This is a genomic window from Aureimonas sp. SK2, from assembly GCF_029813115.1.
Lineage (GTDB): Bacteria > Pseudomonadota > Alphaproteobacteria > Rhizobiales > Rhizobiaceae > Aureimonas.
Map to the genome: position 1 here is coordinate 1 of NZ_JAPZDS010000004.1, position 54495 is coordinate 54495.

Sequence of the window (54495 nt, forward strand, 5' to 3'; positions counted from 1 at the left end):
AAGGAACGGCGGCACGAGACGCAACCACGCCATCAACCCGGCCGCGATCAGCGGTGCGGGCGCTTTGGCGCGTCCGATGGTCCGTTATTCCGGGTTCTGTCCGGGGACCAAGCCGGACGAGGGCGTCGAAGCCTCGACGGACGGCGTGCGACCGCCAACCAGCGGGATCGAGGACGCCTTGCCACGCGCGTCGCCGAGGCCGAAGAAGGCGGGGAAGCCGTAGTTCTCCGTCTGCAACACCACGCGACCGTCCGGCAGCACGACCTCGCGCACCACCTCCTGACGCTCGCGCGGCGACAGGATGGTGCCCGTCTCCCGGTCGTAGGCCAAGGCGGGGAAAGCAATCAGGATCAGCGCAAGACCGGCGCTGGCGTAGAGGCACTCTTTCATCGTCGTCCACCCTGGTCGGCGCCGGCTCGAAAGTCTTATGGCGCTCCTGTGTCGTTGGTTCGGCAACGATGTGGCAAAGCCGATGGTTCCAGCGCGTCACCCCACGAAAAAGGCCCGCCGGGGCGGGCCTTGGTCGAGACCATCGGGGCTGGTTCAGTTGCCTCTGACGGCCGGCCCGCCGAGCGGGATCCCCACGCCGCTGCGCCCGCCCTCCGGGATCGCGCCGGGAACGCGCGTCAGGGTGTTGCCAGCCGAGCCGGAGGCATCCGGCGTCATGTTGCCATAGGCGCCGACACCGTTCTGCAACCCGCCGGGGCCGCGTGAGCCACGGTCGCCGCCCGCCGTGCCGATGCCCATGCCGACGCCGGGCAGGCCGTTCGCCGGTTGCGAGACGCTCTGGCCCGCTCGAAACTCGTCCGGGGCCATGGTCTGCGCCGCGACGGGGGCGGCAAAACCGGCGGCAAGAAGAAGGGCGGGGGCGAGGAGCCGGTACATGGGGCGCGTCCTTGAAAAGGTGTCTCCCCTTCTAATGCCGGGGGGGGCCGCCTGTTCCGGCGGCGTGCCTACGAAAGACGCCGCCCCGCAGGGAGTGCGGGGCGGCGTCCGTTGGCTAGCGCTGGGCGCGTCGGATCACTCCGGCGTCTGCCCCGGGACGATGCCGCCCGACGGCGTGGTTCCGCTGGCCGCGGCGCCCGCTCCTGCATCCATGCCTTGCGTCGGCGTGCCCGCGCCCATCGGAGCGTCCGGCGTGGTGGAGCTGGTGGACGTGTCGTCCGTGCCCATGGTGCCGGTGCTCGGCTGAGCCGCCGTGTCGCCGGTGCGCGCCGCGTTGCCCATGGCGTCGGTTCCGCCCGTCGTCGTGGTGCCGGTGGCGCCGGTCGGCGGCAGGACGGTCGTGCCGCCATTGGTGGTGCCACCGTCGGTGGACTGGGCGAGCGCGGGAGCGGCGAGGAAGGCCAGGGCGGCCGTGGCGGTCAGAATCCGCTTCATGGTGGATCTCCGTATCGGTTGGTCCCCGTTCGGGGTTCGGGAGGGGAAGCCCTGCGCGACGGGGATGTTCCGGCGAAATTCGTGAACCGGCCAACGGCCTCGGGCATTTGGAAGCGGCCGCGAAAGGGGCTTCCCGGCGGCGCATGTGAGGCGAAATCCAGGCGCTTCGCACTTCGTCAGTCTAGCGATCTATCTGCACTTGAAGGCCGATAAAGCAGACCAAATGGACCTGTGACGTACCAAACAAGCCGCGCCGTGAAACTTTCGCTTGCAAAGTCAAGCGACTGCTTGCACACTTTTCTTGTTCGGGCAAATTCGCGAACTCGGGTAATGGACGAATTGCGTATCGGGGGCGCATCCCCCGAGTGGGCCGTGCAAGCGGGCCACGATGTATCGGTTCCTTTTCCTTCGCATGAAGACTTGCCTGCAGCCCCCGCAAGGGGACCATACATAGCCCAAGGAAAAGGGTACGAGACATGGCACAGACCGGTACGGTCAAGTTCTTCAACACCGAGAAGGGCTTTGGTTTCATCAAGCCCGACAACGGCGGCGCGGACATCTTCGTCCACATCTCCGCCGTGCAGGCCTCCGGCCTGCCGGGTCTGGTCGAGAACCAGAAGGTTTCCTACGAGACCGAGCCCGACAAGCGCGGCAAGGGTCCCAAGGCCGTGAACCTCGAAGCGGCCGACTGACCAGCCGCTTCTCCGGGTTCCCCGGCACCGGGGTCCCGCCCAAACCAAGTTTCAAACGGCCCGCCGATCGCTCGGCGGGCCGTTTTGCTTGTTAACCGCGATTTAACTCTCGGCCCCCGCCCGTTTGACTTGGAGCCTGCCGGCACACATTCCTTAATCAAGGATTAACCGGGCAGGACGGACATGAAGCGCATTTTCCCGATCATCGGCACGGCCCTTCTCGCTTGCGCAGCTTCCCGCGCCGCCGCCTTCGAGACCGAGGCGGTGCTCGACCAGTTCCCCACGAGCCGCACCCTGGATGTCCGCAGCGTCCAGGACGTACGCCGGGGCGCCCGCACCGAACAGGGCCGGGCCGTGCGCGACGGTCGAGACGGCGGGTACATGGCGCCGCGCTACCGATCCCACGGATCCATCATCGAGGTCAGCGCCCTCGGTGGCTCCGTCGAGCGGGGGGCCTTCTACGGCACGGCGGGGACGGCCCAGGCCGACGGCGGAATCATCGTGATCAACACCGGCGCCGATCTCGCCGCCCTGTCGGCCGCCATCCACAGCGCCATCGGCGGCGGCGCCAAGATCCTCGACATCGAGACCGACCGCCTGGACCGCCGCCCCTACGGCCCGGACGGGCTCGACGTGGTGCATGCCGGCAGCGCGAAGATCATCCGCATCAGCCCCGACTTCGGCCGCACGCAGACGCAGAACGAACCGGTCGCCGCGGTCGCGCTCGCCGAGCCCCCGCCGGCACCGGTCGCCTATGTGCCGCCGGCCGCGGTCTATCCCGACACCGACATGACGGACCGGCCCGTCGATCCGCCGGCCGCCGAGCGCCGGGCCAGCGTCCGGGAAGAGCCGGTCGCGGCACCGGAGCCGGACGTCGAGGCTCCCGCGGCCGAAGCGCGCCAGGCCGAGATGCAGGTTCCCGAGCCGGTTTCGCCCGCGCCGGCCGCGACACCGGAGCCTGCCCGCCCCCATCTCGAGCCCTGGACGCCCGAATGGCTGCGCGACTGCGTCGGGCGCCACTCGACCTTCGATGCCTCGCTCGGCACCTATGTCGGCGAAGACGGCCAGCGCCGCTTCTGCACCGGCGAGCCCTGATTCTTTTCAGCGAAGGAAGGGGTTGGTCCGGCGCTCGATCCCCAGGCGGCTTCCCGGGCCATGGCCGCAGATGAAGCCGACCTCGTCGCCGAGCGGCAGGATCTTGTCGCGGATCGTGGCGAGAAGCTGTGCGTGGTCGCCGCCCGGCAGGTCGGTGCGCCCGATCGAGCCGGAGAACAAAACGTCGCCGGCATGCAGGAATGCCGCGTCGCGGTTGTAGAAGACGACATGGCCCGGCGCATGACCGGGGGCATGGATCACCTCGAAGCGGTGGTCGCCCAGCGACAGGATCTCGCCCTCCTCCAGCCAGCGGTCGGGCACGCAGTTGCGGAACCGCCCCGGCAGGCCGAACATGCGGGCCTGGTCCTCCAGCCGCCCGAGCAGCATCTCGTCCGCCCGGTGCGGGCCGATGATGGGCACGCCGAGCGCGTCCTTGAGGTCCATCGCCCCGCCCGCATGGTCGATATGGCCATGCGTGATCCAGATGCCCTTGACGGTCAGGCCGAGGCGCTTCAGCGCGGTCTCGATGCGGTCGACGTCGCCGCCGGGGTCCACCACCACCGCCGACTTGTCCGCGTCGTCGTAGAAGATGCAACAATTCTGCTGGAACGGGGTGACGGGAACGATCTCGGCGGCAAGAGGCATGATGCGGGGCGATCCTGACTGACGATGCTGGACGGGATGTCGGGCGCGGGGCGCCAAAAGAAAAGGGCTCGCCTCGCGGCGAGCCCCGATCCGGCCGACAGAGGGGCCGCCTATTCGGCGGCGAGGCGCTTCGGCTGCACCTCGGCGGCATAGTCCTCGACGAGGCGCCGGGTCACGTCGCCCGGCGTGAAGCGGTAGGGGCCGATCTCCGCCACGGGCGTCACCTCCGCGGCGGTGCCGCACAGGAAGCATTCGGTGAAACCCTCCAGCTCCTCCGGCATGATGGCGCGGACCTGCACCTCGTAGCCGCGGCGCTTGGCGAGGTCGATCACGGTGCGGCGGGTGATGCCGTCGAGGAAGCAGTCGGGGTCGGGCGTATGGATCGCGCCGTCCTTGACGAAGAAGACGTTGGCGCCCGTCGCCTCGGCCACGCGCCCGCGCCAGTCGAGCATCAGCGCATCGGCGTATCCCTTGGCCTCGGCCGCGTGCTTGGACAGGGTGCAGATCATGTAAAGGCCGGCCGCCTTGGCGCGCGAGGGCGCGGTGCGCGGGTCGGGGCGGCGATATTCCGCAAGGTCGAGGCGGATGCCCTTCATGCGCTGCTCGGGATCGAAATAGCTCGGCCACTGCCAGATGGCGATCGCGAGATTGATCCGGTTCTTCTGCGCCGAGACGCCCATGGATTCCGAGCCGCGCCAGGCGATTGGGCGCACATATGCGTCGGTGAAGCCCTGGCGGCTCAGGAGCTCGTTGCAGGCGGCGTCGATCTCGTCGGCGCTGTAGGGGATTTCGAAGCCGAGGATGCGGCCCGATTCGATCAGGCGGTCCGTGTGCTCGCGCAGCTTGAAGATCGCGCCCCCATAGGCCCGCTCGCCCTCGAAAACGGCGCTGGCATAATGGAGGCCGTGGGTCAGCACATGGACCTGGGCATCCCTCCAGGGCACGAATTCGCCGTTGTACCAGATCTGGCCGTCGAGTTGGTCGAAGGGAACGCTGCTCATGGTGGGATCTCGCGCCGTCGGCGCCCTTTCCTGTCTTTGCGTGCGCATCGACCCGGCGATGCGCCGACCCTCCCGACCGCCCGGGCGCGGTGGCATGACCGTCGGTCCAGCGAGGATGCGGCGTTCATGGGCTGAAAATACGGCAAAGCTTCGTGAAATGCCCGGGGAAACCGGATGTCGGCGAAGCCAGCACGTCGACGGCCGCTGTTCCCGGCCGGCCGCTTGGGTGTAACAATGGTGGCCATATACGTCAACAGTGCTGACCTATCTCGATGGACCTGCCCTTGGCCGACGCCCCCGCCCCGGACGATGCCGACATCGTCGTCGAACCGTTGCCGACGCGCGGGGAACTGGACTTCCGGCTGATCGAGCTCTTCTTCTTCGCCTATCGCGAGTTCACGGGCGACGCCGACTCCATCCTGGAACGCTACGGGTTCGGCCGGGCGCACCATCGCATCCTGCATTTCGTCAACCGCGATCCGGGCATGACCATCGCGGAGATCCTGGATCTCCTGGAGATCACCAAGCAGTCCCTGTCGCGCGTCCTGCGGCAACTGATCGACGACGGTTTTATCGCCCAGGTCCAGGGCACGGACGACCGGCGGCAGCGCCGCCTCTATCCGACGCAGAAAGGCCGCGATCTCACGCTCGAACTCTCCCGCGCCCAGGGGAGGCGCATCGACGCCGCTTTTCGTGCCGCCGCCCTGGACGATCCCGGCCTCGTCAACGATTTCCTCCTGGAAATGGGCGCGGATCGCAAGGCGACGCGGGATTGGTTCGCGCGCAAGGGCATCGGAAGGGAGAACCGATAGGTGACGATGACCGACGATCAGCCGCTGGCCGACGAATCCATGGACGATGCGCCCCATCTTCTGGTGATCGACGACGACCGGCGGATTCGCAGCCTCCTTTCGCGCTTCCTGTCGGAGCGGCGCTTCCGCGTTTCGGTGGCCGCCGACGCGGCGGAGGCACGACGCATCCTGCAGGGGCTCGAGTTCGACCTCATGATCGTGGACGTGATGATGCCGGGCGAAAGCGGGCTCGACCTCGTGCGGGCCGTCTCGCCCCATCGCGAGATCCCGATCCTCATGCTGACCGCCCGTTCGGAGACCGACGACCGCATCCTCGGCCTGGAGGCGGGAGCCGACGACTACCTCGCCAAGCCCTTCGATCCGCGCGAGCTTCTCCTGCGCATCAACAACATCCTGAAGCGCGGCAGCCCGGCGCCGGTGCAGAAGGTCGAGCACGTCCGCTTCGGCCCCTTTTCCTTCTCCTTGTCGCGCAAGGAGCTGCGTCGCGGAGCCGAGATCATCCGCCTGACCGAGCGCGAGCAGGAGATCATGACCCAGTTCGCTCAGAAGGCCGGCGACACGATCCCGCGCCAGGATCTTCTCGCCAACGAGGCGGAGGTCGGCGAGCGCACGGTCGACGTTCAGATCAACCGGCTGCGCCGCAAGATCGAGAGCGACCCGGCCAACCCGCTCTGGCTGCAGACCGTGCGCGGCATCGGCTATCGCCTGAATGTCGATTGACCGGCTGATCGATTCGGCGGTCCTGGAGGGGAGCGCGCCGGAGACCGAGCCGAAGCGGCCGCCCCGGCGCGGGCTCTGGCCCTATCTGCGCGGCGTTTCGCGGCAGCTCCGCCGCTTCGTCTCGCGCCGCACGCCCAAGGGCCTCTACGCCCGCTCGCTGATCATCATCATCGCGCCGATGGTGCTGCTCCAGTCGGTGGTCGCCTTCGTCTTCATGGAGCGTCACTGGCAGACCGTGACGCAGCGCCTGTCGGCCGCCGTGGTGCAGGATATCGCGGCGGTGATCGACATGATCGAGACCTATCCCGATCCGAGCGGCCAGTATGCCGAGGTCAGCCGGATCGCCCGCGAGCGGCTGGCACTGAACGTCCTCGTCCTGCCGCCAGAGCCCCTGCCCGCCCCGGCGCCAAAGCCCTTCTTCAACATTCTCGATGGCATTCTGTCGGAGGAGATCACGCGGCAGATCAACCGGCCGTTCTGGATCGACACGCTCGGCGAATCGCGCATCGTCGAGATCCGCATCCAGCTCGCCGACCATATCCTGCGCATCTTCGCGCCGCGCAATTCCGCCTATGCCTCCAATAGCCACATCTTCCTGGTCTGGATGGTCGGCACGTCGCTGGTGCTGATCCTGATCGCCATCCTGTTCCTGCGCAACCAGATCCGCCCCATCCAGAAGCTCGCCCAGGCGGCCGAGGGTTTCGGGCGGGGACAGCCGATGCCGGCCGACTTCCGGGTGCGCGGCGCCTCGGAGGTACGCCGCGCCTCGCTCGCCTTCATCCAGATGCGCGACCGCATCGAGCGGCAGATCGAGCAGCGCACGCAGATGCTGAACGGCGTCAGCCACGATTTGCGCACCGTCCTCACCCGCTTCCGCCTCCAACTCGCTCTCCTCGACGACAACGAGGACCGACGCGAGCTGGAGCATGATGTCGACGAGATGGGCCGGATGCTGGAGGGCTATCTCGCCTTCGCCAAGGGCGAAGGCGGCGAGGAGGTTGGCGAGCTCGATCTCGAACGGGTCTTCGCGCGCTTCGAGAGCGAAGCGGCGCTAAAGAACCGGCTGATCGAGACCGACGTCGTGGGCGACCCGCGCGTATCCGTGCGGCCGGACGCCTTCGTGCGCTGCCTCGGCAACCTCGTCGCCAACGCGCTTCGCCATGGTAACGCGGTGCGGCTCACGGCTCGGCATGACGATCGCTGGCTGTCGGTCTCGGTGGAGGACGACGGGCCGGGCATCGAGGCGATCCAGCGCGAGGAGGTGTTCAAGCCCTTCGTGCGCCTCGACGAGGCCCGCAACATCGACGCGGGCGGCACGGGCCTCGGCCTTGCCATCGCGCGCGACGTTGCGCGAAGCCACGGCGGCGACATCCTCCTGTCGGACTCCCCGCTCGGCGGATTGAAGGCGCTGGTCCGGATTCCGGCCTAAAACAGCCGACCGCCGTTCGGGACGGGATGAGAAAGGGCGGCCAGTACGACGTTGCCGGCCTCGTCGGGGAAGCCGAGGGTCAGCACTTCCGAGCGCATCGGTCCGATCTGGCGCGGCGGGAAGTTGACCACCGCCATGACCTGCCGCCCGACGAGCTCCTCCAGGGAATGGCGCACGGTGATCTGGGCCGAGGACTTCTTCCGACCGATCTCCGGTCCGAAATCGATCACGAGGCGGAAGGCGGGCTTGCGCGCCTCCGGGAAGGGCTCGGCCGAGACGATCGTGCCGACGCGGATATCGACCTTCATGAAGTCGTCGAAGGTGATCTGCGTGGCGACGCCCGTCGTGTCACTGCTCATCGGCTCACCCTTTGGAAAGCTCGACCGCCCGGTCGCGCGCGGCGGCGACGGCCTTCGTCATCAGCGGCTGCAGGCCGTCTTCCGCCATCAGGACGCCGAGCGCCGCCTCGGTCGTGCCCTTGGGCGAGGTGACGTTGCGGCGAAGCTGCGCCGGCGGATCGTCGGAGCGGATCATCAGCTCGCCCGCGCCCGCCACCGTATGCCGCGCGAGGCGTATGGCGAGGTCGGGGTCGAGGCCGGCCTTCACGCCCGCTTGCGCCAGGGCTTCGGCGAGCAGGAACACATAGGCGGGGCCGCTGCCCGACACAGCCGTCACGCGGTCGATGTCGTCCTCCGACGACACCCATTCCACCGGTCCGCAGGCCGACAGGAGGTCGGTCGCGGTCGCCTTGAGGCCCGGCGTCACCCGTGCGTTGGCGAAGGCGCCGGTGATGCCGCGCCCGATCAGCGCCGGCGTGTTGGGCATGGCGCGCACGACCGGCCTCTGCCCGAGATGCTCTTCGATGAAGGCGACGGTGCGCCCGGCCGCGACCGAGATCAGCAGCGTCTCGTCCTTCAGCGCCGGGCGCAAGGGCGCTACCGCCTCGGCGAGCACCTGCGGCTTCACCGCGAGGATCACGACGTCCTGGCGCTCATCCGGCGCCGAGGTCGCATGGCGCACGCCGCGCTCGAACACGTCGCCGAGCGCCGGCGACGGGTTGGGGTCGAGGATGGTGACGGAGGCCGGATCGAGACCGCCCTCGATCCAGCCGCGCAGCATCGCGCCGCCCATGTTGCCGCCGCCGAGAAGCAGAAGCCGGCCGACCGGCGCGATGCCCGCCGTCATGCGTTGCCGACCGTATCGAACACGGCGCAGGCCAGCGCCTCCTCGGCCCCTTTGTCGGCCCAGACCACGAACTGGAAGGCCTGGTAGTAGCGCTCGCACGCCTCCAGCGCCGCCGACAGGAGCCGCTCGGCCTGCTGGCTCGTCGGCTGCACGCCGCCGGGCAGGAGCATGGCGTGGCGGAACATGACGGCGCCCTCGTCGGGCCAGAGGTCGAAATGGCCGACCAGAAGCTGCTCGTTGATGCGCGACAGGAGGCGCATCGTCTCGACCTGGCGCCGCGCGGGCACCTTCAACATGAAGGCGCAGCCGAGATGGAGCGCCTCGGACGGCTCCATCCAGGAGAAGGACACGGAATAGTCGGTCCAGGCGCCGCGCACCGAGACGGCGATCTCGTCGTCGCAGGGACGCTCGAACGACCAGTCGTGATGGGAGGCGACGGTCTCGATCACATCCACCGGGTGGCATGATCGGCCGACGTCGAATTCGTTGAGTTGCATGTCCTGAGTTCCCCGTGCCGCATCGGACGCGGGATCGCCGGGGCGCCGCACGCACCCCGTCGTCAAGGGTCGAATTCCTCGTAAGACCCTCGGCTCCGCGCCTCCCGGAAACCGCCGCCGTGGCGAATCACCGTTGAGAATCAGTGTATCGACGCCGACTCGTGAAACCAGAGGCGGAAACGGGATTTTAAGATTCGCCGGGAGCGGGCCTCGCCGCCTGCCGCCTGCGCCTTGCGTTAAGGGATTCACCCCTCACACTTTTCGCAATCCGGACCCGCGCGACGGGTCCGTGACGAACCTGTGCATGGCCTGTGGAAAAGCCTCAGACCGCCGGCGTGGGGTTGCCGGACAAGCGGGCCTCCAGCTCGGCCACCCGCTTCTTCAACGCTTCGTTCTCGACGCGGGCGCGGGTCGCCATTTCGCGCACGGCCTCGAACTCCTCCCGCTGGACGAGATCCATAGAGTTGATGAAGCGCTCGCCCTGGGAGCGGAACACGGTTTCCATTTCGCGGCGCACCCCCTGGGCCGCGCCGGCCGCGTCGGTCATCATGCGTGCGAACTCGTCCAGCATGCGGTTCGGGCCTCGGTCGGTCATGGCTGCGCTCCTTGTTCAAGCCCCTCGGAGGTAGGCCCTTGCCCGGCCCTTGGCAATGGAGCGGCTTGACCCTTCCGGCCGGGCGGCGCACATCCCGGCTCGTCGCGCCAAGCTCTCGGGGGACGCCCAGCCATGACAGCCTCTGCCCTTCTGGGCGTGCTCGCCTATCCGCAGATCGACCCGGTCTTCCTCCAGATCGGGCCGATCGCGCTGCGCTGGTACGGGCTGGCCTATGTCGCCGGCATCCTGTGCGGCTGGCTGTACGGGCGCCATCTGGTCGGCAACGCGCGGCTCTGGCCGAACGGCGTCTCGCCCATCACCAAGGCCGACATCGACGACTTCATCGTCTGGATCACGATCGGCATCGTGGCGGGCGGGCGGCTCGGCTCCATCCTGTTCTACGACTTCGAGCGCGTCCTCGCCGACCCGCTCTCGGCCTTTCGCGTCTGGGAAGGCGGCATGTCCTTCCACGGCGGCCTCATCGGCGTGACGATCGCGATGATCCTGTTCTGCCGCTCGCACAAGGTTCCGCTGTTCAGCCTGATCGACGTGGTGGCCGCCTCCGTGCCCTTCGGCCTGTTCTTCGGGCGCATCGCCAACTTCATCAACGGCGAGCTCTGGGGCGCGCCGTCCTCGGTGCCCTGGGCCATGGTCTTCCCCCATGCCGGCCCCGAGCCGCGCCATCCGAGCCAGCTCTACGAGGCGGCGCTGGAGGGCGTGGTCCTGTTCCTGATCCTGCGCGTCCTGACCCACCGTCTGGGCGCGCTGGGGCGCCCGCGCCTCGTCGGCGGCGCCTTCATCCTGCTTTACGGCTGCGCGCGCATCTTCGTGGAGTTCTTCCGCATGCCGGACGTCCAGCTCGGCTACCTTCTCGGCACCGGCTGGCTGACAATGGGCATGGTCCTGTCGCTGCCGATGCTTCTCGTCGGCCTCTGGGCGATCGCCACCGCCAAGCCGCGTGCCTACGAGCCGCGCCCGGCCGAGACGTCGGCCTCCGCGTGAGCGATCTGTCCGCGCGCATCCGCGCGCAGATCGAGGCCTCCGGCCCGATGCGGCTCGACCGGTTCTGGAACCTCTGCCTCTTCGATCCGACCGACGGCTACTACACAAGCCGCGATCCGATCGGCGCGGGCGGCGACTTCACCACCGCGCCCGAGATCAGCCAGATGTTCGGCGAGCTCCTGGCCGCCTGGGCTTTCGCGGCCTGGGACGGGCTCGGCCGGCCGGCGCCCTTCGTCTTCGCGGAAGCGGGTCCAGGGCGCGGCACGCTGATGGCCGACATGCTGCGCACGCTGCGCCAGCTCGATCCCGCCTTCCTGCAGGCGGCGCAGGTGCGGCTCGTCGAGGTGAGCGACCGGCTGGCGGGCGTCCAGATGGAACGGCTGGCCCGCTTCGACCTGCCGATCCGCCGCGTCGCGCGGATCGAGGACCTGGACGCTGGGCCGCTCGTCCTCGTCGCCAACGAACTCCTCGACGCCCTCGCCATCCGGCAGTTCGTGTTACGGGAGGGAACGTGGCGCGAGCGCTACGTGGCTGCGGCGCGGGACGCCTTCGCCGTCGCCGAAGGGCCGCCGACGACCCATGTCCCCGCCGCGCTCGCTCGCCTGCCCCAGCCGGAGGACGGCGCCGTGTTCGAGGCCTCGCCGGAACGAGACGCGCTGTGCGGCACCCTCGGCGCCCGATTGCAGACCTCGGGCGGCGCGGCGCTCCTGATCGACTACGGTCATGCCCGCTCGGCCTATGGCGACACGCTCCAGGCGCTGCGCCGCCACGGCGCCGCGCCGGTCCTCGACGCGCCGGGAGAGGTCGACATCACCAGCCACGTCGATTTCGAGCAGGTGGCGCGCGCCATGGCCGGGGCCGCATCCTCGCTCCGGTTCGGGCTCGCGAGCCAGGGCGACTTCCTCCTGTCGCTCGGCCTTCCCGAACGCGCGGGGCGGCTCGGCGCCCATTTGGACGCGGCCGGGCGCGCGGCGATCACCGCCGCCGTCCATCGCCTGGCGGGCAAGGGAAAGGGCGAGATGGGCGCGCTGTTCAAGGTCTTCGCCGCCGCGTCGCAGGCACTTGCCCTGCCACCCTTCGCACGCCCCTCCTCCGATTGACTTCGATTCCCCCCTCGCCCACGATCCCGGACCATGCTCGATCATCGCCTTTCCAACGCCTCGCATCTTCGCGCCCGCGACACTGTCCAGGACCCGCGGTTCGCGTCCGACGGCCGCCTGTCGCACGCGTTCTTCACGCGCGCCGGCGGCGTCTCCACCGGGCTCTATCGCGGCCTCAACGCCGGCATCGGCTCGCATGACGAGCCGGAGGCGGTGCACGAGAACCGGCGGCGGGCTATGCACTTCCTGGGGCTGGAGAGCTCGCGGCTCGCCACGCCCTGGCAGACCCATTCGCCCGACGCCTTGGTGGCGACTGAGCCCTTCGGCGCCGAGCGCCCGAAGGCGGATGCGGTGGTGACGGCGGTGCGCGGCCTCGCGGTCGGCGTGGTGACGGCGGACTGCGGCCCGATCCTCTTCGCCGACCCGCGCGGCGGCATCGTCGCGGCGGCCCATGCCGGCTGGCGCGGCGCCGTGGGCGGCGTGCTCGAGCGGACGGTCGAGACGATGGAGAGCCTCGGCGCCCGCCGCGGATCGATCGAGGCCGTGCTCGGCCCCTGCATCACGCAACCCAACTACGAGGTCGGCGCCGACATGGCCGAGACCTTCCTGCGCGAGTCCGCGGAGAACGAGCGCTTCTTCGCGCCGGGCGCCTCGCCGGACAAGCGGCAGTTCGACCTTCCGGCCTTCATCCTCGCGCGGCTGGAGCGCATCGGCGTCGCCGCCCGTTTCGTCGGCCGTTGCACCTATGCCGAGGAGGATGCGTTCTTCTCCTTCCGGCGCACCACCCATCGCGGCGAGACCGACTACGGGCGCCAGCTCTCGGCCATCGCCCTCGCCTGATCGAAAGGCCCTCATGCTACATTTCACGCCCGACGAATTCGAGCGCCGCCGCGCGCGCCTGTCCGCCGAGATGGCCGAGCGCAAGCTCGACGCGATGATGCTCTTCGCACAGGACTCGATGTTCTGGCTGACCGGCTACGACACGTTCGGCTTCTGCTTCTTCCAGTGCCTCGTGGTGAAGGCCGACGGCGAGATGCGGCTCCTCACCCGCTCTGCCGATCTGCGCCAGGCGCGTGCCACTTCCAACATCGAGACGATCGTCGTCTGGCGCGACCGAGGCGGCGCGAACCCGGCGATCGAGCTGCGCGACATCATGGACGACATGGGCCTGCTCGGCGCGCGCGTCGGCGTCGAGTGGTCGACCCACGGCCTGACCGCTTCGAACGGCAAGCTGGTGGAGGAGAAGCTCGGCTCCTTCGCGACGCTGATCGATGCCTCCGACCTCGTGCCCTCGCTTCGCGTCGTCAAGAGCGCCGCCGAGATCGCCTATACAAGAGAGGCCGCGCGGCTCGGCGACGAGGCCTTCGAGGCGATGTGGCCGCTGGTGCGCGAGGGCGCCGACGAGGGCGTGCTTCTCCACGCGTTGCAGGGCGACATCCTGCTCAAGGGTGGCGACTATCCCGCCAACCCGTTCATCCTCGGCTCGGGCGAGGACGCCCTTCTCTGCCGCTACAAGTCAGGGCGCCGGCAGCTCTCGGGCCAGGATCAGCTCACGATCGAATGGTCGGGCGTCAAGGCGCAGTACCACGCGCCGCTGATGCGCACGCTCATTGTCGGTCGGCCGCTGATGCGCCACGAGGAGCTGTTCGAAGCGGGAGCAGAGGCGCTGAAGGCGGTGGAGGCGGTCATGCGCCCCGGCCAGACCTTCGGCGACGTGTTCGACGCCCATGCCCGCGTGATGGAAGAGCACGATCTCGTGCGCCATCGCCTGGCCGCCTGCGGCTATTCGGTCGGGGCACGCTTCGCGCCGTCCTGGATGGACCCGCAGATGTTCGTCTCCGGCAATGCCGAGCCCATCCGGCCGGGCATGACGTTGTTCGCCCACATGATCATCATGGATTCCGACTCCGGCACGGCCATGTGCCTCGGCCAGACCTACCTGACGACCGACGGCGCGCCGGAATGCCTGTCGCGCCTTCCGATCGAACTCAAGTCGACGGGCTGAAAGGGAGCGTTCCTTAACCGCGCGGCGGTCTTTCCCGCAGCGCAACCTTGAATCTTTCCACCATCTTGTTAAGAGCCCGCCCAACAGACCGGCTCCTCCCGCGAGGTGCCGGCAGGCCTCGATACGGATGAAGCGGTCAGCGATGAAACTCTTTGTCGGCAACTCGAACCGCACCCTGGCCGAATCGATCGGGCGCTACCTGGAGCTGCCGCTCGGCGCGGCTTCGGTGCGCCGCTTCGCCGACCAGGAGATCTTCGTCGAGATCCAGGAGAACGTGCGCGGCGAGGACTGCTTCGTCATCCAGTCGACGTCCTACCCGGCGAACGACCATCTGATGGAGCTTCTCATCATCATGGACGCGCTGCGCCGAGCCTCGGCCCGCCGCATCACGGCCGTGCTGCCCTATTTCGGCTACGCCCGCCAGGACCGGAAGGCCGGCGGCCGCACGCCGATCTCGGCCAAGCTCGTCGCCAACCTCATCACCCGTGCCGGCGCCGATCGGGTGATGACGATGGATCTCCATGCCGGGCAGATCCAGGGCTTCTTCGATATTCCGACCGACAATCTCTTCGCGGTGCCGCTGCTCGCGCGCGACATCAAGGAGCACCTGGAGACCGACCGCGTGATGGTGGTCTCGCCGGACGTCGGCGGCGTGGTGCGCGCCCGGGCGCTCGCCAAGCGCCTCGACGCCCCGCTCGCCATCGTCGACAAGCGCCGCGAGAAGCCCGGCGAGTCCGAGGTGATGAACATCATCGGCGATGTCGAGGGGCGGCACTGCATCCTGATCGACGACATCATCGATTCCGGCGGCACGCTCTGCAACGCGGCCGACGCGCTGATGGCGGCGGGCGCCAAGGGCGTTCGCGCCTACATCACCCATGGCGTGCTCTCGGGCGGCGCGGTCGCCCGCATCGCCGCTTCCTCGATCGAGGAACTAGTCATTACTGACTCGATCGAGCCGACCAAGGCCATTCGCGAGGCGCGCAACATCCGCGTCATCAGCACCGCGACCCTGCTCGGCGAGGCCATCTCGCGCACCACGACCGAACAGTCGGTCTCCTCGCTCTTCGACTGATCGTCAGCCGATCTCGGCCAGAAGCGGCTCCAGATCCTCCAGCGAGGCGATCGCCCGGAACCGCGGGTGATCGGTCGGCGCCTCGGCCCTCTCGTATTCCCAGGTGAGATCGTGGGGCACGTGGACGCCCCAGGCGCCCACGGCCAGCGCCGGCAGAACGTCGGAGCGGAGCGAGTTTCCGACCATCATGGCCCTCTCCGGCCCGTCCGCATGGCGCGCGAAGACGCGGGCATAGGTGCCCTCCGTCTTGTCGGAGACGATCTCCACCGCGTCGAACAGATCGCCAAGTCCGGACGCCGCGAGCTTTCGCTCCTGGTCGAAGAGATCGCCCTTGGTGACGAGGATCAGGCGGTAACGACCGGACAGACGTTCCACCGCCTCCCGCGCGCCGGGCAGGAGTTCCACCGGATGCTCCAGCATGGCGCGGCCTTCGGCGAGGATCGCCCCGATCTCGGTCGACCCGACGCGTCCGTTCGTCACCTCGATCGCCGTCTCGATCAGCGACAGGGTGAAGCCCTTCACGCCGAAACCATAGGTCGCGAGATTACGTCGTTCCGTCTCCAGGAGGCGGCGGGACACCGTGTCCGCATCGGCATGGGGCGCCAGCATCGCGCGGAACCGTTCCTCCGTCAGCCGGAAGCGCGTCTCGTTCTCCCAGAGCGTATCGTCGGCATCGAAGCCGATCGCGGTCAGACGTGCCATGCGATTCCCCCTCGTCTTGCCCTTTGCGGGCTTGGACGCTATAGCCAACCCGCCCGCGCGGACACCCTTGGAGGCAGCGCGGGCGTGAAGCGGCCTTGGGGCCGCTTTTCGTCGTTCCGGCGCCTCGTGGTCCGGTCCGGCATCCTCTGAACGGAAACAAGGATTCAAGCCATGAGCGAGAGCTACACGGTCAAGGCCGAAGCGCGCGAGAAGGTCGGCAAGGGGGCCGCCAGACATCTCCGCCGCAACGGAATGGTGCCCGCCGTCATCTACGGCGACAAGCAGGAGCCCCTGCCGATCGCGGTCCCCTACAAGGAGACCTTCCTGAAGCTGCACGCCGGCGGCTTTCTGACGACGGTCATCACGATCGACGTCGGCGGCAAGAAGATCCAGGTCCTCCCGAAGGACTACCAGCTCGACGTCGTCAAGGACACGCTGACCCACGTCGACTACCTGCGCGTTTCCGAGCGCACGGAAGTCACGGTCCGGATCCCCGTTCACTTCGAGAACGAAGACGCCGCCCCGGGCATCAAGGCCAAGGACGGCACGCTCAACGTCGTGCACCACGACATCGAAGTGGTCTGCGCCGCGCAGTCGATCCCGGAGGGCTTCACGCTCGACCTGACCGGCCTCGACATCGGCGACGCCGTCAGCTCGACGGCGCTCAAGCTGCCGAAGGGCGTGCGCCTGACCACCGACGAGGAGTTCGTGATCGCCACGATCGTCCCGCCGATGGCCGAGGACACCGACGAGCTCGACGCCGAGACCCTGGAGACGGAAGTCATCGAGCAGTCGGACGCCAAGGCCGAGGACGAGCCGAAGTCCGGCAACTGATCGTGTCTGCGGCGGACGCCCTTTAGCTTCCGCCGCATCCCGATGGCGGGTCCGGCCTCGAGCCGGTCCCGGATCGCTGGAGAACGGGCGCATGCTTCTCATGGTGGGGCTCGGCAATCCCGGCGCGCAATATGCCGGGAACCGGCACAATATCGGCTTCATGGCCGTGGACGAGATCGCACGGCTTCCCGGCTTCTCTCCGTGGTCGAAGAAGTTTCAGGGCGAGATCGCCGAAGGCACGATCGCCGGCACCAAGGTGCTCCTGCTCAAGCCGCTGACCTTCATGAACGAGAGCGGGCGCTCCGTTCAGGCCGCGGCCGCCTTCTACAAGATTCCCCCGTCCGCGATCGTCGTCTTCCACGACGAGCTGGACCTGCCCCCGGCCAAGCTGCGCGTGAAGACCGGCGGCGGCCACGGCGGGCATAACGGGCTGCGCTCCATCGACGCGCATCTCGGCAAGGACTACCGCCGCGTGCGGCTCGGCATCGGGCATCCCGGCTCCAAGGAGCGGGTGAGTCCGCATGTGCTCGGCGACTTCGCCAAGGTGGACCGCGAGTGGCTGGAGCCGCTGCTGGAAGCCGTCGCGCGCAACGCCGATGCGCTGGTCGCCGGCGAGGACGCCGTCTTCATGAACAAGGTGACGCTCGCCGCCGGCGGCTCGGAAGAGCCGACGGGCGCCAAGGGGGGCGCCGGCAAGGCGAAGGGCCAGAGCCACGTGCGCCAGGCCCGCGGCGCCGAGCCGAGCCCGGCGCCTGTCGCCGGGCCGATGGCGGGCATGCTGCGCCGGCTGCTCGGCGGCGGCGACCCGACCTGAACCCTATTCCATTCGACACGGGCGCCCGGACGGGCCTGCCCCTTCCACGAGACTGAAGGCAAGACAATCATGGGCTTTCGCTGCGGCATCGTCGGACTTCCCAATGTCGGCAAGTCCACCCTCTTCAACGCGCTGACCAAGACGGCGGCGGCGCAGGCGGCGAACTACCCGTTCTGCACGATCGAGCCGAACACCGGCGACGTCGGCGTGCCCGACCCGCGCATGGCGCCCATCGCCAAGATCGGCAAGTCGGCGCAGATCATCCCGACCCGCATCACCTTCGTCGACATCGCCGGCCTCGTGCGCGGCGCCTCCAAGGGCGAAGGGCTCGGCAACCAGTTCCTCGCCAACATCCGCGAAGTGGACGCGATCGTCCACGTGCTGCGCTGCTTCGAGGACGACGACATCACCCATGTCGAGGGCCGCATCGACCCGGTTGCGGATGCCGAGACGGTCGAGACCGAGCTGATGCTCTCCGACCTCGAGAGCCTCGAGCGCCGGATCGTGGCCACGCGCAAGAAGGCGCAGGGCAAGGACAAGGAGTCGCTGGCCCAGCTTCCGGTCATGGAAGCGGCGCTCGGCAAGCTCCAGAACGGCGAGCCGGCCCGCACGCTCCTCGGCTCGCTCGACGCCGACGACCGGCAGCAGCTTCGCAACCTCAATCTCCTGACCTCGAAGCCCGTGCTCTACGTCTGCAACGTCGCGGAAAGCGATGCGGCGACCGGCAACGCGCATTCGGAAGCGGTCGCCGCCATGGCCAAGCGCCAGGGCGCACGCAGCGTCGTCATCTCGGCCGCCATCGAGGCGGAGATCGCCCAGCTCGGCGAGGACGAGGTCGGCGAGTACCTGGAGGCGATGGGCCTGACGGAGCCCGGCCTCGACCGGCTGATCCGCGAAGGCTACGCGCTTCTCGACCTCATCACCTACTTCACGGTGGGTCCGAAGGAGACGCGGGCCTGGACCGTGAAGCGGGGCGCCAAGGCGCCCCAGGCGGCCGGCGTGATCCATACCGACTTCGAGAAGGGCTTCATCCGCGCCCAGACGATCGGCTACGACGACTTCGTCTCGCTCGGCGGCGAAGTGGCAGCCAAAGAGGCCGGCAAGGCCCGCGACGAAGGCAAGGAATACGTCGTCCAGGACGGCGACATCATGCTGTTCAAGTTCAACGTCTGACCGCTCGGCTCAGGCCGTGGTCCGGGACGGGGCGGCACCGTGGTCGTCGTCCCCCGAACGATCCTCCAGCGCGGCGATGGTCGCGTTCGTCAGGCGCACGCGATTGCGGCCGGCCGACTTGGCGTCGTAGAGCGCCTTGTCGGCCAGGGTGAGGAGGGTCTGCCAGGAGGAGACGGGTCCCCGCTCGTGGGCGAGGCCGAAGCTGACCGTCACGCGGACCGGCCCGGCCGATGTCTCGACCGTCATGGCTTCGACCTCGGCCCGCAGGTCCTCCGCGAAGGCCAGAACGCTCTCGACGTCGTCGGAACGGACCAGGATGGCGAACTCCTCGCCGCCATAGCGCGCGGCGACCACATCGGCTCCGGCGCGCTTGCGCAGGAGCGCGGAGAAGGCAGCGAGAACCTCGTCGCCCGCCCCGTGGCCACAGGTGTCGTTCACCGCCTTGAAATGATCGATATCGCCGAGAATGGCGACATACTCCCGCGCCTGCGTCCCGAAGCAGTCCAGCCGAACGAACAACCCGCGTCGATTGGGAAGGGAGGTCAGTTCGTCCGTCTCGGACAAGGTGCGCAACTTCTCCGCCAGGGCCGCCCGCTCCTCCTCCAGGATCATGCGCTCGCGGTCTCGCGCGGCCAGCGTGTCCAGAGCCCTGTAAAGGCTCTGAACCGCGTCGACCGAGCCCTCGTAGGGGCGCCGCGCGATGGGGCGGCGCTCGCACAGGGCCAGGATCTGGTCGCGCAGCCCGAACAGGGGCCGCAGCATCTGCCGGTAGAGAACCCAGGCCGCCGTCGCCGTCATCACCAGGACCAGCGCCGACAGGGACAGCACCAGACGCATCTCTTGAAGGGTGGAGTTCTGGACGGCCTCCGCCTCCTGCATCATCGCCTCGACATAGAGATCGCGCATGTGCACGATGGGAAAGGTCGTGGGAGCGTAGACGGCGGAGATCCGGCTCCCCTGCTCCGCGGAGGCCACGGGTTTGCGGGAGTGAGTCTCGATGGCACGACTGAGGAACGGAAAGCCCTTGCCGAAGTAGACGGCCCGGATCGCGGCCATCGCCTGGCTCAGTTCGGGGGAATCGATACCGAATTCGAGCTGCGACACGCCGACATCCCAAAGCGCCAGGATTCGCTGCTGGACGCGCATGCTGCCCATCACGGCCTCGGGCGGAATCTTCTCGGAGCGTTTCAGGGCGGGGGTGACCTCGGACGCAAGTCGCGTAGCCGATTCGTAGAGCGCACCAAGGAGCCGCGCCACGTTCACCCGGCCGGTCAGGCTCTCGTCGGCTTCGATGACACGCTTCGCGGCCCTGTCCACGAACGGCACGAACGTTTCCGATATGGCCGACATGCCGCGCGCGATGCGCAGCTGGAGGCTCGTCTGCCGATCCTTGACGGGCAAAGTCAGGAGGGAGTCGGCCAGGCGACGTTCGTCGCGCAGAAGCGTCATGAGGAAGTTGAAGTTCAGGTCAGGCTCGGCAGCCGCTTCGCCAAGATGTTGGTGCAGGCGCGCGATCGCCATGTCGGTCGACAGGCGCGCGCCGCGCAGATCGGCGCGGGCGCCGAGAGACTGCTCCGGCTCGAGGCTGAGCGCCGTCTCCAGGGGAAGCCTCTCCTTGGTCATCGCGGAGGCAGCGGCGGTCGCCAGTTCGAAGAAGCGAAGCTGCCGGAGAGATTCCGTTGCGATTTCGCGCCTGTCCAGCACGCCACGCAACGCGATCGAGCCGATGATCATGCTCGCCGACAAAGCGATCACCGAGCTGATGCGTATGAGATCGAGTGACGGAAGGCGGAACATCGGGATTCCCCAGGTGCGACGACGAACCTAAGGGCCTATTGGTGAAAGTTCCCTCACCCGAAGGTGGATCGAAGGCGGTGAGAGCCCAAGAAAAAGGGGCCGTCAGGCCCCTCGTTCCATATTCCGTGCAACGGGCTTAATGCGGGGTATCCGCCCACACGCGGCGTTTGACGAGATACAACATGATCGCGAAACCGATCAGGAAGATCATCACCACGAAGCCGGTCGCCTTGCGCTCGACGAGGTGCGGCTCGGCCGCCCACATCAGGAAAGCGGAAACGTCGCGGGAATACTGCTCCACCGTGGTCGGCGCGCCGTCGTCGTAGGTCACCTGACCCTCGGCCAGCGGCGGTGCCATGGCCAGAGCTGGGCCCGAAATGAAGTGCGGGTTGTAGTACGTGCCCGGCTGGATCGTGACGTTCGCCGGCGCCTCCTCGTAACCCGTCAGCAGAGCGTGGATGTAGTCCGGCCCGCCTTCGGCGTACTGGCTCCAGGGGAAGATATCGAGGAGGAAGCGCGGGAAGCCGCGCTCCACGGAACGGGCCTTGGCGATCAGCGACAGATCCGGCGGATGCGCGCCGCCGAGAGCGGCGGCCGCCGCTTCCGGGTTCGGGTAAGGCGAGGGCAGATGGTCGGACGGGATGCCCGGCCGCTCGAACATCTCCCCTTGCGCGTTCGGCGCGGGATCGGTGATCTGGTACTCGGCCGCGAGCGCACGCACCTGGTCGTCGCTGTAGCCGAGCGCCTCGAAGTTGCGGAACGCCACGAGGTTCATCGAGTGGCAGTTCGAGCAGACCTCCTTGTAGACCTTCAGACCGCGCTGGAGCTGGCCGAGATCCCAATGGCCGAAGGGGCCGGCGAAGGTCCAGTTGAGCTCCGCCGGCTTCTTCAGCGGATAGTGCGGGGTATGCCCTTCGGCGTGCTCGCCGCCATGCCCTTCGGCGACGGCCTGCTCGGTGCCGCGCGCTGCGTCCGGCGCTTCGCCCGGTGCGTCACCGACGATCTGGCCGGCGGGCGCCGCCGTCTCCTGGGCGAACCCGAGCATCGGCGTCAGCACGACGCCGGCTGCCAGGAAGGCTGGAAGAAGCTTTCTCATTGCAAGGTCCATGGGTCGCTTCGTTCAGCCTTTGGTTTCGGGAGAGGCGGCGGCGCCGGCAGGCGCTCCGCGTGCGGCGCCGTGCTTGGCCAGCACCGCCTCCGTGATCGAGTTCGGCAGCTTCTTCGGCGTCTCGATGAGGCCCAGGACCGGCAGGACGATCAGGAAGTGCGCGAAGTAATAGATGGTGCCGATCAGCGACAGGGTCGGATAGATGCCCTCCGCCGGCCGCGAGCCGAGCCAGCCGAGCAGCACCGCGTTCACCGCGAAGACCCAGAAGAAGATCTTGTAGATCGGCCGATAGGCGGTGGAGCGCACGCGGCTGGTATCGAGCCAGGGCAGGAAGAACAGGATGATGATCGAGCCGAACATCACCAGAACGCCGCCGAGCTTGGAATCGATCGGGCCGATGTTGAAGGTGATGGCGCGCAGCATCGCGTAGAAGGGCAGGAAGTACCATTCCGGCACGATGTGGGCGGGCGTCTGCAGGGGGTTGGCCGGAATGTAGTTGTCCGGATGGCCGAGGTAGTTCGGCATGTAGAAGACGAAATAGGCGAAGAAGGCCAGGAACACGACCATCGCGAACCCGTCCTTGATGGTCGCGTGCGGCGTGAAGGGCACCGTGTCCTTGGACGACTTGATCTCGACGCCGGTCGGGTTGGTCTGGCCCACCACGTGCAGCGCCCAGATGTGCAGGATCACGACGCCCGCGATCATGAAGGGCAGGAGGTAGTGCAGGGCGAAGAAGCGGTTGAGCGTGGCGTTGTCGACCGCGAAGCCGCCGAGAAGCAGCGTCTGGATCGGGCCGCCGATGCCGGGGAAGGCGGTGAAGAAGCCGGTGATCACCGTGGCGCCCCAGAAGGACATCTGGCCCCAGGGCAGGACGTAGCCCATGAAGGCGGTGGCCATCATCAGGAGGAAGATGATGACGCCGAGGATCCACATGATCTCGCGCGGGGCCTTGTAGGAGCCGTAGTAGAGCCCGCGGAAGATGTGGATGTAGACGGCGATGAAGAAGAACGAGGCGCCGTTGGCGTGCATGTAGCGCAGCATCCAGCCCCAGTTCACGTCGCGCATGATGCTCTCGACGGACTGGAACGCGATGCCGGAATTGGCCGCATAGTGCATTGCCAGCACGACGCCGGTCAGGATCTGGATGCCGAGGAACAGCGCCAGGATGCCGCCGAACGTGTAGGCGTAGCTCAGATTGCGCGGAACCGGGAAGACGACGAAGGAATCGTAGAGGAGCCGGGGCAGCGGCAGGCGGGCGTCGAGCCAGCGCATGACGCCGTTGGTCGGCACGTAGGACGAAGGACCACTCATGTTCTTTGTGCCTCTTGCCTCAGCCGATGCGGATCGTGGTGGGATTGGGGAAGGAGTAGAGCGGCACGGCCATGTTCTCGGGCGCCGGTCCCTGGCGGATGCGGCCCGCCGTGTCGTAGTGCGAGCCGTGGCACGGGCAGTACCAGCCGTCGTAGTTGCCCGACTGGCCGAGCGGAACGCAGCCGAGATGCGTGCACACGCCCACCATCACGAGCCACTGCTCCTGGCCTTCCGCCGCGCGGTTGGCGTCGGTCGCGGGCGCGTCGGACGGCAGGTTGGCGTTGCGGGCGATCGGGTCCTTGAGCGCGGAGAGGTCGACACCCTTGCCTTCCTCGATCTCCTGCGGCGTGCGCTGGCGGATGAAGATCGGCTTGCCGCGCCACTTTGCGGTGATCGACTGGCCGGCCGCGATCTGGCTGATGTCCACGTCCACCTGCGCCAGCGCCAGCGTCGCGGCGTCCGGGTTCATCTGGTCGATGAAGGGCCAGAGGGCCGCGGCGGCACCGACGACGCCGGCCGCCCCCGTCGCGATGTATAGGAAATCCCGGCGTGTGGGTTCGCTGCTGTGATCGACGCTCACGGAGAAATGCGCTCCTTCAGGGCCGGCGCGCCGATTCTCGCGCACCCGCCTCAGTCCCAACACGACCTCGCGGAGCACACCGAGCGCCGGAGCGACCGCGCCCTCCCCTAGAGCCGTTTCGGCCGCGATTTCTAAGCGCCCACTTGGAACTTGTCCAGACTGTGGCGGCGGTTCGGGCGGTTATGTCGCTCGACGGGCACGCTCCGCTCAAGTCCCGGGGAGCGACCGGTCCGCCGCCCGGCGCCAGACCGCCGCAGAACCCTGCCTATTCGGCGGCCGCCGGCAGGAATCCGCCGGACTGGCGAGCCCAGAGCGAGGCATAGAGGCCGCCCTGCCGCACCAGTTCGGCGTGGGTTCCCTCTTCCACAATGCGGCCGGCATCGATCACGACGAGCCGGTCGAGCTGCGCGATGGTGGACAGGCGGTGCGCGATCGCGATCACCGTCTTGCCCTCCATCATCGCGGAAAGATTCCCCTGGATCGCCGCTTCCACTTCCGAGTCGAGCGCCGAGGTCGCTTCGTCGAGCACCAGGACCGGCGCGTTCTTCAGAAAGACGCGGGCGATGGCGATGCGCTGGCGCTGGCCGCCCGACAGTTTCACGCCGCGCTCGCCGACATAGGCGTCGAGCCCCTCGCGCCCGTTGGGGTCGCGCACCGTCTGGATGAAGCCGAGCGCGTCGGCCCGCCGGGCGGCGGAGATGATCTCCTCCTCGCTCGCCTCCGGCCGGCCATAGGCGATGTTGTCGCGGATCGAGCGGTGGAACAGCGACGTGTCCTGCGTGACGACGCCGATCTGGTTGCGCAGCGAGGTCTGGGTGACGGCGGAAACGTCCTGCCCGTCGAGGAGGATCGTGCCCTTCTCCACGTCGTAGAGGCGCAGGAGGAGGTTGACGAGCGTCGTCTTGCCGGCGCCCGAGCGGCCGACCAGCCCCACCTTCTCGCCCGGCCGGATCTGGAGCGAGAAGTTCTCGATGACGCCCTTTCCCTTGCCGTAGTGGAAGGTCATGTCGCGGAACTCGACCGCCCCGCCGGCCGGGCGGAGGGCGGGAGCGTCCGGCTTGTCCACCAGCACGGGCGCGGCCGAGACGGTGGCGACGGCGTCCTGCACCGTGCCGTAGTTGCGCACGAGGCCGTTGATGTTGAACATCATCCAGCCGCTCATCTGATTGAGCCGCAGGATCAGGCCGAGGGCCGTCGCGACGTCGCCGGTGGTGGCGGTCCCCTGGGTCCACGAATGGAGGGCCAGCGCGCCGATCGCGGTCATCATGAAGCCGTTGAGGACGGCGACCGCCGTGCGCACGGCGGTGATGGCGCGCGTCATGGCGCGGATGGCATCGACATAGCGACGGAAGCCGCCGAGAACGAAGGCGTCCTGGCGGCGGCCGGGATCGAAGAGCTTCACCGCCAGAATGTTGGTGAAGCTGTCCACCACGCGGCCGGACATGACCGAGCGCGCCTCCGCGCTCTCGCGGCCCGCACGGCGGATGCGCGGCAGGAGGTCGCGGACGATCCAGCCGTAGCCGACGGCCCAGAGGAGCAGTACGAGCCCCATCCATGGATCCATCGCGCCGAGGATCGCGACGGCGAGGATCGCGAAGGTGACGAAGCTCCAGAAGGTCTGCAGCGTCGTGACGATGAAGTCGCCCGTCGCCTCGCCGACCTGCTGCACCTTCTGGGCGACGCGGCCGGCGAAGTCGTTCTGGAAGAAGGTGTAGGACTGGTCCATCAGCCGCCGGTAGGACTGCCAGCGGATGCGGTTGTAGAGCGAGGGCACGATGACCTGCTGCTCGATCACGGAAGCCGCGAAGAGGACGAGGGTGCGCACCAGAAGCGTCGTGACCGCAAGCCCGACCAGCAGCCAGAAGTGATCGACGAAGAGCCTCGCCGGCGAAGAGGACCCCAGAGCGTCGACCACCCAGCCGACGGCGGCGTAGAGCAGCGCGTCCACCGCGCCGGTCAGGCCACCGGTCACCAGGAGGGCCAAAAACGGCCATTTCGCCTCGCGGGCGAAGTGCCAGATGAAGCGGTTGGTCTCGCGCGGCAGCGGCGGCAGAGCGCCGACCCGGCGCGGCTCCACGCCGTCCGGCTCGGCGTCGCCGTAGGGGTCGATGACGCGCTCGAAGCGCCGCAGCAGGCCGTCGATCATTCGGCCGCGCGTGTCTGGGCGGAGGCCACGGGTTCCTCGTCCTCGCCTGCATCCAGGAAGCCGCCAACCTGACGGCGCCAGAGATCGGCGTAGAGGCCGCCGCTCGCGATCAGATCGCCATGGCTCCCCTCTTCGACGATCCGGCCCTTGTCGAGAACGACGAGGCGGTCGAGCGCGGCGATTGTGGACAGGCGATGGGCGACCGCAATCACCGTCTTGCCCTCCATCAGGCGGTAGAGATTGGAGGCGATCGCGGCTTCGACCTCGGAATCCAGCGCCGAGGTCGCCTCGTCGAGAAGTAGGATCGGCGCGTCCTTCAGCATGACGCGGGCGATGGCGATGCGCTGGCGCTGACCGCCGGACAGCTTCACGCCGCGCTCTCCCACCTCCGCGTCGAGGCCGCGCCGGCCCTCGCGATCGACCAGCGCGTCCACGAAGTCCTCCGCCTCGGCGCGGCGAAGCGCATGGCGGACCTCCTCGTCGGTGGCGTCGGGCCGACCGTAGAGGATGTTCTCGCGGATGGTGCGGTGGAGGAGCGAGGTGTCCTGCGTGACCATGCCGATATGGGCGCGCAGCGAGTTCTGCGTGACGCGAGCAATATCCTGCCCGTCGATCAGGATGCGGCCGGACTGGACGTCGTAGAAGCGCAGGAGAAGGTTGAGGAGCGTCGACTTGCCGGCGCCCGAGCGGCCGACGAGGCCGATCTTCTCGCCCGGCCGGATCGTAAGGTCGAAATCCTGCACCACCGGGCCGGCGGCACGATGGGGCCTGGCCGAGGCATAGGCGAAGCAGACCTTGTCGAAGCGGACCTCGCCCGACGCGACGGCCAGCGGGCGCGCGTCCGGCGCGTCGGTGAGCGCCACGGGCTGGGTGAAGGTCGCGATGCCGTCGCGGATCGTGCCGACGTTCTCGAACAGCGCCGAGACCTCCCACATGATCCACTGTGCCATGCCGTGGAGCCGCAGGACGAGACCGATGGCGACCGCCACCGCGCCGACCGACACGAGCCCGTTGACCCAAAGCCCGATCCCCATTGCGCCGACGGCAAACAGCAGCAGCGAATTGAGGAACAGGAGACAGACGAAGAAGAGCGTGATGAGCCGCCCCTGCCCGTAGACCGGCTTCAGGAACAGGCGCATGGCGTCCTGCGCGTAAGTCACCTCGCGGGGCGTATGGGCAAAGAGCTTCACCGTGCCGATGTTGGAATAGGCGTCGACGATGCGGCCCGTCATCTCGGCGCGCGCATCGGCCTGGCGCTCGGCGACCGAACCGAGCCGCGGAATGAAGTAGCGCAGCATCAGGACGTAGAGCGCCAGCCAGCCCGCGAAGGGCAGCATCAGGCGCCAGTCGGCGGCGGCTACCAGCACGATGATGCCGGTGAAGTAGACCGCGACGTAGAGAAATACGTCGATCGACTTCATGATCGTCTCGCGCACGGCGAGCGCGGTCTGCATCAGCTTGGTCGAGACGCGGCCGGCGAACTCGTCCTGGAAGAACCCGAGCGACTGGTTGAGCAACCAGTTGTGCGCGGTCCAGCGGAAGCGCATCGGCAGGTTGCCGAACAGCGCCTGGAACGAGATCAGCGATTCGAGAAGCGCGAGGCCCGGCAGCAGGACCAGGATCACGAAGGCCATGCCCGCAAGACGCCAGCCCTCGTCGGCCAGGAACGTCTCCGGGTTCGCCGACGAGAGCCAGTCCACGATCGAGCCGAGGAAGGCGAAGAGCGAGACCTCGATCACCGCGATCACGCCCGACATCATGGCCATGCCGACCAGCAGCCAGCGGACAGGCTTGGCGTAATGCCAGACGAAGCGCCGGAACTCGGCCGGCGGGCTCTTGGCCACGCCGGCGGGGAACGGATCGACGAGCTTTTCGAAGAAGGCGAACATGGGCATTCGGTCCGGCAGATCGTGCAGGCGGCACGCGAAGCGGCCGGGTCGCCACCATATAGGCGGCCGGGCGACGATTTCACGAAACGGACCGTATCCAACGACCGCGCGCTTGGGTATCGGGTCGCAATGCGCCCGTCCATCGCCCTCTACCAGCCCGACATCGCCGGGAACGCCGGCACGATCCTTCGGCTCGGCGCCTGTCTCGGCCTCGATGTCGAGATCATCGAGCCGACGGGCTTCGACCTCTCCGACCGGGCTCTGAAACGCGCGGGCATGGACTATCTCGCGATGGCCCGCTTGATTCGGCATGTCGATTTCGAGGCCTTCGAGGCGTCGCGGCGGGCGGCGGGGCGGCGGATCGTGCTCCTGACCACGAAGGCCGACGCGGCCTATTGCGACGTCGACTTCCGGCCGGACGACATTCTCCTGTTCGGTCGCGAGAGTGCGGGCGTCCCGCAGGCGGTGCACGACCTCGCAGAAATCAGGGCGACGATCCCGATGGAGGGAGGTGCGCGCTCCCTGAATCTCGCGGTGAGCGCCGCCATGGTGGCGGGCGAGGCGATGCGGCAGTTGCATTGGGGGCGAACGGCATGAGCACACGCGAACCGAGGCTCGGCACCGGCGCGGCAATCTTACGCGACGGCCGGCTGCTCCTGATCCGGCGCCGGCGCGAACCGGAAGCCGGCGCCTGGGGCCTGCCGGGCGGCAAGGTGGACCTGTTCGAGCGGGCGGCGGAAGCGGCCGAACGCGAGGTGCTGGAGGAAACCGGCCTTGCCATCGCGGCGCGCGATCTCCTCTGCGTCGTGGACCAGATCGACCGGGACGCCGGCCATCACTGGTTCGCGCCGGTCTATCTCGTGGAGGACGCTTCGGGCGAGCCGCGCATCGTGGAGCCGGACAAGCACGACGGCCTCGACTGGTTCGCGCTGGACGCCCTGCCCGAGCCGCTCACCGCGCCGACGCTGGGCGCCCTGCCCGCCTTGCGCGAGCGGCTCAGTCGGCGCTCGGCAGGCGGCGCATCGTGAACTCGACTTCGCCGCCGGGCAGGAGGCGCCAGCTTTCGACCTGCGTCCAATAGGCGGCCTTGGGATAGCGGGCGAACCACTCTCGCGCCACGGTCCGCGCCTCCGGGCGCGGCAGGGTAAAGGTCTCGCGCACGAAGCTGTCGCGCGGGGGCGCCTCGCGCCGGGCGCGGAGCTGGCGGCGAAGGCCGTCCAGAGGGGGTGGCGGAAGCGGGGCCATCGGACCGTCGGGCTCCTGTCTCGGCGAGCTCCTGTCGGGACCGAATATAGGCGCGGACCTAAGCGAATTCGAGTCGCATCCGCCTGGCTCCCAGCAACGGATCGCTTCCGAAACGCTCTCGCACCTGCTAGCCAGAGCCGATGCATGCCGGCGGGGGCCGGGGCCGGAGGATCGTCGAGCGCCATGGAACGTCCCGAACTGCCGCAGGGCCTTCCCGAAAACCTCGACGCCAAGAAGGAAGAGGCGCGAACCTGGTTCGAGGCGCTGCGCGACCGGCTGTGCCAGGCCTTCGAGGACCTCGAGGACGAGTTCGGCTCCGACGAGACGCTTGCCCCCGGCCGCTTCGAGCGCACGCCTTGGGAGCGCGGCGAGAACGGCGGCGGCGGCACCATGTCGATGCTGCAGAACGGCCGCGTCTTCGAGAAGGCGGGCATCCATACGTCGACGGTCTACGGCGAGTTGTCGGAGGACTTCGCCGCGCAGATCCCGGGCGCGGCGAGCGACCGCAGCTTCTGGGCGTCCGGTATCTCGCTGATCGCCCACACGCGCAATCCGCACGTGCCGGCGGTCCACATGAACACGCGCATGGTGGTGACGACCGGCCAGTGGTTCGGCGGCGGCGCGGACCTCACCCCGATGCTGAGCGCACGCCGCACGGCGGAGGACCCCGACACGCGCGCCTTCCACAAGGCGCTGCAGTTCGTCTGCCAGCGTCATTCGGCCGTCGCGGATTTCGACCGCTACAAGACCTGGTGCGACGAATATTTCTATCTGCCGCACCGCAAGGAGCCGCGCGGCGTCGGCGGCATCTTCTACGACTGGCTGCACTCGCCGGAAGAAGCGGGCGGCTGGGAAGCGGACTTCGCCTTCACCCGCGACGTCGGAAAGGCGTTCCTTGTGGTCTATCCCCACCTCGTACGGCAGAACGCCGCCACGCCCTGGGGGGAAGCGGAGCGCGAGGAGCAGCTCGTGCGGCGCGGGCGCTATGTCGAGTACAATCTCCTCTACGACCGGGGCACCCTGTTCGGCCTCAAGACGGGCGGCAACGTCGCCTCCATCCTGTCGTCCCTGCCCCCCCTCGTGAAGTGGCCCTGACGATTTCGTTGGCGGGCTGAAGACCGGGGAACCAACCCTCGTCTTTCTCCCCGCCGACCCTATGTCTAGCCTGCGGACACGAATTGGTTAAACACCCAACAACGTCCTGTTCACATACGGAAAACTCCTGTTAAGGTCCGTGCAACCCGAAGCTGTCCGAGAGTGGGCAAACGGGGGGTTCGCGGAACCGAGGAGTCCTGCGGGCAGACGTGCATTCCGACCGCATGGTTTCGAAGGGCAGGCGGCTGGCGCATCCGCGCGGCCGAAGGATCGACCAGGGAGGACTGTGATGTACGAACTCGATTGCCACGGCGTCATTCCAGGCTGCGAGCGCGTGATCCGCGCCGAGTCTCAGGCGGAGGTCATGCGACGCGCCGTGACGCAGGCCAAGCAACTGGGGGTGGAAACCATCACCCAGCGCCTGATGGACGCGATCCGTGACGGAATGCACGAGACGAGCGTCAAGCACTGAGCCCTGTTAAGGGGCAGAGGCTCGCCGACGAGGCCGGCGGAAATGATGCGGGCGCGGATCAAATCCGCGCCCTTTTTCATGGGTTCAGACCAGCTTGAGCAGGGCCTCGCGCCCGAGCACGAAGCCGCTCTCGGCGAAGGCGCGCTTCAGCCGGTCGAGTGTGCGGCCGATCTCCGGCCCCTGCGCGACGCCGGCCGCCGCAAGGTCGTGGCCGGACAAGGGAAAGGCCGGCGGCTCGAAGCCCACGGCCGCCTCGTGCCGTGCGGCCAGCAGCGCGACCTGGGGCAGCTTGTCGGGATTCTGCGTGGCGGCGGTTCTCTCGGAGTTCAGCGCCAGCGCGAGGCGATCGGCGAGCGCATCGGCGTCGCCGAGATAAAGGCGGGCTCGAAAGGCCGCATCGCTCTCCGTCGCAGGTGCCTCCGCCATCGCCCAGGCGACCAGCCGATCGCGGTCCGCGTTGGACAGGCGCAGGCGCCCCGCCATGTCGCGCAGGCGCGCGGCGTCGGGCGGCACGATGGCCTCGAGCCGGCGGATCGGGTCGGGCGCCCAGCCGTAGAGCCGCTCGGTCTCGATCAGGCCGTGGATCGCATCGATCCCCCATTTCTCGCTCTCGGGAAGCACGCGACTGAGAACGCCGGCCTGGCGCATCCAGAGAAGGGCGCGCGCCGGGTCGGGCGCGGCGAGGAGCTTGCGCAACTCGTTCCAGACGCGTTCGGCCGACAGGCGGTCGAGGCCCTCCTTCAGGCGCGACGACGCACGCAGCCCCTCCCCGTCCGGCCGGCCTCGTCCGTACCATGCGAAGAAGCGGAAGAAGCGCAGGATGCGGAGATAATCCTCCTCGATGCGCTGCGACGCCTCGCCGATGAAGCGCAGCGTGCCGCTCTCGATGTCGGGCAGGCCGCCCACGAGGTCGAGGATCTCGCCGTCGGCATCGCAATAGAGCGCGTTGATGGTGAAGTCGCGCCTCGAAGCGTCCGCCGCCCAGTCGCGCCCGAACAGGACCTTGGCGTGCCGCCCGTCGGTCTCGACGTCGCGGCGGAGCGTCGTGACCTCGAAGGGGCGTCCGTCCGCCACCACCGTTACCGTGCCGTGCTCGACGCCGGTCGGCACGGCCTTCAGCCCCGCCGCGTCGACGCGGGCGATCGTCTCCGCCGGCAGGGTCGTGGTGGCGACGTCGATGTCGGTGATCGGACGGCCCATCAGGGTGTTGCGGATCGCGCCGCCCACGACCTTCGCCTCCTCGCCGTTCGTCGAAAGGCTGGACAGGATGGTTCGAAGGGCGGGGTCGCGGAGCCAGTCCGCCTCGATGCGCGTCATGATGCGTAGAGCCTTTCGTAGAGCGTGCGCAGGATGCCCGCCGTCACGCCCCAGATATACCGGTCGCCGAAGGGCATCGTGTAGAAGTATCGCGGCTTGCCCTGCCAGACGCGGCTGTCCTTGGCGTGGTTGGCCGCGTTCATCAGGAAGCCGAGCGGCACCTCGAAGGCGTCGGCGACCTCCGAAGGGTCCGGACGGGGCGCAAAGCCCGGATCGACGATGCCGATGACGGGCGTGATGCGAAAGCCCGTCGTGGTGCGATAGCGCGGCAGGCGGCCGATCACCTCGACATCGCCCGGGTCGAGCCCAATTTCCTCGCGCGCCTCCCGGAGCGCCGCGGCTTCCACCGACGGATCGGCGGCATCCACCGAGCCACCGGGAAAGGCGACCTGGCCGGAATGCTTGCGCAAGTGCGCGGCGCGCGTCGTGAGGATCACGCCCGCCTCGCCCGGACGGTCCACCACGGGCACGAGCACGGCCGCTTCGCGCGCCGCCGCGCTCTCGGCAAGCTGCTCCCAGTCCGGGTTGAGGATGTGGTCGCCCGTGTCGTGCTCCAGCGCGCCGAGCCCCCTGGTCAGGAGGCGCGCCTTGAGGTCAGCGGCATCGAACATGCGCTCAGGCATCCAGTCCGCCGGGCGGGAGCGGCACGGGGAACCAGGCGCTGCCCGATGCGATGCCGGCCTCGCCCTCCCGTTCCTCGATCCGCTGCGCGAGATCGAAGGCGAGCGAGCGGGTGAGCCGCGCCTCCAGCCCGCCGCGCACGCGGACATAGGGGCGGAAGGCGCCGCCCGTCCCGGTGGCGAAGCGCAGGGGATGCGCCTCGTCCGCCTCCACCATGTCGCCCATGTTGGTTCGGAAGCTGAGGCGCCCCCCCTCGTCGCTCATCTCGACGGCGACGAAGGGCGCGTCCGCGACGCGGATGGTCAGTTTCTCGGCGGGGGTCACCAGCACGAAGGAGCCGTCGGGCTCACGCCGCAACACGCTGGAGAAGAGGCGGGCGAGCGCCGGGCGGTCGATCGGCGAGCCCTGGTAGAACCAGCGCCCGTCCTCGTCGATGGCCATGTCGATGTCGCCGCAATGGTCCGGGTTCCAGCGCTCCACCGGCGGCGCCGACCGGCCCGCCCGCTCGGCGCGCGAGACCAGGGCCTCCAGCGAGACGGATGCCGAATTCGTGTCCTGTTCCTGCGGCATGGTGCGCTGTTCCCCAAGGTCTACGGCCGGAGCCCGTCTTATTTTGGCCGGCCTTGGCCGTCACCAAATAGTCGCGCACCCCGGCGCTTGCCAGACGGCCCCGGCCTCGATTCTATGGGGCCTGTCCTCGTCGCCGGCCCCTCCCGAAGCGACTCATCGAAAGGCCCCGAAGGATGACGATACTCGCCCACCCGGAGCCTCCCGTCGACACGCGCGGCATGGTGGAGGAAGCCGAGCGCGCGCTCGCCGATATCGCCAAGGCGCGCGAATCCGTCGCCCGCGTGATCTTCGGCCAGGAAAGCGTCGTGGAGCAGACCCTGGTCGCGATCCTGGCGGGTGGCCATGCGCTTCTGGTCGGCGTGCCGGGCCTTGCCAAGACCAAGCTGGTGGAGACCCTCGGCACCGTGCTCGGGCTCGACGCGCGCCGCGTCCAGTTCACGCCCGACCTCATGCCGTCGGACATCGTCGGCACCGAGGTCATGGACCAGGACGAAACGGGCCGCCGCTCCTTCCGCTTCGTGCGGGGGCCGGTGTTCGCGCAGCTCCTGATGGCCGACGAGATCAACCGCGCCAGCCCGCGCACGCAGTCGGCGCTGCTGCAATCCATGCAGGAATATCATGTGACGGTGGCCGGCGAGCGGCACGATCTGCCCGCGCCGTTCCACGTGCTCGCGACGCAGAACCCGCTGGAGCAGGAGGGCACCTATCCCCTCCCCGAGGCCCAGCTCGACCGGTTCCTCTGCCAGGTGGACGTGCACTATCCCTCGATCGAGGCCGAGCGGCGCATCCTGCTCGCCACCACCGGCGTCGCCGAGGACAAGGCCGTCGCCGTGATGACGTCCGACCGCCTGCGCGAGATCCAGACGCTGGTGCGCCGCATGCCGGTGCCCGAGAGCGTGGTGGAGGCGATCCTGTCGCTCGTGCGCTCGGCCCGGCCGGGCCAGGGCTCGAAGGAGGCCGACACGCATGTCGCCTGGGGTCCCGGCCCCCGCGCCTCCCAGGCGATGATGACCTGCGTGCGCGCCCGCGCGCTCTACGAGGGGCGCCTCGCCCCGTCGATCGACGACGTGCGGGCCTTGGCCGAGCCGATCCTGCAGCACCGCATGGCGCTGAACTTCGCCGCGCGCGCCGAGGGGATCGGCGTCCGCGAGGTCATCGCGCGTCTCGCCAAACAGGCGGGCTGAAACCATGGCCACGGTCGGGCGCATCACGGACGCCGTCACGGGCGGCGAGGCGCTGCACCGCGCCCGCCAGCGCGCGGCCCTCCTGCCCGACCTCCTGGTCGAGGCGCGGCGCGTCTCGGCCTCCGTCGCCACCGGCTGGCACGGGCGTCGGCGGCGCGGCACCGGCGAGAACTTCTGGCAGTTCCGCCCCTTCGTCGACGGCGAGCAGGTCTCGCGCATCGACTGGCGGCGCTCCGCGCGCGACGACAACGTCTATCTCCGGGACCGCGAATGGGAAGCGGCCCAGACGGTCTGGCTCTGGGCCGACCCTTCGCCCTCCATGCTCTACCAGAGCCGGGAAGGCCTCGTGTCCAAGGAAAGCCGCGCGCTGGTCCTGGTGCTGGCGCTAGCCGAGCTTCTGGCGCGCTCGGGCGAGCGGATCGGCTATCCCGGCGTGCTCGCGCCCGTCTCGGCGCGCAATGCGGCCGAGCGGATCGCTGCCGCACTTCAGACCAACCGGCCGTCCGGCGGCTTCCCCGAGACCGATCGGCTCAAGCGCTTCAGCGAGATCGTGCTGGTCGGCGACTTTCTCGATCCGATCGAGGAGCTGCTTGAGCGCATCGACACGCTCGCTCGCCAGGGCGTGCGGGGCCACGTCGTGCAAATCGCCGACCCCGCCGAGGTCGCCTTCCCCTATGCCGGCCGCACCGAGTTCCAGGATCCGGAGACCGGCATGAAGCTGACCGCCGGGCGCGCCGAGGCGCTGCGAGACCTTTATCGCGACGCCTTCGAAGCGCGGCGCGAGGCGCTTGGGCAGCATTGCCGTCGGCTCGGCTGGAGCCACGTCTTCCACGCCACCGACCGGCTGGCCTCCGAGCCGCTGGTCGCCGTGCACGGCCATCTGAGCGGCCAGCCGCAAAACATGAAGGCGCGCGCCTGATGGGAGCCTTGTCCTTCGGCGCGCCGCTCGTTCTTGCCGGCCTTCTCGCCCTTCCGCTGATCTGGTGGCTGCTGCGGCTCACCCCGCCGCGTCCGCAGACGGAGACCTTTCCGCCGCTGCGCATCCTGGAGCGCGTGCTGAAGCGGGAGGAAACCCCGGCCCGCAGCCCCTGGTGGCTGACCCTCCTCCGGCTGCTTCTCGCCGCGCTGGTCATCCTGGCGCTGGCCGCGCCGATCCTCAACCCGCGCGAGAGCGCGCTCACGGGCGACGGGCCGGTGGTGGTGATGCTCGACAACGGCTGGGCCAGCGCGCGCGACTGGGACGAGCGCCGCGCGGCGGCCGAGGACCTGATCCGCGAGGCGGGCGAAGCCGGTCGCCCCGTGTCGCTCGTTCTGACCGCCGAGGACGCCGCCAACGACGCAGCGCCCGTGGAGGCGGCGACCGCGCTGGAGCGTCTCGCCGCCGCCGAGCCGCGCCCGATCGCGCCCGACAGGGCCGCCGCCACTACGCGGCTGGCCGCCGTTCTCGGCGGCACCGGCGGTGCGAGCCTGGCGTATCTGAGCGACGGTCTCGACGGCGGCGGCCTGGAGGCGGCCGCCGAGACCCTGCGTTCGTTTAGGGTTGCGCAGACGATCCTTTATTCCCCGCCGATCGGCAACTTGACCGGACTGACGGGCGCCGACAACGCGACGGACGCGCTGGTGGTGCGGGCCGTGCGCCCCGACGGCGAGGCCGGCCCCGCCACCTACCAGCTCCGCGCGCTGGACGCGCAGGAGCGCGAGATCGGCCGCGCGCCGCTTGCCTTCGCCGCCGGCGCGCGCACCGCCGAGGCGCGCTTCACCATTCCCATGGAGCTGCGCAACGACGTCGCCCGGATCGAGCGCGAAGGGCTGAACGACGCGGCCTCGGTGCGCCTGGTGGACGAGAGCTTCCAGCGCCGGCGCGTCGCGCTCGTCTCAGGCGAGGCGGCCGACCTCGCGCAGCCGCTCCTGTCGCCGCTTTACTACATCACCCGCGCGCTGGAGCCCTATGCCGACCTCGTGCGGGCCGGCAGCGCCGACCTCGGCACCGCCATTCCCGCCCTCGTCGAGCAGCGCCCCTCGGTGATCGTGCTGGCCGACATCGGTGTCCTACCGGATGCGGCCACGGAAGCGCTCAACACCTTCCTCGACAACGGCGGCACGCTGGTGCGCTTCGCCGGTCCGCGCCTCGCCGCCTCCACGGCGGAGGACACGCTGGTGCCGGTGCGTCTTCGCGGCGGCGAGCGCCAGCTCGGCGGGGCCTTGTCCTGGTCGGAGCCGCAGCGGCTGGCGCCGATCGCCGAGGGCAGCCCGTTCGCCGGCATCGCTGTGCCGGCCGACGTCACGGTCTCGCGCCAGATCCTCGCCGAGCCCTCGGCCGAATTGTCCGAGCGCACCTGGGCGAGCCTTGCCGACGGCACGCCGATCGTGACGGCGGCGGCGCGCGGCGCGGGCTCCATCGTCCTGTTCCACACGACCGCCGAGGCCACCTGGTCGAACCTACCGATCTCCGGCGCCTTCGTCGATATGCTGCGCCGGATCGTCTCCCTGTCGCGCGGGTCGGTCGGAACGGAGGGCGGGACGGCGGAGACCAGCCTCCCGCCCTATCGCGTGATGGACGGCAACGCCCGGCTGGTGCAGCCCGGCCCGGAGATCCGCCCCCTGGTGCTCGCCCCCGGCGCCGCGCCCGTGCCCAGCCCGCAGAACCCGCCCGGCCTCTACGGCACGGCGGAGGGATACCGCGCCTTGAACCTCCTGGCAGCCGACGCCACCCTGCGCCCCCTGCCCGCGCTCGACCTCGGCGAGGCGCCGGCTTTGCGCGCTTACGGCACCGAGGGCTCCACCGACCTGACGCCCTGGCTCTTCGCCGGTGCCGTCGCGCTCTTCGCTTTGGATGCCCTGGCGCTGCTCTGGCTCCATGGGGGCTTCTCGCGGCTGCGGCGGGGCTTCGGCCGACGCGCCGCTCCGGCCGCCCTGGTGCTCGCCCTGGCGCTTGCTGGCGCGGGCCATGCCGACCGGGCGCTCGCGCAGGAGTCTCCGCCCCCCGCCTCGCTGGCGACGCAGGGTCTGGAAGGCATCGACGCCGAACGAGCCATCGCGGCGACCGAGACGACGCACCTCGCCTATGTCGAGACCGGCGACGCCGCGACCGACGAGATCTCGCGCCAGGGGCTCGACGGCCTGTCGCAGTTCGTCGCCTCCAAGACCGCGCTGGAGCCGGGCGCGCCGATGGGCGTCGACATCGCGACGGACGAACTCTCCTTCTACCCGCTCCTCTACTGGCCCATCCACGCCTCCGCCCCGATGCCGAGCCAGGAGGCGATCAGCCGGGTCGATGCCTACATGAAGCAGGGCGGGACCGTTCTCTTCGACGTGGAGGGCGACGCGATGGGCGACCTGTCGGGCACCACGGTCTCAGCCGGCCAACGGCGCCTGCGCGACATCCTGGCCGATCTCGACATTCCGCCGCTGGAGCCGGTCCCGGCCGACCATGTGCTCACCAAGGCCTTCTACATCATGGACAGCTTTCCAGGCCGCCACACGGGCTCGGACCTTTGGGTCGAATCGCTGGTGCGCTCGGCCGACGCCGAGGCGCGGCCGGCGAGCGCGGGCGACGGCGTGTCGTCCATCATGATCACGTCCAACGACTTCGCCAGCGCCTGGGCGGTGGACGGCAACGGGCTCTTCGTGTTTCCGACCGACAATGCCGATCCCTCGCAACGCGAGTATGCGTACCGGGCGGGCGTCAACATCGTGATGTATGTGCTGACCGGCAACTACAAGGCCGACCAGGTCCACGTGCCCGCCCTCCTCGAACGCCTAGGGCAATAGCGCCATGACCTGGTCGATCGACGTCTCGCCCTTCTTCTCCTGGACCGTCATCGCGATCCTCACGGTGCCGGCCGTCCTGCTCGCGGTTGCGCTTCTGGCGGCCCGCATGCGCGGCGCCGTGGTGCGCAGCCTCGCGCTCGCCGCGCTGGTGCTGGCGCTCCTCAACCCCGTGATCCTGCGCGAGGAGCGCGATCCCCTGAAGAGCGTCGTCGGCGTCGTGGTGGATCGCAGCCAGAGCCAGGCGATCGGCGAGCGCACCGCGCAGACCGACGCGGCGGTGGAACAGCTCCGCCAGAGGCTCGCCGACTACCCGCAGTTCGAAGTCCGTACGATCGAGGCGCGCTTCGCCGGCGAGGGCGACGCGACGACGGCGCTCTTCAGTGCCCTTCGCGACGGGTTGCGCGACGTCTCGCCCGCCCGCGTCGGTGGGGCCATCCTGGTGACGGACGGGCAGGTCCACGACATTCCAGAGAACGCTGCCGCTCTTGGCTTCGACGCGCCCGTCCATACGCTGGTCACCGGGCGGCCGGACGAGTTCGACCGGCGGCTCGACCTCGTCACCTCGCCCCGCTTCGCCCTGGTCGACCAGCCGCAGACCCTCACCTTCCGCGTGGTGGAGGAAGGCCAGGGAGCCTCAGCCAACCCGGTGGATGTCCAGATCTTCCTGAACGGCGACCTCGTGGAGCGCCGCAGCGCCACGCCCGGCCAGGACGCGCAGGTCGAGATCACCCTGCCGCGCGCCGGCAAGAACATCGTGGAACTGTCGGCCGCGCGGGACCCGCGCGAGGTGACGCCCGTCAACAACCGCGCCATCGCCGTGATCGACGGCATCCGCGAGAACCTGCGGGTGCTGCTCGTCTCCGGCGAGCCGCACGCGGGCGAGCGGACCTGGCGCAACCTCCTGAAGTCCGACGCGGCGGTGGACCTCGTCCATTTCACCATCCTACGACCGCCGGAGAAACAGGACGGCACGCCGATCAACGAGCTGTCGCTGATCGCCTTCCCGACGCGCGAGCTTTTCGTCGAGAAGATCGAGGACTTCGACCTCATCATCTTCGACCGCTACCAACGGCGCGGCGTGCTGCCGACGCTCTATTACGACTACATCGCCCAGTACGTGCAGAACGGCGGGGCCATGCTGATCGCCTCCGGCCCCGAATATGCCGGCCCCGACTCCGTTGCCAACTCGCCGCTCAGTTCGATCCTCCCGGCGCTGCCCACCGGCTCGGTAGACCAGCGCGCCTTCCGGCCCGTCCTGTCCGATCTCGGCCGCAAGCATCCCGTGACGCGCGACCTGCCGGGCGCGGGCGCGACGCCGCCAGACTGGAGCCCCTGGTTCCGCTCGGTGGATGTCGGCGAGACGCGGGGCGAGACGGTGATGAACGGCCCGGACGGCAAGCCGCTCCTGGTTCTCGATCGCGCCGGCGAGGGTCGCGTTGCGCTGCTCCTGTCGGACCAGGGCTGGCTCTGGTCGCGCGGATACGAGGGCGGCGGACCGCACGTGCCGCTGTTCCGCCGGCTCGCCCACTGGCTGATGAAGGAGCCGCAGTTGGAGGAGGAGGCGCTGGACGCCGAAGGCCTCGGCACCGACCTCGTCGTCACGCGTCACACGATCGGCGACGATCCGGGTCCGGCGACGGTGGTGACGCCGACAGGTCGCGCCGTGCAGTTGCCGCTCACCGAAGGCGGTGCGGGCGAATGGCGCGGCAGCCTGAAGGCGGAGGAGCTCGGGCTCTATCAGGTCGCCAACGGCGACCTGCGGGCGCTCGCCAATGTCGGCCCGGTGAACCCGCGCGAGTATCGCGAGGCGATCTCTACCACTGAGAAGCTCCAGCCGATTGCGGATGCGACCCGCGGCTCCGTGCGCAGGCTGGCGGAGGCCACGGGCGACGTGTCCGTGCCGCGCGTCGTGCCCGTGTCGGGCCGCGCGGACGCGGAGGGGCGCGACTGGATCGGGCTCAAGACCACGGAGGAAAGCGTGCTGCGCGGCGTCGACCGCACGCCCCTGTTTGCCGGGTTCCTCGGTCTCGCCGTTCTGCTGATGGCGCTGTCCGCCACCTGGTATCGCGAAGGACGCTGACTATATCGCGGTGCAGCATGAACGCTGGACACCTCGTCCGGCGTTGGTGCATGGATGGTCGGGAGGACGGACGGAAGGCAGGAACACATGACCCGCATCAGTCTCGCCCTTCAAGGCGGCGGCGCGCACGGCGCGTTCACATGGGGCGTGCTCGACCGCCTTCTGGAAGACGACTCGATCGACATCGCGGCCGTCAGTGGCACCAGCGCCGGTGCGTTGAACGCGGCGAGCCTTTCGGCCGGCTTGGCCAGCGGCGGACGAGACGCCGCGCGCGAGGCGCTGCACCGGCTCTGGGAAACCGTATCGGCCCGCTCCCCGCTCGGCGCCGTCGAGAGCAGTTTCCCGTTCTTCCCCTTCCCCCGCGCCGTGGTGCATCAGGCGATCGAGCAGGTCCGCTCGTTCAGCCAGTTCGTCTCGCCCTACAGCACGGTGCGCCCGGGCGGCAATCCGCTGCGGGGGGTGGTCGAGGAGGCGATCGACCTGCCCCTTCTCCAGAGCCAGACGGAAGTTCCGACCTTTGTCTCGGCGACGGATGTCGAGGCGGGAAGCGTGCGCGTCTTTTCGGGAAGCGAACTGACGGCCGACGCCCTGCTCGCTTCGGCCTGCCTGCCCGACATCTTTCGCGCGGTGGAGATCGACGGTCGTCACTATTGGGACGGGGGCTATCTCGGCAACCCGGTTCTGACGCCGCTCTTCACCGAGGATCACGGCACGGCCGACCTCCTGATCGTCCAGGTGACGCCCTTCGTCCGGCCGGGTGTCCCCGGCACGGCGGAAGAGATCATCGCCCGCGTCAACGAGATCACCTTCAACACTTCGCTGATGCGCGACCTGCGCATGCTCACCGAAACAAAGCGGCTCATGCGCGGCGAGGATCTCGAGAATCCCGTGATGCGGCGGATCGCGGACCTGCGCCTCCACATGATTTCGGCCGGCGAGGAACTGACACGGCGCGGAGCCGTCGGAAAGCTCGACACGCGCTGGTCGGAACTGACGGAACTGCGGGATCTCGGCCGCGCGGCGACCGATCGCTGGCTAGCCGATCATCGCAACGACCTCGGCCACTGCTCCTCGCTTCCGACCGAAGTGGAGGCCCTCGTCTAGAGACGAGGACCCACCAAACCGGAAACGCCGACCCAGGCGCCCGGCTCCAGCTCGAGGCCGAGAATGCGCTCCTCGTCCACCGGACCCGGCATGGTCACCGAACCCACAGGCAGCGGTCGATAGCCGAGCGGCATGTAGTAGGCGCGGTCGCCGACCAGGAAGATCGCACGCTCGCCCGAAAGCCGCGCCGCCTCCGCCGCCATGGCCATCAGCGTGCGGCCGATGCCCCGCTTCTTGAAGCGCGGCCGGACGGCCAGCGGCCCGAGCATGACCGCCGGGACGCCGCCGATCGCGACGCGGGTCTGGCGAACGGAGCCCACGACCTCGCCGCCGAGAAGGGCGACCAGGGACAGGGCAGGATCGTGGGGAACGCGCTCGCGCACCCGCTCGGCCGCACGCGTGAAGCGACCCGGGCCGAACGCCTCGGCGCAGATGCCTTCGATGGCGGCGGCGTGGTCGGGAGTTTCCGCGCAGAAGCGCAGGTCGAGGTCCTGGACGATGGACAGCATGGACGGGCTCTCAAAGGGCAAGCGCAACGGCTCCGCCCCGCGTGCCCGAAGAGCCGGGTCAGGCGGTGGCGGCGTGGATCGTGGCGGCGGGTGCCGCCCCCTGGCGTCGTCGTCGCAGCATGGAAACCCGCATGGTTCAGGCCTGCCTATCGGCCGGGATGCTCCATATCACCGCTTGGAAGCGCCGTCGATAGGCAGGTGCGTCACGGCGAAAATCGTTAGGGAACGGAGCCCATGGGTCTTCTGGTGGACGGCAAGTGGCAGGACAAGTGGTACGACACCAAGGCGTCCGGCGGCAGCTTCGAGCGCTCCAAGACCGCGTTCCGTCGCTGGGTCACCCCGAACGGCGAAGCGGGGCCGGACGGGCAGGATGCGGTGCCGGCGGAAGCCGGGCGCTACCATCTCTACGTCTCGCTCGCCTGCCCCTGGGCGCACCGGACGCTGATCCTCCGAAAGCTCAAGAAGCTCGAGGACGTCGTGTCCGTCTCGGTCGTAGACTGGTTCATGGGCAAAGAGGGCTGGACCTTCTCCGACCGGCAGGGCTGCATCCCCGACACCGTGAACGGCGCCGAGCGCCTCTACGAAATCTACCTCAAGGCCGACCTGCAGTTCACCGGCCGCGTCACGGTGCCCGTTCTCTGGGACAAGAAGGAGGGCACGATCGTCAACAACGAGTCCGCCGAGATCCTGCGGATCTTCAACTCGTCGTTCGACGCCTTCGGTGACGCCACGGTGGACGTCTGCCCGGCCGACTTCAAGGCCGCCATCGAAGCCACCAACAAGGAGGTCTACGAGGCCGTCAACAACGGCGTCTACAAATGCGGCTTCGCGACCACGCAAGAGGCCTACGAGAAGCCGTTCCATGAGCTGTTCGAGACGCTCGACCGGTTGGAGGAGCGGCTGGGGCGCCAGCGCTATCTCGTCGGCGAACGCGTCACCGAAGCCGACTGGCGCCTGTTCACGACGCTGATCCGCTTCGACGCCGTGTATCACGGCCACTTCAAATGCAACCTCCGGCGGATCGCCGACTACCCGAACCTGCAAGGCTACATGCTGGAACTCTACCAATGGCCGGGCGTCCGGGAGACGGTCGATTTCCACCATATCAAGCATCACTACTACGAGAGCCACGACATGGTGAACCCGACGCGGATCGTGCCGCTCGGACCCGAGCTTCTTCTCGACCGGCCGCACGGGCGCGAGCGGCTGGCCGCGCGCTGACCTACCAGTCCCCGGACGGCGCGGCGCCTTCCAGCACCTCGGCCAGACGGCGACGGGTGGCGGGCGTCGTGCCGGGCGGCAGGGATCGGGGATCGAAGAAGCGGGCCTCCGCGATCTCGCGGTCCGGCTGGCGAAGAGCGGTCTGCCGGGCGCCGTCGCAGCGATAGAGGAGGACGTGATCGCGCCCTTCGCGCCGATTGTAGTAGACGCCGAGAAGCTCCAAGGGCGCGCCGCATTCGAGGTTGCCCTCCTCGCGCGCCTCGCGCAGCGCGGCCTCGCCGGCCGTCTCGCCGGGGTCCACCGCGCCGCCCGGCAGGTACCAGCCTTCCCGATAGGCGTGGCGCACCAGGAAGACCTGCCCCTCGCCGTTCAGCGCCACGAGGCGCACGCCGAGCGTCATGGAGCGCGACACGAGAGCCCAGGCGCGCAAGACGCGGGCGAGCGGACGCGCCAACGAAGGCGTCATCGCGCTCCCCTTCCCAACGCCACGCGACCGGCTAGTTCATCCGCCATGTTTCGTCTCGCTCATCTGTCCGACATCCATCTCGGCCCGCTGCCCGAGCTTTCCTACCGCGAACTCGCGTCCAAGCGCATCACGGGCTACATCAACTGGCAGCGCAACCGGAAGCGCTCGATGTTCGGCGACACGCTGCTGAAGCTCGTGGCCGATCTCAAGACCCATGCACCGAACCACGTGGCGGTGACGGGCGATCTGGTCAACCTCGCCACCAAGGGCGAGATCGCCGGCGCCCGGATCTGGCTGGAGGATCTCGGCGATCCGTCCCTCGTCTCCGTCGTGCCAGGAAATCACGACGCCTACGTGCCGGGGGCGCTGAAGCGCATCTATCACGAGTGGCACCCCTATCTCTTAGGGGATGCCGGTCTGAACCCGCATCATCGCCACTATCCCTACATGCGCGTGCGCGGGAACGTCGCCATCATCGGGACGTCGAGCGCCGAGGCGACCGCGCCCTTCTTCGCCACCGGAACCTTCAAGCGCGGGCAGGCGCTGGCGACCGCGCGGCTCCTGGAGGAAGCTAAGGCGCGCGGGCTCTTCCGCGTCGTCATGATCCACCATCCGCCGATCGCGGGCGCGGCCGCCTGGTCGAAGCGGCTGATCGGCAAGCAGTTCTTTTCCAAGGTCATCCACGACGCCGGCGCCGAGCTCGTGCTGCACGGTCACACCCATCTCGACACGCTCTACTGGCTGACCGGCCCCGGCGGCGAGAAGGTACCCGTCGCGGGCATTCCTTCCGCCAGCCAGAACGCGGGCGGCTCCAAGCCGGCCGCGCGCTACAGCCTGTTCGAGATCGAGGGCGAACCGGGGGGCTGGTCCCTCCTCCAACGCGAGCGCGGCTTCCGCGCCGACGGCGGCGGCATCGACTGGATCCGCCAGCGCCGGCTCCTGCCCGACGGCACGACGGCCGATGTCGGGCACGAGGCGATCGCCTGACCGCGACCGCCCGAGCGGCGAAGAATCCCTTGTCAGACTTGGGAGGGCGGACCTAAGGACGGATTGTCGCTCCCGTCCGTCGAGGCCCGCCGATGCGCCTTCCGCCCCTTCCCGCCGTCTCGGCCGGCCTGCTCGCAGCCTTTGTCGGCTTCGCCAGTTCCTTTTCGGTCGTGCTGCAGGGCCTCGTCGGGGTCGGTGCGACGCCCGAGCAGGCGGCGTCCGGCATCATGGCGCTGTCGATCGCGATGGGGGTCTGCGGCGTCCTCGTATCCTGGCGCCTGCGCATGCCGATATCGGTGGCGTGGTCGACGCCGGGCGCCGCCCTTCTGGCAGGCGCCGGAATCCCGCAGGGCGGCTTCGGAGCGGCGGTCGGTGCATTTCTCCTGGCCGGGGCGCTGGTCGTGGTGGCTGGCCTGGTGAAGCCGGTCGGGCGGGCGATCGCCGCCATCCCGCTGTCGCTCGCCAACGCGATGCTGGCCGGCATCCTGCTCCCGCTCTGCCTCGCGCCCGTCAAGGCGGTCGCCTCGCTGCCGGTTCAGGCACTCGCGGTGATCGGGGTCTGGTTCCTGGTCGGGCGGTGGAACCGGATCCTCGCGGTTCCGGCGGCGGCCGTCGCGACCTTTCTCCTGATCCTGGCCGGCAACAGCGATCCCGGCGGCGCGGCGATCGTGCCGACGCCGGTCCTCGTGATGCCGGAATGGTCGCCGGCCGCCCTGATCGGCATCGGGCTGCCCCTGTTCCTGATCACTATGGCCTCGCAGAACATTCCGGGGCTCGCGATCCTGAAGGTCAACGGCTATTCGCCTGCGCCGGCCCCGCTATTCACCGCGACCGGCATGTTCAGCCTGCTTTGCGCGCCGTTCGGCGGCCATGCCGTGAACCTCGCCGCCATCACCGCGGCGATCTGCGCCGGCGACGAGGCCGGGCCGGACAGGGATCGGCGGTGGTGGGCCGGCATCGTCTCCGGTCTTGCCTATGTCGCTTTCGGGCTGGCCGCGGGCTGGGCGACCGCCTTTGCTGCCCAGTCGCCCGCCCTGGTGCAGACGGTGGCGGGCGTCGCCCTGATCGGCGCCTTTACCGGCGCGCTGGGCGGAATGGTTTCAGAGACGAAGGACCGGGAGGCCGCGATCCTGTGCTTCGTGGTGACGGCCTCGGGCGTGCCGTTCCTCGGGATCAGCGCGCCGTTCTGGGGTCTCGCGGTCGGCGGGGCGGTGCTTCTGGCCGATCGCCTGCGGCGCTGAGGACGGCGGTCAGACCAGCGGCGCGCCGCGATAGGCGGCGATCAGCATCAGGATGCCCGCGCCGACGACGATGCCGATCATCATCCAGGACAGGGCGATCACGAAGTCGGTGGAACGCGGGCGCGGCGCGAGGCGGATCGGCTCCAGCGTCGTCGCGGCCGCCGCAGTCGGGCCGGCGCGCTCGGGCGCGCGAAGGCCGATGCCGTCGGACACGGCGAGAGCGCGGTCGCGCTCCACCATCCGCTCGGCGACGTATTCGGTCACCTTGTCCACGATCACACGGGTTTCGCCGGATTCGGCGAGCACGACCCGGCCGAGGCGCGTGTCGCGCACGAAGCGATAGGTGCGCCGGTCGCGCGCCATCAGCACCTGGGCGGTGCCGTCGATCCAGAAGCGCGGCTGGGGGCCGCCGGAGAGGGTGAAGTCGAAGAGATCGTCGTCCGTCGGGACGGCGTCCACGATGGGCTGGAGTTCCTCGGCGAAGATCTCGAGCCGGGCGCGATCGGCCTCGCGGATGTCGACCACGATGTCGGTGCGCTGGGAGGAGGCGATCTTGGCCGCGCGCACGGCGTCGGCCAGCCGCTTCGTGCCGCTCGTCACCGACAGGGCGCCCTTGGACTCCGTCATCATGCCACCTCGACCTCGCGCGGCGGGCCGTCATGGCCCGCCGTACGGATTTCATGCGTAGCGTTCGTGGCTTTCGCGAAGCCGGAACGACCGCCCGAGGGAAAGGTTTCGTTAACCCTGGCTATCGACGATCCGGTTTGCCGCCGCGACGATGGCGCGAAGCGAGGCCGTGGTAGCGTTCTGGTCGATGCCCGCGCCGAACACCCGGCCGCCGGGATGTTCGATCTCCATATAGGCGATGGCCGAGGCGTTGGAGCCGCGCTGGAGCGAGTGCTCGGAATAGTCGGCGACCGAGAGCTCGACGCCCATGTGCCGCGACAGCCCGTCGATGAAGCCGTCGATCGCGCCGGTTCCCCGGCCCTCGATCTCAACCGTCCGCTCGCCGTCGCGGATCGTCGCCGTGACGGTGCGGCGGGACGGCCCCTGCTCGGGCCGGGTCACGTGCTCGACATAGGCGAAACGCGCGCCGGGCTGTTCCACGTAGCGTTCGAGGAACCGCTCGTAGATGCGCTTGACCGGCACCTCGCGGCCTTCCTCGTCGGTGATCCGCTGGATGTCCTCGCGGAAGTCCACCTGCAGGTTGCGCGGCAGGTTCAGGCCGTAGTCCGCCTGCAGCACATAGGCGATGCCGCCCTTGCCCGACTGCGAGTTGATGCGGATGATCGCCTCGTAGGAGCGGCCGACGTCCTGCGGATCGATCGGCAGGTAGGGCACTTCCCAGAGCGGCTTGTTGGCGACCTTGGCCGCCTTCATGCCCTTGTTGATCGCGTCCTGATGCGAGCCGGAGAAGGCCGTGTAGACCAGTTCGCCGACATAGGGGTGCCGCTCGGGAATGCTGAGCTGGTTGCAGTGCTCGTAGACCTCCTTCATCCGGTTGATGTCGGAGACGTCGAGTTCGGGGTCCACCCCTTGCGTGTACATGTTGAGCGCCAGCGTCACGAGATCGACGTTGCCGGTGCGCTCGCCGTTGCCGAAGAGCGTGCCCTCGACGCGGTCGGCGCCGGCCATCAGGCCGAGTTCGGTCGCGGCGATGGCCGTGCCCCGGTCGTTGTGCGGATGCAGGGACAGGATGATCGAGTCGCGCTTGTCGAGGTTGCGGCTCATCCATTCGATCTGGTCGGCATGGACGTTGGGCGTCGACATCTCGACCGTCGCCGGCAGATTGAGGATGAGGCGGTTCTCCGGCGTCGGGCGGATCACCTCCGTCACCGCATTGCAGATTTCCAGCGCGAAATCGAGTTCGGTGCCGGTGAAGCTCTCCGGCGAATATTCGAAGCGGAATCCGCCGCCGGCCTTGTCGGCCATCTCGGCGATCATCTCGGCCGCCTCCACCGCGATCTGGCGGATGCCGGCGCGGTCCTTGCCGAACACGACGCGCCGCTGCAGCTCGCTGGTCGAGTTGTAGAAGTGGACGATCGGGTTCTTCGCGCCCTCCAGGCTCTCGAAGGTGCGGGTGATCAGCTCGGGCCGGCACTGGACCAGGACCTGCAGCGACATGTCCTCGGGAACGCCCCCCTCCTCGATGCACCAGCGGGTGAAATCGAAGTCGGTCTGCGAGGCGGAGGGGAAGCCGATCTCGACCTCCTTGAAGCGCATGTGCTTGAGGAGGGCGAACATGCGCGACTTGCGCTCCTGCCCCATCGGGTCGACCAGCGCCTGGTTGCCGTCGCGCAGATCCACCGAGCACCAGATCGGCGCCTTTTCGATGCGGCGCGAGGGCCACTGCCGGTCGGGCAGGTCGACCTGCGGATAGGGCTGATACTTCTCGGTGGCCTTGGACATCACCGGCATGGATGCGGACATGACGAAACCTTGCTCGTTCGGCGAAGACGGAGCGGCCAGCGGGCCGGCTTACGCGCGTCTTTCAGGATTTGGACTGGGATGTAAAGCCGAAGAGACTGGACGCTGGCGAGGGTGTCGCGCGCCGGCTCGACCGCCGGGCGCCCCTTCGATCAACGGGCCCGACGATCGCCGCTAAGGACGAGAAGAAGCAGGCCGAGGGGAAGACGTGCAGACGCGCCGCGCGAGCGCGCGGTGGTCGGGGCCACGGGGCCGAAGGGGGCGTGTGCCGTCGTCATCGCGGTGCAGGATGCCGACCGGCGCAGCCGATGGCAAGCCCCTCGTGCCCCGCGCGCACGAAAAAGGCCCGGTCCTTGCGGGACCGGGCCTCGAAGGCAAGAGCGGAGGGAGCCCTTGCGCCGGGATCAGAACGAGTCGGAGCCCGGAACCACGCGCACCGAGGCGGTCGGGGCGGCGGTGTAGCCGCCGTGATAGTCGCCACGGGCAACCGCGTTGATCGAGTTGTTCTGCTCGACGCGGCTCTCGAAGCGCGAGCCGGGGACGAGGTTCCGGTCGGCGCCGGCCGAAGCGGGGAAGCCGAAGGAGCGGGTCTCGGTGACGGTCGCGCCGGGGGCGGCAGCGGTCTCGCCACGGATCACCGTGTTGGCCTCATGGTCGGCCTGGGCCTCGGTGAAATAGTCGGAGCCCGGAATGATGCTGGAAGCGGAGGCGGCGCCCGTCAGGGCAGCCAGGGAAACAGCAACAGCCGAAGCAAAGATGGAGATCTTCATTGTTCTTGTCCTTATGAAAACGCTACGTCGCCTTCAAATCGTCTCCGCCAGATCACCCGGCCGGGGACTTTTATTTCGCGACGTCCGATGCGCTACATTTAGGCGCTCCATGCTGCGGTTGCGAGCGGCGGATGATGAACAGTCCGTCAGGGAACCAAGGGGAACTGCCTTTTTGCCGCCCAAAGAATGAACCCGAACGCCTTGAGACCCCTACAGAACCGGAACGCCGACCTGCTTGGCCTCGCCTTCCGGTTCGACATGGATCAGGACGCGTGCACCTGCGAAGGCAGCTTGAAGGGCGTCCTCGATCCGGTCGCAGATCGTGTGGGCGTCGATCACCCGCATCTCGCTCGGCACCACCATGTGGAACTCGATGAAGACGGCACGGCCCGCGATGCGGGTGCGCACGTCGTGGACCTCGATCGCCCCTTGCGCCGAGGCGGAGATGATCTCGCGCGCGCGGGCATCGTCCGCCGGATCGAGCGCCTGGTCCATCAGCCCCGAAAGCGAGGAGGCGACGACCTTCCAGCCCTCGCGCAGGATGTTGAGCGCGACGAGGGCGGCAAGCGCCGGGTCGAGGATCGCCCAGCCGGTGACGCTGGCGAGGGCCAGGCCTGCGAGGACGCCGACCGAGGTGACGACATCCGCCATGATGTGGCGCCCGTCGGCATCGAGGGCGGGAGAGCGGTGCGCGCGGCCCTGGCGGATCAGGTGGAGCGCCCACAGGAGATTGATGGCGGTGGCCACGCCGTTGATCGCGATGCCGAGCATCGGGGCCTCGATCTCGCGGGGCACGAGATAGGCACCGTAGGCCTCGCGCAGGATCACCAGCGCGGCGACCACGATCAGAACGCCCTCCACCACGGCCGAGAAGTACTCGGCCTTGGTGTGGCCGTAAGGGTGGTCCGTGTCGGCGGGCTTGTAGCTGACGCTGACCGCCCAGAGGGCGACCAGCCCGGCGACGACGTTGACGATGGATTCCAGCGCGTCGGAGAACAGCGCCACCGAGCCGGTGACGACGTAGGCCGCGTACTTGATGCCGAGCACGAGGCAGGCGACGGCGATGGTCATCATCGCCGTACGCTTCACCAGACGGCCGGAATCGTCGGCCATCGCCATCGCGGATGCCGTCATCAGGCCGCCTTCACCTTGGCGCGGCGCGGCAGGTGCGCCACGACGTTCTCGATCATGCGCATGCCCGCGTCGCTGCCCAGACTCATGATGCTCTCGGGGTGGAACTGCACGGCCGCCACCGGCTCGTGCCGGTGCTCGAACGCCATCACGACACCGTCCTCCGTCTCGGCCGTCACCTCGAATTCGCGCGGCAGGCGCACGGGGTCGGCGAAGATCGAGTGATAGCGTCCGACGGTCACCTCGTTCGGCAGGCCGGAAAAGATGATGCCGGGCGTCGAGACGCGCACGCGCGAGGGCTTGCCGTGGACCGGCACATGCAGCGTGCGCAGCGTGCCGCCATAGGCCTCGGCCAGCGCCTGGAGCCCGAGGCAGACGCCGAAGATCGGCATCTGACGCTTCCTCGCCTGGGCGATCGTGCCGCGGCAGTCGAAATCGTCCGGGTTGCCGGGGCCGGGCGACAGGACCACGAGGTCGGGGGAGACGCGCTCGAAGATCTCTTCCGGCACCGGGGTGCGCACGGTGGTGACGTCCGCGCCGGTCTGGCGGAAGTAGTTGGCGAGCGTGTGGACGAACGAGTCCTCGTGATCGACCAGGAGGATGCGCACCCCCTCGCCGACCTTGGCGCGCTCGGTCGTCCCCGCTCCGGCGTTCGGCTTGCCCGCCTCGCGGATGGCCGCAATCATGGCCGAGGCCTTCAGCTCGGTCTCGGCCTCTTCCTCTTCCGGGTTGGAATCGTAGAGGAGCGTCGCGCCGGCGCGCACCTCGGCCACCCCATCCTTGAGGCGGATGGTGCGCAGCGTCAGGCCGGTATTCATGTCGCCGTTGAAATGCATCATGCCGACCGCGCCGCCGTACCAGGCGCGCGGGCTCTTCTCGTTCTTCTCGATGAAGCGCATCGCCCAGAGCTTGGGCGCGCCGGTCACCGTGACCGCCCAGGCGTGGGACAGGAACGCGTCCATCGCGTCCATGCCCTCCCGCAGCCGGCCCTCGATGTGGTCCACCGTGTGGATCAGGCGCGAATACATCTCGATCTGGCGTCGACCGATGACGCGCACAGAGCCGGGCTCGCAGACGCGGCTCTTGTCGTTGCGGTCGACATCCGAGCACATGGTGAGCTCGGACTCGTCCTTCTTCGAGTTCAGAAGCTTGAGGATCTGCTCCGAATCCGAGATCGCGTCCTCGCCGCGCCGGATCGTGCCGGAGATCGGGCAGGTCTCGACCCGGCGGCCCGAGACGCGGACGAACATTTCCGGCGAGGCGCCGATCAGGAACTCGTTCGCGCCGAGATTGATGAAGAAGGAATACGGCGACGGGTTGATGCCCTTGAGCCGCCGCGAGACCTCGGACGGCTTGTGCTCGACGCGCTCGTAGAAGGTCTGGCCCGGCACGACCTCGAAGAGGTCGCCGCGCATGAACTTCTCCTTGGCGCGGCGCACGAGGGCCGCGTATTCGCCGGGCTTGTGGTCGCCGCGCGGGGGAACCGTGTCGGACCGCTGGAAGGGCGCTTCCGGGCCGCCGCCCGGCAGACCCACGGTGGAGCGGCCGTCCTTCTCGAACTGGTAGACCTCGAGATAGGCCCGGGCCGAGTAGTGATCCACAATCAGGATCTCGTCCGGCAGGTAGAGCACGAGGTCGCGCCGGTCGGAGAACCGGGCGAGCGTCTCCTCGACGGGGTCGAACTGGAACGCGAGGTCGTAGCCGAAGGCGCCGTAGAGGCCGAGGTCTGAATCCTCCTCCGACTTGAACAGGGCGACGATGGCGCGGAGCACCGAGAAGACGGTCGGCATGCGCGAGCGCTCTTCTTCGGTGAAGGCGCGCGCCGGCAGGGCGATCGTGAGGTCGAGCCGGTTGTCGGTGCGGGTCGCGGAAGCGATGTCCTCGTGCCCCTCCAGCGCCTCGGCGACGAAGGACAGGAGCACCTGGCCGCGCGGGTTCAGCGCCTCCACCACGACCGAGCGCCCGGACGAGGTGACCGACAGCGGCGGATCGACGATGGCTGTGTCCCAGCGCGTGTACCGGCCGGGATACTCGTAGTTGGACGAGAAGACCGCGCCGCGCCGCGTGTCGAGGCGATCGACATAGGGCTCGATCGCGCCGGCATAGGCGACGTCGCGCCGCCGCCGGGCGATCTGGACGCCGCCCTCCGTCACGTAGACGTGCGCGCCGTCGGAAGGGGTTTCGAGGGTCATGCCATCCACTCCATCTTGAGCGCCGGCCCCGGTGGCCCCTCAAAAGGAAAAGGCCGCCGGGGGTCCGGAGCGGCCTTTGTCGATCGAACGCGCACGGGTTCGCAAAGCCGCTAGGAGCGGATCTGCCACCAGTTCGTGAGCTTGCGTGCGGTGTTCATGTCCGGATGGGTAGCCCAAGCCCCCTTCCCTCGCAACGGAAAATTGCTGTCGTCCCCTATTTGCCAGTGGTTTGCACTTGCGGACCGGCGGATCAGCCGCCGCCCCCTCGCGCCTCCGCCATCAGTCGATCGTCGGCTTCGTTCGCGCGCCGGGCCGCCGGGCGCGAGGCCACGCGGGCATGATAGGCCTCGAAGGCGGGCCGCTTCTCGAAGCTGCCGAACTGCAAGCCGAAGCCGACATGCGAGCCGACATAGACGTCGGCGGCGCTGAACCGGTCTCCGGCGATATAGTCGCCGTGCGACAGCGCCTCTTCCAGGACGTCCATGACCCGTTCGAACGAGCCGTAGCCGACGAAGGCCGCCTTGTCGGGCGCGACCTCGACCTGAAGGGTGCGGTTGACGACGGCGGCTTCCAGCGGCCCGGCGGCGAAGAATATCCAGCGGAAATAGGCCGCCCGCGCCGGTCCCGCCTCGGGCAGAAGACCCGCTTGCGGAAAGGCGTCGGCGAGATAGGCGCAGATGGCGGCGGTTTCGGTAACCACGGCGCCCCGGTGAACGATCGCCGGGACCTTGCCCATCGGATTGAGGGCCAGATACTCGGGCGCCTTCATGGTCGTGCCGTAACCCAGAACCTCCACACGGTAGGGCTGGCCCACCTCTTCCAGCATCCATCGCGCGATGCGCCCGCGCGACATGGGGTTGGTGTAGAGCACGATCTCTTCGGACATGGCCGGTCTCTCCTGGCGGTTCTCCAGGAGAGACTATGCTCCAAAGGCGAAGCTCGCGCGACGGGCGCTCCGGCCTCGCGAGGGTCTTCAGAAGTTGGGCAGGCCGTGGATCCGGGGGTCGTTGACCGTGGGCGTGTAGATCACGCCGTCCGAGGCTTGGAACACACCGGCTATGCCCGGGTTCGGATTGGGCGTCTCCGACATCACCTTGACCGGCACGGACCGGGCAGCCTCCGACGGATGGGCCGGGTGATGCACGGGTGCGGCGGCCAGGGCGGCGGACGCGACACCGAAGGTGCCGAAAAGGACGAGGGCTGCGGTCAGGGAGGTCTTCATGGCTTTGCTCCTGGGTTCGATCGGCGCGGATCGGTTCCAAGTCGCCTGAGAGTCGGGGGCGGAACCCGGCGGTCCGTGGCTTGGTGCGCCAGGAAGGAGGCTGCGCCCGGCACTGCCGCGCGTCGAGTTACAACGGGTTCATGACCTAGAATTCATGAAGCGGCGGACGCCTCCTCGGCGCCCGCCAGGCCCTCAGCCGCGGGCAGCCATCCGCCGGCGGATGCTCTCGACATCGGCGCGCGGCGTCGAGGCGAAGAGCTTGCGCGTGTAGTCATGGCTCGGCGCGTCGAAGACCTCGTCGCGCGTGCCGTACTCCACCACCTCGCCGTAATACATGACCATCACCGTGTCGGCGATGTAGCGCACCACCGACAGGTCGTGGCTGATGAAGACGTAGGTGAGGTTCAGCTCGTCCTGAAGGTCGGCCAGGAGGTTGAGGATCTGCGCCTGCACCGAGAGATCGAGCGCCGAGACCGGCTCGTCCAGCACGAGGAGGCTGGGGTTCAGCATCAGCGCGCGCGCAATCGCGATGCGCTGTCGCTGGCCGCCTGAGAACATGTGGGGATAGCGGTTGTAGTGCTCCGGCCCGAGCCCGACCTTGACCAGCATCGCCATCGCCCGCTCGCGCCGCTCGGCGGCGGGCACGTCGGTGTTGAGGAGGAGCGGCTCGGTCAGGACGTCGCCGATCTTCTGGCGCGGGTTGAGCGAGCCGTAGGGGTTCTGGAACACCATCTGCACCTTGCGGCGCATCTCGCGCGTGACGCCCTTCGCGATGCGCATCGGCTGGCCGTCGATGAAGAGCTCGCCCGCCGTCGGCTCGTCGATCAGGGTCAGAATGCGCGCGAGCGTGGACTTGCCGCAGCCCGATTCGCCGACGATCGCCAGCGTCTTGCCCTTCTCCACGGCGAAGCTCACGCCCTTGACCGCATGCACGGCCTTGGGTGCGGAGAACAGGCCCTGCGGCACGAGATAGTCGCGCTTGATGCCGCGTGCTTCAAGAACGGGGCTCATCGGGCGGCCTCCAGCGCCATGGCATCGGCCACCGTCGGCAGGCGGTCGCCCGTCGCGTTCTCCGGCAGGGCCGAGAGCAGCGCGCGGGTATAGGGGTTCTTCGGGTTCTCGAAGAGTTCGAGCACGCCCGCCTCCTCCATCTTTCGCCCCTTGTACTGGACGACGACGCGATGCGCGGTCTCCGCCACCACGCCCATGTCATGGGTGATCATGATGAGGCCCATGCCGTGCTCGCGCTGCAGCCCGACCAGGAGGTCGAGGATCTGCTTCTG

The 54495-nt window shown here is 68.8% G+C and carries 56 protein-coding genes (1 of these 56 only partly in view); 25 read left to right on the forward strand and 31 right to left on the reverse strand.

What is annotated here, in order from left to right:
• Positions 1 to 84 precede the first annotated feature (84 nt).
• The 3 genes from O5O54_RS06265 to O5O54_RS06275 form a co-directional block, all read right to left on the reverse strand.
• A complete protein-coding gene (locus O5O54_RS06265; protein WP_279479928.1) occupies positions 85 to 390 on the reverse strand; it encodes a hypothetical protein in 306 nt (101 codons plus the stop codon).
• Positions 391 to 543: 153 nt separating this feature from the next.
• Complete coding sequence (locus O5O54_RS06270; RefSeq protein WP_279479929.1) at positions 544 to 885, reverse strand: hypothetical protein; 342 nt, start codon at positions 883 to 885, stop codon at positions 544 to 546.
• Between the two features lie 135 nt (positions 886 to 1020).
• Positions 1021 to 1380 (reverse strand): hypothetical protein, encoded by a 360-nt coding sequence (locus tag O5O54_RS06275; protein ID WP_279479930.1) that lies wholly within the window; start codon positions 1378 to 1380, stop codon positions 1021 to 1023.
• Between the two features lie 476 nt (positions 1381 to 1856).
• Between O5O54_RS06275 and O5O54_RS06280 the strand changes: the two genes are divergently transcribed.
• Both O5O54_RS06280 and O5O54_RS06285 read left to right on the forward strand, forming a co-directional pair.
• Positions 1857 to 2072: a cold-shock protein gene (locus O5O54_RS06280; RefSeq protein WP_119539218.1), complete on the forward strand. Its 216-nt coding sequence runs from the start codon at positions 1857 to 1859 to the stop codon at positions 2070 to 2072.
• A 183-nt stretch (positions 2073 to 2255) separates the two neighbouring features.
• Complete coding sequence (locus O5O54_RS06285) at positions 2256 to 3167, forward strand: hypothetical protein (protein ID WP_279479931.1); 912 nt, start codon at positions 2256 to 2258, stop codon at positions 3165 to 3167.
• Between the two features lie 6 nt (positions 3168 to 3173).
• Here the strand turns inward: O5O54_RS06285 and O5O54_RS06290 are convergent, their stop codons facing one another.
• On the reverse strand, positions 3174 to 3812 hold the full coding sequence (locus O5O54_RS06290) for an MBL fold metallo-hydrolase (protein ID WP_407061667.1): 639 nt from the start codon (positions 3810 to 3812) through the stop codon (positions 3174 to 3176).
• A 110-nt stretch (positions 3813 to 3922) separates the two neighbouring features.
• A complete protein-coding gene (locus O5O54_RS06295; RefSeq protein WP_279479932.1) occupies positions 3923 to 4813 on the reverse strand; it encodes a branched-chain amino acid aminotransferase in 891 nt (296 codons plus the stop codon).
• Between the two features lie 272 nt (positions 4814 to 5085).
• Here O5O54_RS06295 and O5O54_RS06300 point away from each other — a divergent pair, with 272 nt between their 5' ends.
• The 3 genes from O5O54_RS06300 to O5O54_RS06310 all read left to right on the forward strand — a co-directional run bounded on the left by O5O54_RS06300 (position 5086) and on the right by O5O54_RS06310 (position 7774).
• Entirely contained in the window at positions 5086 to 5625 is a 540-nt protein-coding gene (locus O5O54_RS06300) for a MarR family transcriptional regulator (RefSeq protein WP_279479933.1), read from the forward strand.
• Positions 5626 to 5631: 6 nt separating this feature from the next.
• On the forward strand, positions 5632 to 6345 hold the full coding sequence (locus O5O54_RS06305; RefSeq protein ID WP_279480391.1) for a response regulator: 714 nt from the start codon (positions 5632 to 5634) through the stop codon (positions 6343 to 6345).
• An 85-nt stretch (positions 6346 to 6430) separates the two neighbouring features.
• The gene (locus tag O5O54_RS06310) at positions 6431 to 7774 is read left to right on the forward strand and encodes an ATP-binding protein (RefSeq protein ID WP_407061670.1); all 1344 of its coding nucleotides are present in this window, start codon (positions 6431 to 6433) and stop codon (positions 7772 to 7774) included.
• On the opposite strand, the gene O5O54_RS06315 is transcribed toward O5O54_RS06310, so the two are convergent.
• The 4 genes from O5O54_RS06315 to O5O54_RS06330 all read right to left on the reverse strand — a co-directional run bounded on the left by O5O54_RS06315 (position 7771) and on the right by O5O54_RS06330 (position 10051).
• On the reverse strand, positions 7771 to 8133 hold the full coding sequence (locus O5O54_RS06315) for a tRNA-binding protein (protein ID WP_279479934.1): 363 nt from the start codon (positions 8131 to 8133) through the stop codon (positions 7771 to 7773). The genes O5O54_RS06310 and O5O54_RS06315 overlap by 4 nt on opposite strands.
• A gap of 4 nt (positions 8134 to 8137) precedes the next feature.
• Positions 8138 to 8959 carry a pyrroline-5-carboxylate reductase gene (gene proC / locus O5O54_RS06320; RefSeq protein ID WP_279479935.1) on the reverse strand — a complete coding sequence of 274 codons (822 nt, stop codon included), beginning with the start codon at positions 8957 to 8959 and terminating at the stop codon, positions 8138 to 8140.
• Positions 8956 to 9456 carry a YbjN domain-containing protein gene (locus tag O5O54_RS06325; RefSeq protein ID WP_279479936.1) on the reverse strand — a complete coding sequence of 167 codons (501 nt, stop codon included), beginning with the start codon at positions 9454 to 9456 and terminating at the stop codon, positions 8956 to 8958. The genes proC and O5O54_RS06325 overlap by 4 nt, the downstream gene beginning before the upstream one ends.
• Positions 9457 to 9778: 322 nt before the next feature.
• Positions 9779 to 10051: an accessory factor UbiK family protein gene (locus O5O54_RS06330; RefSeq protein WP_279479937.1), complete on the reverse strand. Its 273-nt coding sequence runs from the start codon at positions 10049 to 10051 to the stop codon at positions 9779 to 9781.
• 132 nt (positions 10052 to 10183) lie between these two features.
• Here O5O54_RS06330 and lgt point away from each other — a divergent pair, with 132 nt between their 5' ends.
• The 5 genes from lgt (at position 10184) to O5O54_RS06355 (ending at position 15233) form a co-directional block, all read left to right on the forward strand.
• Complete coding sequence (gene lgt, locus O5O54_RS06335) at positions 10184 to 11053, forward strand: prolipoprotein diacylglyceryl transferase (protein WP_279479938.1); 870 nt, start codon at positions 10184 to 10186, stop codon at positions 11051 to 11053.
• Positions 11050 to 12153 carry a class I SAM-dependent methyltransferase gene (locus O5O54_RS06340; protein ID WP_279479939.1) on the forward strand — a complete coding sequence of 368 codons (1104 nt, stop codon included), beginning with the start codon at positions 11050 to 11052 and terminating at the stop codon, positions 12151 to 12153. The genes lgt and O5O54_RS06340 overlap by 4 nt, the downstream gene beginning before the upstream one ends.
• A 33-nt stretch (positions 12154 to 12186) precedes the next feature.
• Positions 12187 to 12993, forward strand: coding sequence for a peptidoglycan editing factor PgeF (gene pgeF, locus O5O54_RS06345; protein ID WP_279479940.1), 807 nt, complete (start codon positions 12187 to 12189; stop codon positions 12991 to 12993).
• A gap of 13 nt (positions 12994 to 13006) precedes the next feature.
• Positions 13007 to 14158 carry a Xaa-Pro peptidase family protein gene (locus tag O5O54_RS06350; protein ID WP_279479941.1) on the forward strand — a complete coding sequence of 384 codons (1152 nt, stop codon included), beginning with the start codon at positions 13007 to 13009 and terminating at the stop codon, positions 14156 to 14158.
• A 142-nt stretch (positions 14159 to 14300) separates the two neighbouring features.
• A complete protein-coding gene (locus tag O5O54_RS06355; RefSeq protein ID WP_279479942.1) occupies positions 14301 to 15233 on the forward strand; it encodes a ribose-phosphate pyrophosphokinase in 933 nt (310 codons plus the stop codon).
• Positions 15234 to 15236: 3 nt separating this feature from the next.
• Here O5O54_RS06355 and O5O54_RS06360 read toward each other — a convergent pair whose 3' ends face one another.
• On the reverse strand, positions 15237 to 15935 hold the full coding sequence (locus O5O54_RS06360; protein WP_279479943.1) for an HAD family hydrolase: 699 nt from the start codon (positions 15933 to 15935) through the stop codon (positions 15237 to 15239).
• 171 nt (positions 15936 to 16106) lie between these two features.
• On the opposite strand from O5O54_RS06360, the gene O5O54_RS06365 reads away from it, so the two are divergent.
• The 3 genes from O5O54_RS06365 (at position 16107) to ychF (ending at position 18756) form a co-directional block, all read left to right on the forward strand.
• Positions 16107 to 16769 (forward strand): 50S ribosomal protein L25/general stress protein Ctc, encoded by a 663-nt coding sequence (locus tag O5O54_RS06365; protein WP_279479944.1) that lies wholly within the window; start codon positions 16107 to 16109, stop codon positions 16767 to 16769.
• A gap of 91 nt (positions 16770 to 16860) precedes the next feature.
• Complete coding sequence (gene pth, locus O5O54_RS06370) at positions 16861 to 17583, forward strand: aminoacyl-tRNA hydrolase (protein WP_279479945.1); 723 nt, start codon at positions 16861 to 16863, stop codon at positions 17581 to 17583.
• 69 nt (positions 17584 to 17652) lie between these two features.
• Positions 17653 to 18756 (forward strand): redox-regulated ATPase YchF, encoded by a 1104-nt coding sequence (ychF, locus tag O5O54_RS06375; RefSeq protein ID WP_279479946.1) that lies wholly within the window; start codon positions 17653 to 17655, stop codon positions 18754 to 18756.
• A gap of 9 nt (positions 18757 to 18765) precedes the next feature.
• Here the strand turns inward: ychF and O5O54_RS06380 are convergent, their stop codons facing one another.
• From O5O54_RS06380 to O5O54_RS06405, 6 genes are all read right to left on the reverse strand, one after another.
• A complete protein-coding gene (locus O5O54_RS06380) occupies positions 18766 to 20553 on the reverse strand; it encodes a GGDEF domain-containing protein (RefSeq protein WP_279479947.1) in 1788 nt (595 codons plus the stop codon).
• A gap of 136 nt (positions 20554 to 20689) precedes the next feature.
• On the reverse strand, positions 20690 to 21649 hold the full coding sequence (locus O5O54_RS06385; RefSeq protein ID WP_279479948.1) for a cytochrome c1: 960 nt from the start codon (positions 21647 to 21649) through the stop codon (positions 20690 to 20692).
• A 24-nt stretch (positions 21650 to 21673) separates the two neighbouring features.
• The gene (locus O5O54_RS06390; RefSeq protein WP_279479949.1) at positions 21674 to 22972 is read right to left on the reverse strand and encodes a cytochrome b N-terminal domain-containing protein; all 1299 of its coding nucleotides are present in this window, start codon (positions 22970 to 22972) and stop codon (positions 21674 to 21676) included.
• Positions 22973 to 22991: 19 nt separating this feature from the next.
• Positions 22992 to 23552 (reverse strand): ubiquinol-cytochrome c reductase iron-sulfur subunit, encoded by a 561-nt coding sequence (gene petA, locus O5O54_RS06395; RefSeq protein WP_279479950.1) that lies wholly within the window; start codon positions 23550 to 23552, stop codon positions 22992 to 22994.
• Between the two features lie 265 nt (positions 23553 to 23817).
• Positions 23818 to 25698, reverse strand: coding sequence for an ABC transporter ATP-binding protein (locus O5O54_RS06400; protein ID WP_279479951.1), 1881 nt, complete (start codon positions 25696 to 25698; stop codon positions 23818 to 23820).
• A complete protein-coding gene (locus tag O5O54_RS06405; RefSeq protein ID WP_279479952.1) occupies positions 25695 to 27587 on the reverse strand; it encodes an ABC transporter ATP-binding protein in 1893 nt (630 codons plus the stop codon). The genes O5O54_RS06400 and O5O54_RS06405 overlap by 4 nt, the downstream gene beginning before the upstream one ends.
• Before the next feature lie 129 nt (positions 27588 to 27716).
• Between O5O54_RS06405 and O5O54_RS06410 the strand changes: the two genes are divergently transcribed.
• Together O5O54_RS06410 and O5O54_RS06415 are read left to right on the forward strand one after the other, a co-directional pair.
• On the forward strand, positions 27717 to 28184 hold the full coding sequence (locus tag O5O54_RS06410; RefSeq protein ID WP_279479953.1) for a tRNA (cytidine(34)-2'-O)-methyltransferase: 468 nt from the start codon (positions 27717 to 27719) through the stop codon (positions 28182 to 28184).
• Complete coding sequence (locus tag O5O54_RS06415; protein ID WP_279479954.1) at positions 28181 to 28615, forward strand: NUDIX domain-containing protein; 435 nt, start codon at positions 28181 to 28183, stop codon at positions 28613 to 28615. The genes O5O54_RS06410 and O5O54_RS06415 overlap by 4 nt, the downstream gene beginning before the upstream one ends.
• Here the strand turns inward: O5O54_RS06415 and O5O54_RS06420 are convergent.
• Complete coding sequence (locus O5O54_RS06420; protein ID WP_279479955.1) at positions 28584 to 28832, reverse strand: hypothetical protein; 249 nt, start codon at positions 28830 to 28832, stop codon at positions 28584 to 28586. The genes O5O54_RS06415 and O5O54_RS06420 overlap by 32 nt on opposite strands.
• Positions 28833 to 29015: 183 nt before the next feature.
• Between O5O54_RS06420 and hemF the strand changes: the two genes are divergently transcribed.
• Complete coding sequence (gene hemF / locus O5O54_RS06425) at positions 29016 to 29927, forward strand: oxygen-dependent coproporphyrinogen oxidase (protein WP_279479956.1); 912 nt, start codon at positions 29016 to 29018, stop codon at positions 29925 to 29927.
• A gap of 289 nt (positions 29928 to 30216) precedes the next feature.
• Positions 30217 to 30399, forward strand: a complete 183-nt coding sequence (locus O5O54_RS06430) for a DUF1059 domain-containing protein (RefSeq protein WP_279479957.1) — start codon at positions 30217 to 30219, stop codon at positions 30397 to 30399.
• Positions 30400 to 30483: 84 nt separating this feature from the next.
• Here the strand turns inward: O5O54_RS06430 and O5O54_RS06435 are convergent, their stop codons facing one another.
• The 3 genes from O5O54_RS06435 to O5O54_RS06445 are packed head-to-tail and all read right to left on the reverse strand — an operon-like array spanning position 30484 to position 32907.
• Entirely contained in the window at positions 30484 to 31716 is a 1233-nt protein-coding gene (locus tag O5O54_RS06435; RefSeq protein WP_279479958.1) for a CCA tRNA nucleotidyltransferase, read from the reverse strand.
• Positions 31713 to 32327 (reverse strand): CoA pyrophosphatase, encoded by a 615-nt coding sequence (locus tag O5O54_RS06440; RefSeq protein WP_279479959.1) that lies wholly within the window; start codon positions 32325 to 32327, stop codon positions 31713 to 31715. Before O5O54_RS06440 ends, O5O54_RS06435 begins: the two co-directional genes overlap by 4 nt.
• Positions 32328 to 32331: 4 nt before the next feature.
• Positions 32332 to 32907 (reverse strand): DUF1285 domain-containing protein, encoded by a 576-nt coding sequence (locus O5O54_RS06445; RefSeq protein ID WP_279479960.1) that lies wholly within the window; start codon positions 32905 to 32907, stop codon positions 32332 to 32334.
• Between the two features lie 173 nt (positions 32908 to 33080).
• Between O5O54_RS06445 and O5O54_RS06450 the strand changes: the two genes are divergently transcribed.
• The 5 genes from O5O54_RS06450 to O5O54_RS06470 all read left to right on the forward strand — a co-directional run bounded on the left by O5O54_RS06450 (position 33081) and on the right by O5O54_RS06470 (position 41046).
• Positions 33081 to 34091 (forward strand): MoxR family ATPase, encoded by a 1011-nt coding sequence (locus tag O5O54_RS06450; RefSeq protein WP_279479961.1) that lies wholly within the window; start codon positions 33081 to 33083, stop codon positions 34089 to 34091.
• Between the two features lie 4 nt (positions 34092 to 34095).
• A complete protein-coding gene (locus O5O54_RS06455; RefSeq protein WP_279479962.1) occupies positions 34096 to 35010 on the forward strand; it encodes a DUF58 domain-containing protein in 915 nt (304 codons plus the stop codon).
• A complete protein-coding gene (locus tag O5O54_RS06460) occupies positions 35010 to 37862 on the forward strand; it encodes a DUF4159 domain-containing protein (protein ID WP_279479963.1) in 2853 nt (950 codons plus the stop codon). The genes O5O54_RS06455 and O5O54_RS06460 overlap by 1 nt, the downstream gene beginning before the upstream one ends.
• Positions 37863 to 37866: 4 nt before the next feature.
• Entirely contained in the window at positions 37867 to 39942 is a 2076-nt protein-coding gene (locus O5O54_RS06465) for a hypothetical protein (RefSeq protein ID WP_279479964.1), read from the forward strand.
• An 87-nt stretch (positions 39943 to 40029) separates the two neighbouring features.
• A complete protein-coding gene (locus O5O54_RS06470; protein ID WP_279479965.1) occupies positions 40030 to 41046 on the forward strand; it encodes a patatin-like phospholipase family protein in 1017 nt (338 codons plus the stop codon).
• On the opposite strand, the gene O5O54_RS06475 is transcribed toward O5O54_RS06470, so the two are convergent.
• Positions 41043 to 41555: an N-acetyltransferase gene (locus O5O54_RS06475; protein ID WP_279479966.1), complete on the reverse strand. Its 513-nt coding sequence runs from the start codon at positions 41553 to 41555 to the stop codon at positions 41043 to 41045. The genes O5O54_RS06470 and O5O54_RS06475 overlap by 4 nt on opposite strands.
• Before the next feature lie 234 nt (positions 41556 to 41789).
• Here O5O54_RS06475 and O5O54_RS06480 point away from each other — a divergent pair, with 234 nt between their 5' ends.
• A complete protein-coding gene (locus tag O5O54_RS06480) occupies positions 41790 to 42776 on the forward strand; it encodes a glutathione S-transferase family protein (protein WP_279479967.1) in 987 nt (328 codons plus the stop codon).
• 1 nt (position 42777) lies between these two features.
• On the opposite strand, the gene O5O54_RS06485 is transcribed toward O5O54_RS06480, so the two are convergent.
• Positions 42778 to 43242, reverse strand: coding sequence for an NUDIX domain-containing protein (locus O5O54_RS06485; RefSeq protein ID WP_279479968.1), 465 nt, complete (start codon positions 43240 to 43242; stop codon positions 42778 to 42780).
• A 45-nt stretch (positions 43243 to 43287) separates the two neighbouring features.
• On the opposite strand from O5O54_RS06485, the gene O5O54_RS06490 reads away from it, so the two are divergent.
• Both O5O54_RS06490 and O5O54_RS06495 read left to right on the forward strand, forming a co-directional pair.
• The gene (locus O5O54_RS06490; RefSeq protein ID WP_279479970.1) at positions 43288 to 44229 is read left to right on the forward strand and encodes a metallophosphoesterase; all 942 of its coding nucleotides are present in this window, start codon (positions 43288 to 43290) and stop codon (positions 44227 to 44229) included.
• Positions 44230 to 44321: 92 nt separating this feature from the next.
• Positions 44322 to 45470, forward strand: coding sequence for a benzoate/H(+) symporter BenE family transporter (locus tag O5O54_RS06495; protein WP_279479971.1), 1149 nt, complete (start codon positions 44322 to 44324; stop codon positions 45468 to 45470).
• Positions 45471 to 45479: 9 nt separating this feature from the next.
• Here O5O54_RS06495 and O5O54_RS06500 read toward each other — a convergent pair whose 3' ends face one another.
• The 9 genes from O5O54_RS06500 to O5O54_RS06540 form a co-directional block, all read right to left on the reverse strand.
• Positions 45480 to 46100, reverse strand: a complete 621-nt coding sequence (locus O5O54_RS06500) for a hypothetical protein (protein ID WP_347814871.1) — start codon at positions 46098 to 46100, stop codon at positions 45480 to 45482.
• A gap of 108 nt (positions 46101 to 46208) precedes the next feature.
• Positions 46209 to 47900 (reverse strand): 2-isopropylmalate synthase, encoded by a 1692-nt coding sequence (gene leuA / locus O5O54_RS06505; protein WP_279479972.1) that lies wholly within the window; start codon positions 47898 to 47900, stop codon positions 46209 to 46211.
• Between the two features lie 401 nt (positions 47901 to 48301).
• On the reverse strand, positions 48302 to 48667 hold the full coding sequence (locus O5O54_RS06510; RefSeq protein ID WP_279479973.1) for a hypothetical protein: 366 nt from the start codon (positions 48665 to 48667) through the stop codon (positions 48302 to 48304).
• A 210-nt stretch (positions 48668 to 48877) separates the two neighbouring features.
• On the reverse strand, positions 48878 to 49780 hold the full coding sequence (locus O5O54_RS06515; RefSeq protein ID WP_279480397.1) for a cation diffusion facilitator family transporter: 903 nt from the start codon (positions 49778 to 49780) through the stop codon (positions 48878 to 48880).
• 20 nt (positions 49781 to 49800) lie between these two features.
• The gene (locus O5O54_RS06520; protein WP_279479974.1) at positions 49801 to 51990 is read right to left on the reverse strand and encodes an anthranilate synthase; all 2190 of its coding nucleotides are present in this window, start codon (positions 51988 to 51990) and stop codon (positions 49801 to 49803) included.
• 250 nt (positions 51991 to 52240) lie between these two features.
• A complete protein-coding gene (locus tag O5O54_RS06525; protein WP_279479975.1) occupies positions 52241 to 52876 on the reverse strand; it encodes a glutathione S-transferase family protein in 636 nt (211 codons plus the stop codon).
• 87 nt (positions 52877 to 52963) lie between these two features.
• Positions 52964 to 53212 (reverse strand): hypothetical protein, encoded by a 249-nt coding sequence (locus O5O54_RS06530; protein WP_279479976.1) that lies wholly within the window; start codon positions 53210 to 53212, stop codon positions 52964 to 52966.
• A gap of 192 nt (positions 53213 to 53404) precedes the next feature.
• Complete coding sequence (locus tag O5O54_RS06535) at positions 53405 to 54223, reverse strand: dipeptide ABC transporter ATP-binding protein (protein WP_279479977.1); 819 nt, start codon at positions 54221 to 54223, stop codon at positions 53405 to 53407.
• Positions 54220 to 54495: the 3' portion of an ABC transporter ATP-binding protein gene (locus tag O5O54_RS06540; RefSeq protein WP_279479978.1), read on the reverse strand. Its footprint extends 564 nt past the window's final position; only the last 276 of its 840 coding nucleotides appear in the window; the start codon falls outside the window, past its right edge; its stop codon occupies positions 54220 to 54222. The genes O5O54_RS06535 and O5O54_RS06540 overlap by 4 nt, the downstream gene beginning before the upstream one ends.

Bases quoted from the DNA above. Each gene is read 5' to 3' on its own strand.
- O5O54_RS06405 (WP_279479952.1), bottom strand. From the start codon at position 27,587: ATGTTCGCCTTCTTCGAAAAGCTCGTCGATCCGTTCCCCGCCGGCGTG.
- O5O54_RS06510 (WP_279479973.1), bottom strand. From the start codon at position 48,667: ATGAAGATCTCCATCTTTGCTTCGGCTGTTGCTGTTTCCCTGGCTGCC.
- O5O54_RS06490 (WP_279479970.1), top strand. From the start codon at position 43,288: ATGTTTCGTCTCGCTCATCTGTCCGACATCCATCTCGGCCCGCTGCCC.
- O5O54_RS06455 (WP_279479962.1), top strand. From the start codon at position 34,096: ATGGCCACGGTCGGGCGCATCACGGACGCCGTCACGGGCGGCGAGGCG.
- O5O54_RS06525 (WP_279479975.1), bottom strand. From the start codon at position 52,876: ATGTCCGAAGAGATCGTGCTCTACACCAACCCCATGTCGCGCGGGCGC.
- O5O54_RS06325 (WP_279479936.1), bottom strand. From the start codon at position 9,456: ATGCAACTCAACGAATTCGACGTCGGCCGATCATGCCACCCGGTGGAT.
- O5O54_RS06285 (WP_279479931.1), top strand. From the start codon at position 2,256: ATGAAGCGCATTTTCCCGATCATCGGCACGGCCCTTCTCGCTTGCGCA.
- O5O54_RS06530 (WP_279479976.1), bottom strand. From the start codon at position 53,212: ATGAAGACCTCCCTGACCGCAGCCCTCGTCCTTTTCGGCACCTTCGGT.
- O5O54_RS06400 (WP_279479951.1), bottom strand. From the start codon at position 25,698: ATGATCGACGGCCTGCTGCGGCGCTTCGAGCGCGTCATCGACCCCTAC.
- ychF (WP_279479946.1), top strand. From the start codon at position 17,653: ATGGGCTTTCGCTGCGGCATCGTCGGACTTCCCAATGTCGGCAAGTCC.
- O5O54_RS06445 (WP_279479960.1), bottom strand. From the start codon at position 32,907: ATGCCGCAGGAACAGGACACGAATTCGGCATCCGTCTCGCTGGAGGCC.
- O5O54_RS06470 (WP_279479965.1), top strand. From the start codon at position 40,030: ATGACCCGCATCAGTCTCGCCCTTCAAGGCGGCGGCGCGCACGGCGCG.
- O5O54_RS06380 (WP_279479947.1), bottom strand. From the start codon at position 20,553: ATGTTCCGCCTTCCGTCACTCGATCTCATACGCATCAGCTCGGTGATC.
- O5O54_RS06315 (WP_279479934.1), bottom strand. From the start codon at position 8,133: ATGAGCAGTGACACGACGGGCGTCGCCACGCAGATCACCTTCGACGAC.
- O5O54_RS06520 (WP_279479974.1), bottom strand. From the start codon at position 51,990: ATGACCCTCGAAACCCCTTCCGACGGCGCGCACGTCTACGTGACGGAG.
- O5O54_RS06265 (WP_279479928.1), bottom strand. From the start codon at position 390: ATGAAAGAGTGCCTCTACGCCAGCGCCGGTCTTGCGCTGATCCTGATT.
- proC (WP_279479935.1), bottom strand. From the start codon at position 8,959: ATGACGGCGGGCATCGCGCCGGTCGGCCGGCTTCTGCTTCTCGGCGGC.
- lgt (WP_279479938.1), top strand. From the start codon at position 10,184: ATGACAGCCTCTGCCCTTCTGGGCGTGCTCGCCTATCCGCAGATCGAC.
- leuA (WP_279479972.1), bottom strand. From the start codon at position 47,900: ATGTCCGCATCCATGCCGGTGATGTCCAAGGCCACCGAGAAGTATCAG.
- O5O54_RS06500 (WP_347814871.1), bottom strand. From the start codon at position 46,100: ATGATGACGGAGTCCAAGGGCGCCCTGTCGGTGACGAGCGGCACGAAG.
- O5O54_RS06415 (WP_279479954.1), top strand. From the start codon at position 28,181: ATGAGCACACGCGAACCGAGGCTCGGCACCGGCGCGGCAATCTTACGC.
- O5O54_RS06485 (WP_279479968.1), bottom strand. From the start codon at position 43,242: ATGACGCCTTCGTTGGCGCGTCCGCTCGCCCGCGTCTTGCGCGCCTGG.
- O5O54_RS06410 (WP_279479953.1), top strand. From the start codon at position 27,717: ATGCGCCCGTCCATCGCCCTCTACCAGCCCGACATCGCCGGGAACGCC.
- O5O54_RS06475 (WP_279479966.1), bottom strand. From the start codon at position 41,555: ATGCTGTCCATCGTCCAGGACCTCGACCTGCGCTTCTGCGCGGAAACT.
- O5O54_RS06290 (WP_407061667.1), bottom strand. From the start codon at position 3,812: ATGCCTCTTGCCGCCGAGATCGTTCCCGTCACCCCGTTCCAGCAGAAT.
- O5O54_RS06365 (WP_279479944.1), top strand. From the start codon at position 16,107: ATGAGCGAGAGCTACACGGTCAAGGCCGAAGCGCGCGAGAAGGTCGGC.
- O5O54_RS06430 (WP_279479957.1), top strand. From the start codon at position 30,217: ATGTACGAACTCGATTGCCACGGCGTCATTCCAGGCTGCGAGCGCGTG.
- O5O54_RS06480 (WP_279479967.1), top strand. From the start codon at position 41,790: ATGGGTCTTCTGGTGGACGGCAAGTGGCAGGACAAGTGGTACGACACC.
- O5O54_RS06450 (WP_279479961.1), top strand. From the start codon at position 33,081: ATGACGATACTCGCCCACCCGGAGCCTCCCGTCGACACGCGCGGCATG.
- O5O54_RS06275 (WP_279479930.1), bottom strand. From the start codon at position 1,380: ATGAAGCGGATTCTGACCGCCACGGCCGCCCTGGCCTTCCTCGCCGCT.
- pgeF (WP_279479940.1), top strand. From the start codon at position 12,187: ATGCTCGATCATCGCCTTTCCAACGCCTCGCATCTTCGCGCCCGCGAC.
- O5O54_RS06465 (WP_279479964.1), top strand. From the start codon at position 37,867: ATGACCTGGTCGATCGACGTCTCGCCCTTCTTCTCCTGGACCGTCATC.
- O5O54_RS06300 (WP_279479933.1), top strand. From the start codon at position 5,086: ATGGACCTGCCCTTGGCCGACGCCCCCGCCCCGGACGATGCCGACATC.
- O5O54_RS06360 (WP_279479943.1), bottom strand. From the start codon at position 15,935: ATGGCACGTCTGACCGCGATCGGCTTCGATGCCGACGATACGCTCTGG.
- O5O54_RS06390 (WP_279479949.1), bottom strand. From the start codon at position 22,972: ATGAGTGGTCCTTCGTCCTACGTGCCGACCAACGGCGTCATGCGCTGG.
- O5O54_RS06460 (WP_279479963.1), top strand. From the start codon at position 35,010: ATGGGAGCCTTGTCCTTCGGCGCGCCGCTCGTTCTTGCCGGCCTTCTC.
- O5O54_RS06495 (WP_279479971.1), top strand. From the start codon at position 44,322: ATGCGCCTTCCGCCCCTTCCCGCCGTCTCGGCCGGCCTGCTCGCAGCC.
- O5O54_RS06330 (WP_279479937.1), bottom strand. From the start codon at position 10,051: ATGACCGACCGAGGCCCGAACCGCATGCTGGACGAGTTCGCACGCATG.
- O5O54_RS06535 (WP_279479977.1), bottom strand. From the start codon at position 54,223: ATGAGCCCCGTTCTTGAAGCACGCGGCATCAAGCGCGACTATCTCGTG.
- O5O54_RS06295 (WP_279479932.1), bottom strand. From the start codon at position 4,813: ATGAGCAGCGTTCCCTTCGACCAACTCGACGGCCAGATCTGGTACAAC.
- O5O54_RS06280 (WP_119539218.1), top strand. From the start codon at position 1,857: ATGGCACAGACCGGTACGGTCAAGTTCTTCAACACCGAGAAGGGCTTT.
- O5O54_RS06435 (WP_279479958.1), bottom strand. From the start codon at position 31,716: ATGACGCGCATCGAGGCGGACTGGCTCCGCGACCCCGCCCTTCGAACC.
- pth (WP_279479945.1), top strand. From the start codon at position 16,861: ATGCTTCTCATGGTGGGGCTCGGCAATCCCGGCGCGCAATATGCCGGG.
- O5O54_RS06420 (WP_279479955.1), bottom strand. From the start codon at position 28,832: ATGGCCCCGCTTCCGCCACCCCCTCTGGACGGCCTTCGCCGCCAGCTC.
- O5O54_RS06350 (WP_279479941.1), top strand. From the start codon at position 13,007: ATGCTACATTTCACGCCCGACGAATTCGAGCGCCGCCGCGCGCGCCTG.
- O5O54_RS06355 (WP_279479942.1), top strand. From the start codon at position 14,301: ATGAAACTCTTTGTCGGCAACTCGAACCGCACCCTGGCCGAATCGATC.
- O5O54_RS06385 (WP_279479948.1), bottom strand. From the start codon at position 21,649: ATGAGAAAGCTTCTTCCAGCCTTCCTGGCAGCCGGCGTCGTGCTGACG.
- O5O54_RS06515 (WP_279480397.1), bottom strand. From the start codon at position 49,780: ATGGCCGACGATTCCGGCCGTCTGGTGAAGCGTACGGCGATGATGACC.
- O5O54_RS06270 (WP_279479929.1), bottom strand. From the start codon at position 885: ATGTACCGGCTCCTCGCCCCCGCCCTTCTTCTTGCCGCCGGTTTTGCC.
- O5O54_RS06440 (WP_279479959.1), bottom strand. From the start codon at position 32,327: ATGTTCGATGCCGCTGACCTCAAGGCGCGCCTCCTGACCAGGGGGCTC.
- hemF (WP_279479956.1), top strand. From the start codon at position 29,016: ATGGAACGTCCCGAACTGCCGCAGGGCCTTCCCGAAAACCTCGACGCC.
- O5O54_RS06305 (WP_279480391.1), top strand. From the start codon at position 5,632: ATGACCGACGATCAGCCGCTGGCCGACGAATCCATGGACGATGCGCCC.